This window comes from Stenotrophomonas sp. RS-48 (assembly GCF_030053245.1).
GTDB lineage: Bacteria > Pseudomonadota > Gammaproteobacteria > Xanthomonadales > Xanthomonadaceae > Stenotrophomonas > Stenotrophomonas maltophilia_P.
Window position 1 is genome coordinate 1 of sequence record NZ_JASGBV010000003.1, and the last position, 54,434, is coordinate 54,434.

Sequence of the window (54,434 nt, forward strand, 5' to 3'; positions counted from 1 at the left end):
CCGCCCGCGTGGACGCGCCGCCGGCCGCCGCTGCGGCACCGGCCGTGGCCGGCGACAACGCGCGCTACATCCTGCAGGCAGGTGCGTTCGGCGCCTCCGGCGACGCCGAGGCCACCAAGGCCAAGCTGGCGATGATGGGCCTGGCGGCACGGGTGGAGTCGGCGCAGATCAATGGCAAGACCGTGTACCGCGTGCGCATGGGGCCCTACGGCAGCGCCGGTGAGCTGTCCGAAGCCAAGCAGAAGCTGGATGGCACCGGCCTGCAGGCGATGGCGATCAAGGCACAGTGATCGTTCGGGTCTGAACGGAAGAAGCCGGGCATTGCCCGGCTTTCTTTTTTTGGGCCCCGCAGGGCCGACCCACGCCCGGCGGCCCTGAAGGCACGCAGGTCAGCCCTCGCGCGCGACCTGGAAGCCGGCGAACGACTGGCTGACCGGCATCAGTTCCAAGCGGTTGATGTTCAGATGCGGCGGCAGGCTGGCAACCCAGAAGATCTGCTCGGCGATGTCCTCGGCGGTCATCGGGTTGGCGCCGGAGTACAGCTTGTCCGACGCGGCCTGGTCACCGTGGGTACGCACCACCGTGAACTCGGTCTCGGCCATGCCCGGCTCGATGGTGGTCACACGCACGCCCGTACCGTGCAGGTCCGAACGCAGGCCCAGCGAGAACTGGCTGACGAACGCCTTGGTACCGCCATACGCGTTGCCGCCCGGGTACGGGTAGACACCGGCAACCGACGAGATGTTGATGATCGCACCCCTGCGTTCGACCAGCTGCGGCAGCAGGCGGTGGGTCAACGTCACCAGGGCGGTGATGTTGGTATCGATCATCGTCGTCCAGTCCTGCAGGCGGGCGCTCTGCGCCGGAGCGGTGCCCTGCGCGAGACCGGCGTTGTTGACCAGCAGGTCGATCTCACCGAATGCGGGGGGCAGCGCCAGCAGCGCCGCTTCCATTGCGATCGGATCGCGGACATCAAACGCCGCTGCGTGCACCACGTCCTTGCCATAGCGCTCGACCAGCGGTTGCAGGCGGTCGCTGCGACGGCCGGTGGCGATCACCTTCCAGCCTGCCTGGGCGAAGCGATGGACGGCGGCGGCGCCAAACCCGGACGTGGCGCCGGTAATCAGGACGGTGCGGGACATCAGGCAACTCCGTGGAGGAACGAGACCCCCATTCTGGCACCGTCGGCAGGACCCTGCCTTGCCTGATCGGTCTTCGCGCCGGGCACACTCAGCGCAGGCGGAACACGCGGGCCTTCGGCAGATCCTCGTCGACCTGCAGGAACCAGCGGCCGGCGATGCCCGGGATCACTTCGATCTGCGGCGCCTGGAGGGCCCTGCGCAGCTTCATCTGTCCCTTCATCACCTGCCATTGCTGTCCGTTGTCGAGGGTGAACACCGTGCCGGGGGCCCAACCGGCCACCTCCCCCACCACGCGTGCGCTGACCGGGCCTTCTTCCAGCCCCAGGTGCATGGCGGCCGGCGCCGGAACATTCGCAGGCAGCGGCGCGCCGGCGGGGGCGGCCGTGACCGCGGAAATGGCAGGCGACGCGGCCTCTGCCTGGCGCAGCACGCGGTTCAACGCCTGCAGCTGGGCCGGGCTCAGCCCCACTTCGGCCAGCTGGGCCGCAGTGAGCCGCTGTTCGACCGGAACAAAGCGGTCCTGGGCATGGGCGGCAACACTGCTGGCCGCCAGCAGGAGGAGAACGAGGTACCGGCGCATCGGAGGAGGTCTCTACGGAACAGCGCTCACGATGCTTCAATCCGGTGACAATCCGGTGACAACGGCCGGACCGCTACAATGGGCCATGATCAACAATGATGTACTGCGCAGCGTGCGCTACTCCCTGGACCTGGGCGACCATCACGTGGTGGCCCTGTGCCAGTTGGCCGACCCGACCTTCGCGGTGGATCTCGAGCAGGCCAGGGCCTGGCTGCGGCGCGAGGATGAAGCCGGCTTCGTGCCGATGGACGACAGTGCGCTGGCGCACTTCCTGGATGGCCTGATCGTGCACCTGCGCGGCCGCGACGAGAGCCAGCCGCAGCGCGCCGTGGAAACCCGCGTCGACAACAACCTGGTGCTGAAGAAGCTGCGCGTGGCGTTCCAGCTGCGCGACGTCGATCTGATGGACATCTTCGCCAGCGCCGGCTTCAAGGTATCCAAGTCCGAGATCGGGGCGCTGTTCCGCCAACCCGGGCATGCCAACTACCGACGTTGCCTGGATCAGATGCTGCGCAACTTCCTCAAGGGCCTGAGCCAGCGCCTGCGCGGTTGAGCCGCGCGGTACCGGCCCATGGGTGGCCGATACCGTCGTGGCGGCGCCGGCCCGCTAGAAGCTGCCCTGCAGCGCCAGTTCCCAGCGCCCGCCCGCGTTGCCCGGGAACAGGCGTCTGGCCGCGGTATCGGTGTCATGCACGGTGGCCCGCACTTCCCACGCCGGAGCCAACGTGGCGATGGCGCTGAGCTGCCCGTGCAGGTAATCCGGCCCCTGCGCGGCCGTCAGCCAGTAGTGGCCCACGGCCGCTTCAAGCCGGATGCGCTCTTGCAGCGGCAGGCGCACGCCCAACTGTGCGTAGGTACCGCGATGGCCACCGCCCAGGGCATCGCTGGAATGCGCGACCTGCAGCCAGGTCCGCTGCTTCCAGCCCACCGTGGCAGCGAACTCTGTCCAGTCCAGCGCGCGGGCTGTCCCCGGATACACGTAGCGGGTCAGGTTGGCGTCCAGCGTCCAGTCCGCGGCCGGTGTGCCGGACCAGCCCGCTACCAGATCGAACTCGCTGCGTGCGCCGTTGTCCGGCTTGAACGATACGTTCGAGCCCCACGCGCTGGCATACCACCCGGACGCGAGCGCGAACTTCGCTCCGGCCTGCACCGCCGGGTCGCCGTCACTCTGCGAACTGCCGCGCCAGACGTAGTCACTGGTCAACGTGGCGTTGCCGCTCACCTGTGCCTGTGCGGTGCCGACGCCCAGCAGCCCCGCCAACGCCGCGGCCACCGCCGCGATCATCCCCTTGCTGTTCACTGCACATCATTCCTCATCCAATGGCGGCTCAACCGCCGGGACGGCAGTGTCGATGGCAGGGCCGTAACGGTTCGATGGCGCTACCGTGGCGGGGGCGCAAAATCAGCGTAAAACCACTTGGCAGTGGCGCGGTATGATGGCCGCCTGTTTCCAGGAAACCACCCATGGACGCCATCCTGACGCCGGTATCGATCGGCGAGCTGATCGACAAGATCACCATTCTCGAGATCAAGGCCGAACGCATCGGCGATGCCACCAAGCTGGCCAATGTGCGGACGGAGCTGGACGGCCTGCTGCCGTTGCTGCAGCAGCAGCTGCAGGCACAGCCGGCACTTGCCGCGCTGAAGCAGCAGCTGAAGGCCATCAACGAGCGCATGTGGGACATCCAGGACCAGCTGCGCGACAAGGAAGCGGCACAGGTGTTCGATGATGCCTTCGTCCAGCTGGCGCGCGGCGTGTACGGTACCAATGGCGAGCGCGTGCAGGTCAAGAACGAGATCAACCGCGTTGCGGGGTCGGCACTGGTCGAAGAGAAGCAGTACCAAGGGGAATAAGCCCGGGTTTCAGCCGCATTCGAGCAGGTGGCGGATGCGGAACAGCTCGCCGTCACTGCGGATGCCGAGCTTCTGGTAGGCGGCTTTTTTCTGCGAGCTGACCGTGCTTGCGGAACGGCCGAAGCGCTGCGCGACTTCGCCGGTGCTGCAGCCTTCCAGCACCAGGCGCAGCACCTCGCGCTCGCGGCGGCTGAGCGGCATCAATGAGGGCATGCGGCGCGCCCGCGAGCGGCTCAACTGCGGGCGCAGTTCCGGCGGCACGAACCGCCCACCCCGGGCCACCACCTCCACAGCCCGCAGCAGCACGCGCGGTGCGGTCGCCTTGGACAGGAAGCCGCGCGCGCCGGCCTGCATGGCCGTCACCACCGTGCTGGCGTTGCAATGGGCTGAAAGCACCAGCACCGGCAACGACGGCCACTGCTGCGACAGCGTGCGCAGCAGTTGCAGGCCAACCCCTTGGTCACCCAGCGGAAGGGCATCGATCACCAGCAGATCGACACAACCGGGCTGCTGATGCAGCAGCGACAGCAGGTCGGCTTCATTGGCGAAGCTGCCACGGACCTGCAGACCGCTGTGCTCACACAACAACACTTCCAGGCCCAGCCGCAGCACCGGATGCGGATCCAGCAGCGCCAGGCGGCGCAGCTTCCCGGTATGCGGGGTGGCGGGGGCGGGCGGCATCAGTCGGATCCGGCGGAAGTGGATGCCCACCGTAGGTCGCGCCCTGCAACGGCGGAATCCAATTCGTTGCAATGCAGCATCGACTGCGCAGCCGCAGTCAGATTTCATTTCGGTTGGGTGGAACGCAACAGGCCCGGCAGATGCCGGGCCTGTCGATGCACGCAGGGCGCAGAGCGCCTGCAGCAATTACCAGCTGAAGCGCGGGCCGACGGTGTATTCCTTGTCACCGTCGCGGTTCATCTTGAGCTCGCCGTTCAGGCCCCAGTTCTGGTTCAGCTTCACCTGACCACCCAAGCGGCCGTACCACTCGCCTTCCGGATTGATGCCGCGCTTCTTCGAGAAGTCTTCGTAACCAACCATGCCGTAGACTTCGGCGTGGGCACCGAACGCGGTGCGGATGCCGGCTTCAGCGCTGTAGCCGTTGAAATCCAGACCATGCTCCAGGTCACGCTTCTGGTACGCCACGCGGGCCACGAAGTCGGTCGACGGTGCGATTTCCTGGTTGTAGCCGACACCGACCTTCCACTGGTCCAGCTTGAGGTTGGTGTGGTCGATTTCCTGGCGGCTGTAGTCACCGAAGGCGTGGAAGTTCGGCAGGAAGCCGTAGGAACCCTTCACGCCCCAGCCGTCGGCCTTGAACGCGTCGATGTCGGTCTTGGCGTAGTTGGCTTCAGCATAGTTGTAGGACAGGTTCTCGGCAGCCGAGGCGGAGAACGGCAGGGCAGCAGCCAGCGCCAGGGCAATCAGCGAATTCTTCATGGGGGTACACCTTTACTTTCTTATGGTGAGCAGCAGCGCGGAAGCGCCGTCGCATCGGGAATGTAAATTCTCCGTTATTCGCCACAACGCACCCTGAAAACAGCAACCTTCGCATTGCTGAATTTTCTGGCTTGATTCAGGCGGTCTCTGGCATACGCGCGGCGCGCGGGTACGTCCTGAATGCTTCGATCGCGGCCGTGTCGATCTGCGGCGCCCTGGTTCGTCGAACAGAAGAAGGCCGCACATGCAGTGCGGTCCATTACGGAGGCAGGCAATGAGTTACATCGATGGTTTCGTTCTGGCGGTTCCCACCGCCAACAAGGAAAAGTTCCTCGCCCATGCGCGAAGCGGCGACGTGGTCTTCATCGAGTACGGGGCGCTGCGCGTGGTCGAGTGCTGGGGCGATGACGTGCCGCATGGCAAGACGACGGACTTCTTCGGCGCAGTGAAAGCGACACCGGAAGAGACGGTGGTGTTTTCCTGGATCGAGTGGCCTGACAAGGCCACCCGTGATGCGGGCATGCAGAAGATGATGGAAGACCCGCGCCTGGACCCCGCGAAGAACCCGATGCCGTTCGACGGTGCGCGGATGATCTATGGCGGTTTCACACCCATCTACGAACTGACCCGCTGACGCCTTCGCGGCGCTCAGCGCGTACCTGCGTCGTCTTCTCCGGCAGTGCCGGCGCCCAGGGCGGCGCCGGCCCCCAGGCCGAGCCCGCCCATGCCGGCGCCCATGCCCATTCCGCCGCCGCCCGCACGGCCGCCCTTGCCTTCGCCTTCAGGGCGGCCTTTGCCGCCCCCGCTGCCGCTTGCGGGCCGGGTCGGGCCCTGCCGTGGAATCTGCAGATCGGCCGGGATCGGCGCCAGATCCAAGGCTTCGCGGACAAAATCGCGCAGCGACACCACCAGCTCATGCGTGTGCACCGGTCGTCCCTGCGCCAGCTCATCGGCGGCGCGCGCGGCCAGCCGCACCTGCTCATCGGTACCCAGCAGCAGGATGTCCGACAAGGCCGCTTCGACGGCATCGCGGATGCGCCTCGCGCGATCCGAGCCGGGTTCGACGATGCCCTGCTCATGGGCGCGCTGGCGCAGGTCGCGCAGATGGCTGGGGTCGACCCCCAGCTCACCGGTGAACGAACCGCCCAGGGTCTTGTAGGCGGCCATCAGCGTGCGCAGCCGTTCGTTGATCTGCCGGTTCTCGCGCTCGCGGCGCTGCTGCAGGGTCTGCATCACCAGCAGGCGGATACCCACACCCAGCAGCGTGATCAGCACCAGGCCGGCCAACGTGGAAAGCACACCCTGCCAGGAACTGAAATCGATGCCACGCATGATGGGAACTCCAGCGGAGGGACTTCATCTTGCCCCAGGACGACCCCGCAGGCTTCATGCCGGGCCGTTGTACCGCCCCATGAACGCAGAAGGCCCCACCGCCCGGCAGGACGGAGGGGCCTTCGCCGCACGCGCGATTACTTGCGCTTGGCGGCCTTGCGCACGGCCTTCTTCGCCGGGGCCTTCTTGGCAGCGGCCTTCTTCAGCGGTGCAGCCTTGCGGGCGACAGCCTTCTTGGTGGTCGCTGCCTTCTTGGCAACCGTCTTGCGGGTAGCAGCGGCCTTCTTGCCGACAACCTTCTTGGCGGCAGCCGTCTTCTTGGCGGCGACCTTGCGGGTAGCGGCAACCTTCTTGCCGACAACCTTCTTCGCGGCCACGGTCTTCTTGCCAGCCACCTTCTTGGCGGCGACCGTCTTCTTGGCCACGGCCTTCTTGGCGGTGGCCACCTTCTTGCCGACAACCTTCTTCGCGGCGGCGGCCTTCTTGGCAACCGTCTTCTTGGTGGCGGCTGCCTTCTTGGTCGCAGCCTTCTTCACCGTGGCGACCTTCTTGCCGGCAGCCTTGGTGGCGGCCTTGGTGGTCTTCTTGGCAACAGCAGCCTTCTTGGCGACAGTCTTGCCGGCAGCGGCCTTCTTCTTGGCCACTTCCTTCTTCAGGGCAGCGGCTTCGGCCTTGGCATTCTTCTTGGCGGCTTCCAGCTTCTGCTTGGCCTTGGCGACCGTCTTGCCGACCGACTTGGCGGCCTTCTCGGCCTTCTTGGCAACGGTCTTCTCGACCTTGGCCACGGCCTTCTTGGCCTTGGCGACGCGGGTGGTGGCGGCCTTGCGGGCGCGCTTGACGGTCTTCTTGACCGACTTCACTGCGTCTTCAGCGGCGTGGGCGATGGTCTCGCCGACGTTGGTGGCGGTTTCTTTCGCGTTCTCGACGGCGTCGGTCACGACCGACACACCATTACCGTTGCTCATGTTGCCCTCCTGGGGGCGTGGATTGTCAAAACGGGGCGATGCTATACCGACAATGACGATCGTGGAACGGGTGGTACGCCTGCAATCGCGTCTGCTGCGACGATAGTAGTGTAGGGGGAGGCTGGTGCTGCTACCGTCGATCCGCAGCAAACCCCTTTTTTTCAGCGCTGCGCCATGGGATTGAGGTGCACGTTGCGGCGACGGGCTGCCTGCACGCCCCTTGCCGGAACCTGCACGCGCGACGTGCCATCGCGCACCTTGGATCGGCGGAACTGCGCAAGTATCAGAGGGTGTCCTGGCCACGCCGGCGGACACACCCTATCGGTGTAGCGCCGATGGCCGACCGCACCGCAGGCGGGTCAGCCGTCGTCGAGTGCCGCATCGACGAGGGTCTCTTTCATCGCGCATTTATCCACGCCGCGGCAGATTCATTCAGCTTGTTTTACCGTATGGGCCAACGGCCCCCATCCCACGCCTGCGAACCGACTCCCATGCGACCGCTACCTACCCTTCTCACGCTCGCAATCGCCGCCGCCTTCGGTGGATTCGTCGCCACCGGCATCAACGCCCACCTGGACAACCGCGCCGACGCCGCGCCCTTGCCGGCGGCCCTTCCGGCCACCGCCGCATTGCCGGCTTCGGTCGCCGGCCAGCCGGTGCCTTCGCTGGCACCGATGCTGGAAAAGACCATGCCCGCCGTGGTCAGCGTCAACACCAAGCAGGTGGTACGGGTACGCAACCCCTTCTTCAACGACCCGTTCTTCCGCCGCCTGTTCCCGGACATCCCGCAGGAACGGATCAACGAATCGCTGGGTTCGGGCGTCATCATCGACGCGAAGGAAGGCCTGGTGCTGACCAACCACCACGTCATCGAGAACGCCGATGACGTGCAGGTGACGCTCGCTGACGGGCGCACGGTCAAGGCGGAATTCCTCGGTTCGGACCGCGACACCGACATCGCCCTGATCCGCATCCCGGCGCAGAACCTCACCGAGATCAAGCTCGGCAACAGCGACCAGCTGCGGGTCGGCGACTTCGTGGTGGCGATCGGCAATCCGTTCGGCTTCAGCCAGACGGTGACCTCGGGCATCGTCTCGGCGGTCGGCCGCAGTGGCATCCGTGGGCTGGGCTACCAGAACTTCATCCAGACCGACGCCTCGATCAACCCGGGCAACTCCGGAGGTGCGCTGGTCGATCTGCAGGGCCAGCTGGTCGGCATCAACACCGCCAGCTTCAACCCGCAGGGCAGCATGGCCGGCAACATCGGCCTGGGCCTGGCCATTCCCACCAACCTGGCGCGCAGCGTGGTCGACCAGCTGGTCAAGCATGGCGTGGTGGTGCGCGGCACCCTGGGCGTGGAAAGCCAGAACCTGAGCGCGCAGATCGCCCAGGGCCTGGGCCTGGGCGAAACCCGCGGCGCGCTGATCACCCGGGTACTGGCCGGTTCGGCCGGTGCGGCGGCCGGGCTGAAGCCGGGCGACGTCGTGGTTGCCGCCAACGGTCAGCGCGTGGACAGCGCCGAAGCCCTGCACAACGTGGAGGGCCTGGCAGCGGTAGGCAGCGTACTGGCGCTGGACGTGCGCCGCGAAGGCAAGCCGCTGCAGATCCGGGCGACGCTGAAGGAGCAGGCGCGCGCCGCCAGCGGCGACAGCCTGGACCCGCGCCTGGGCGGCGCGACCTTCGTCGACCTGCCCGAATCGCTGCGCCAGTTCGGCGTACGCGGGGTGCTGGTCAGCGAGGTCAAGCGCGGCAGCCGCGCAGCCGGCAACGGGCTCCAGCAGGGCGACATCATCACTGATGCCACGGTGGGTGAATTCGCCGACCTGGCCAGCTGGCGCGCGAATTTCCAGCAGCGGCCACCGACCCTGGTGCTGCGCATCCTGCGCAACAACGGCCAGCAGCAGGGCCAGTTGGTGATGCGCTGATCGCTCCGCCGTAACACCCCCTATACCCGGCCAGTGCTATTGCTGTACGTCCCTGTCGGCTGAAGCCGATCGTCCGTTCCCCCATCGCAACAGGAGTGATTCGATGAGCCCCACCAATACCGAGAACCTGAAGGAACACCTGGGTGAAGCCGGTTCCCACCTCAAGCAGGCCGCCAGTGCTGCCGGCGGTGCGATCAAGGGCGCGACCGGCGCTGCAACCGACGAACTGCGCATCGGCAAGGCCAACGTCAAGGCCGAGCTGTCCGACACGGCGCTGTCCGGCCTGGCTGCGGCTGAATTCGGCGGCGCTGCCGCCAAGGAACAGGTCGATGCACTGATGGACAAGGGCAAGGATCTGATCGACAGCGCCGCTGAACTGATCCGTGAACGTCCCTTGGCATCGTTCGGTGTTGCCTTCGCCACTGGCTGGATCATCGCCAAGCTGGCTCGCGGCAGCAGCGACAAGTAAGTCCACGGCGTGAGCGAAGACAACACGCAACGCCCCGATCCGGCGGCCACCCCGCCGCTGGACGAGAGCATCCGCCAGGTCGGCGCGGCCGGTCGCGCCGCCGCCGATTCGGCCAAGCACACGCTGCGCTCGCTGCGTCGCCTGGCCTCGTCGGATTTCGCGCTCGCCCGCAGTGCGTTCGGCCGGGCCCTGGCCTGGGCGGGCGTGGCGATCGTGTTCGGGGCCTCGGCCTGGCTGCTGATGGCCGCCACGCTCATCGCCCTGCTGCAGAGCTGGGGCCTGAGTTGGCTGCAGGCGCTTCTGATCACCTCGCTGATCAGCCTCGCGGTAACCGGCTATGCGATCTGGCGGGTGTCCTACTTCTTCCACCACACCGGCATGCACGCTACCCGGCGCCAGCTGTCGCGCCTTGGCCTGTTCGACGAGCCCAGCGAAGACGATCCCGATGCCGGCGTACAGATTCCGGAGGGCAAGCCATGAAGTTCGGCGCATTGCAGCGGCGGGTGAAACGTTGCGAACAGGTAGTGGCCGTGCGCATGGGTGAAACCCAGGACAACTGGACCGTGCTCAGCGAGGTCTGGCGCAGGGGCTGGTCTCCCCTGCGCATCGTGGTGGTCGGCCTGGCCGGTGGCTTCGTGGCCGGCAAGCTGGAAGTGCCGGGCAAAGTGAACGGTGCGCGCTGGCTGCAGATGATCGGCTCGGTCTCCAGCCTGGTGGCCAGCGGCCAGGCAGCACTGGCTGCCGCCGTGGCAGCCTACGCCGCCGACACCGCAGATGATGCGGCCGACACTGCCGAAGCCGCCGCCGACCCGGTCGCTCCCGCTGCCGCGGCACCCGCTTCCGCGCCACCTGCCGAGCCTGAGGCGCGCGAACCGCGGCCTGCCGAAGCGGCCACCGAACTGTCCGAACGTTGACGAACAGCATCCGCCGCGTTGACCGCGGCGGACGGATAATAGGCTCCCCTTCCCGGTCGGTACGTCGATGAGCGAGTCCCTCCTGTCCCCGTCACCGGCCGAACCCGCACCGTCTGCTGCCGCCCTTCCGCCGCCCACCCGCCCGCGCGGGCCGATGTCGCTGGTGGTGCTGGCAACGCTGGCGGTGGCCTACACGCTGTGGGCCGCACAGGACATCATCCTGCCGGTACTGCTGGCGATGTTCTTCGCGCTGGTCGGCAACCCGATCCTGCGCCTGCTGCAGAAGCTGTGGATTCCGCGGGCGCTGGGAGCGCTGCTGGTTCTCGGTGCCGGCCTGGGCGTGACCAGCTCGCTGGCCGTGCAGCTGATCGGCCCGGCGATGGAATGGGCGCAGGAAGCGCCACAACAGCTGCGCAAGGTCGCCCGGCAGGTACAGGATCTGACCAAGCCGGTGCAGCAGGCCAATCTGGCGGCCGAGAACTTCGCCCGCGTTGCCGGCGGCGACAGCAATCGCAAGGTGCAGGTGATCCGCACCCAGCTGGACGATCCCTATCGCATGCTGACCCGCGCACCCCGGCTGGCCGCCTCGGTACTGGCCGTGGTCCTGCTGACGCTGTTCTTCATGATCTATGGGCAAAGCCTGCAGCGCGCGGCGATCGCATTGTTCCCGAACCGCCAGCAACAGCGCTTCACCAGCGACATCCTGCGCTCGATCGAGCGCGAGGTGTCGCGCTATGTGCTGACCATCAGCGTGATCAACACGCTGGTCGGCCTGGTTTTCGCGGGCGTGCTGATGCTGCTGGGGATCGGCCTGCAGGAAGCGCTGCTGTGGGGGACGGTGGCGGCACTGCTGAACTTCGCGCCCTATGTGGGCCCGTTGATCGGAGTAGCGCTGATGCTGCTGATGGGCTTCGTCGAATTCCGCGACCCGCTGCAGGCACTGCTGCCCGCCGCGGCGTATCTGGGCCTGCATACCCTGGAGGGCCAGCTGGTGACCCCGATCGTGCTGGGCCGGCGCATGAAGCTCTCGCCGCTGGTCCTGATCCTGGCGCTGATGGTGTTCGGCTGGGCCTGGGGCATGATCGGGCTGCTGCTGGCGGTGCCGCTGCTGGTCTGCATCAAGCTGGTGCTGGCCCGGCTGGACGGCATGCAGGGCTGGGCGCGCCTGCTGGAATGAAAGCGCGCGCGGGCAGGCGTAGAATGACCGGGTGAATTTCCCCGTCCTTGCCATCACCCTCGACCTCGACGACACGCTGTGGCCGTTCGCACCGATCGGCGCCCGCATCGACCAGGTGCTGCACGACTGGATGCGTGAACACAGCCCGGCCACCGCCGCGATGTATCCGCTGGCGGCGATGCGCGAACTGCGCGAGCGCTCGTTCCGCGACAACCCGCATCTGCATCATGACCTTAGCGCGCTGCGCCGGCTGACGCTGCGTGAGGCGCTGCAGAACAGCGGCGCCAGCCTGGACCTGCTGGAGCCGGCCTACGAAGCGTTCTATGCCGCGCGCAACCAGGTGGAGTGCTATCCCGATGCCCTCGATGCCCTGGCGCGTATCGCCGCGCGGGTACCGGTGGCCGCGCTGAGCAATGGCAATGCGGACCTGCAGCGGATCGGGCTGGCCCATCATTTCGCCTTCCAGCTGGGTGCGCGCGAACATGGCGCGGCGAAGCCGGAGGCGAGCATTTTCCATGCCGCGTGTACCCGGCTGGGCGTGGCCCCGGCGCAGGTGCTGCATGTCGGTGACCACATCGAGATGGACGTGGCCGGCGCCATCGCCGCCGGCCTGCGCGGCTGCTGGATCAACCGCGACGCCGCCACCTGGACCCATCCGCAGCTGCAGCCCGACCTGCAGTTCGACACCCTCACCGGCCTGGCCGACTGGTTGGACGCCAACCTCGGCGCCACTGCACCCCGGAGCAATTGACGCATGAGCGAGATCACGGGCTTCACCGCCGACACTTCTGCCGCACTGCCGCTGTACGTGCTGGATCGCGAGCAGTTCGCCCGCTGGAACGCCGGACAGCCGGCCGCCACGCAGGCCTGGCTGGCCTCGCAGGGCTTCACCGCCGGCTCGCACAGCATCGCCCTGCTGCCCGGCAGCGAGGGTCTGGCCGGTGCGGTGATGGGCGTGGGCGATCGCGGCGATGCCTACAGCTATGCGCACGCGCCGCACGCCCTGCCCGAAGGCAGCGTGTGGCAGCTCGCCAGTGAGCTGCCGGCCAGCGAGCAGGCACTGCTGCAGCTGGGCTGGGGCCTGGGCAGCTATCGCTTCGACCGCTACCGCAAGCGCAACCGGCACCCGGCGCAGCTGGTTGCCGCACCGACCGGGGAAGTGGCGGATCTGATCGCCGCCAGCCTGCGCGTGCGCGACTGGGTCAACACGCCCACCGAAGACATGGGTCCGCAGCAGCTGGAAGAGGCCGCACGCACGCTGGCAGCGGCGCACGGCGCCGAGGTCGAAGCGATCACCGGTGATGCGCTGCTGGCGCAGAATTTCCCGGCCATCCATGCCGTCGGCCGCGCATCGCATCGCGCGCCGCGCCTGGTCGTGCTGCGCTGGGGCAAGGCGACGGATCCGGCGCTGGTGCTGGTCGGCAAGGGCGTGTGCTTCGATACCGGTGGGCTGGACATCAAGCCGGCCGATGGCATGCGCAACATGAAGAAGGACATGGGCGGCGCCGCGCACGCGCTGGCCCTGGCAGGACTGGTGATGGCCCAGCAGCTGCCGGTGCGCCTGACCTTGCTGGTGCCGGCGGTGGAGAACGCGATCGGCCCGGATGCGTTCCGTCCGGGCGAAGTCATCGCCACCCGCAAGGGCCTGAGCGTGGAGATCGACAACACCGACGCCGAAGGCCGTGTGATCCTGTGCGACGCGTTGACCTTCGCCGCTGAGCAGAAGCCGGACCTGGTTCTGGACTTCGCGACCCTGACCGGCGCTGCGCGCATCGCGCTGGGCCCGGACCTGCCGGCACTTTTCAGCAACGATGACACCGTCGCCCAGCAGTGGCTGCAGGCCGGAGATGAAACGCGCGACCCGGTCTGGCGCATGCCGCTGTGGCGTCCCTACCTGCGTTACCTGAGCAGCGGCATCGCCGACCTGGCCAATGCCGGTTCGCGCATGGCGGGCTCGGTTACCGCCGCGCTGTACCTGGAGCGCTTCCTTGAGGATGGCCAGCGCTGGGCGCACCTGGATGTGTACGCCTGGAACGATGGCGAACGGCCGGGCCGCCCGGCCGGCGGCGAAGCACTGGCCCTACGCTCGGCCTGGGCGATGCTGAAGGCACGCTACGCCTGAGCGCAGCCGATGCGCGGGTGGAGCCGGACAGGGGTCCGCTCCACCGGGTTGTGACGAAAAATTGAATTCCGGCCACGGTCGGGTTCTGCGAGGATGTGTCGGCCGACCACCCACACATTCCGTGAAGGCAGGACTCCGACCATGTCGCTCTTCCGCTACACCCGCGCCGGCCAGGGGCCGCGCACACCGCGCAGGCATTCGCCGCTGCCCTGGATCGCGCTGATCGCCCTGATTCTTGGCGGGATCACGCTGGGCTTTGCCTGGCTGGCCGGCTGGGTCGGCCACCGCCTCACCGCGCAACGCTTCACCGACACCATCGAGGCCACCGGCCCGGCCCATCCCGGGTTCCGCCGTGCGCACAGCAAGGGCGTGTGCGTGAGTGGCTGGTTCGCACCCAGTGCACAGGCGCCGACGCTGTCCAGCGCGCGCGTGTTCTCGCAGGCCCGGGTGCCGGTGCTGGGCCGCCTGTCGATCGGTGGTGGCGATCCCCATGGGGCCGATGGCAGCGCCCGGGTGCGCAGCATCGCCCTGCAGCTGGTCAGCGACGATGGCCAGGAATGGCGGATGGCGATGAACAGTTTCCCGTTCTTCGCGGTGCCGACGGCGGAGGCCTTCTTCGAACAGACGCAGGCGCAGATCCCGGATCCGGCAACCGGCAAGCCCGACCCGCAGAAGATGGCGGCGGTGCTGGCCAAGTACCCCAGCGCGCAGGCGTTCCAGCAATGGGCACGGACCGCGCCGTGGACCGACAGCTGGGCCAATACCCGCTTCAACAGCGTCAACAGCTTCTGGTTCACCAATGCGCAGGGCCAGCGACGCGCCGTTCGCTGGCAATGGCAGCCCCGCACGCCGGTCGCCGAGCTTGATGCCGACGCCCGCAAGCGCGCCGATGTCGATTTCCTCAGCCAGGACCTGCAGCGCCGGCTGGCGGCCGGCCCGGTGCAATGGGACCTGGTGGTCAGCATCGCCGAACCGGGGGACGCCATCGACGATCCGTCGGTGCCCTGGCCGGACGCGCGGGAAACGGTGGTGGCAGGCGTGCTGAGCCTGGACCGCATGCAGTCGCAGGAACAGGGCGCCTGCGGCGAGCTGAACTTCGACCCGCTGATCCTGCCCAGCGGCATCCGCGGCAGTGATGATCCGATCCTGGCCGCGCGGTCGGCGGTCTATTCGCAGTCGTTCAACCGGCGCGAGCGCGAGCGCGCGGCCGGAGCGGCAGCGCAACCGAAGGAGGCTGCACGATGAGTACCGGCAATGGCCACTTCAACCTGTTGGCGCGGGTACTGCACTGGTCGATGGCGGTGATGATCATCGCCATGCTGTTCATCGGCGTGACCATGGTCGCCTCGCTGCACCTGCGGCCGATGCTGCTCGACCTGCACCGCCCGCTGGGCATCGCGATCGGCGTGCTGGTGCTGCTGCGCCTGTACAACCGCCTGCGCCATCGGCCGCCGCCGCTGCCGGCCGATCTTCCGGTGTGGCAGGTGATGGCGGCAAAGGCATCGCACTGGATGCTGTACGCGCTGATGCTGGCAATGCCGCTGGTGGGCTGGGCAATGCTGTCCGCGGGAGGCTACCCCATCGTGCTGGGGGGCGGACTGCACCTGCCACCGATCGTGCCGCACACACCGGCACTGTATGCAGCGCTGCGTAGCGCACACAGCCTGCTGGCCTACGTGCTGTTCGCCACGGTGCTGATGCATGTCGGTGCCGCCCTCTTCCACCTGTGGGTCCGCCGCGATGGCGTGTTCCAGGCGATGGCGCGCGGGAAGGACTGACGCGACTGCGGCCTGTCGATCGCTCGTGGGCCAGGGAACCCCTCGGGAGCCGCCGGGCATGGCTCGGCTCAAAAGGGTCGAGCCACTCCGCTACAGCCAGCCCTTCTGCCGTGCCAGCCGGTACGCCTCGATCCGGTTGGCCACGCCCAGCTTGCCGATGCACTCGGACAGGTAGTTGCGCACCGTGCCGTGCGACAGTCCCAGCTGCTCGGCGATCTCGCTGGCAGTCCGTCCTTCGCCCGCCAGGCGCAGCACGCGCCGCTCGCGGTCGGTCAGCGGGTCCGCCTGTGACCAGGCATCGAGTGCCAGCTGTGGGTCGATCGCACGCACGCCCTGCTTCACCTTGCGCAGTGCATCGGCCAGGTTCTCCGCTGGCGCGTCCTTGAGCAGATAGCCGAGCACGCCTGCGTCCAGCGCGCGGCGCAGGAAACCGGCGCGCGCGAAGGTGGTCACGATCACCACCTTGATGGGCAGTTCGTGGCGTGCGATGCGCTGGGCCAGTTCCAGCCCTGACAGACCGGGCATCTCGATATCGGTCACCAGGATGTCCGGCTTCAGCTGCTGCAGCATGCGCCAGGCGGCCTCGCCATCGGCGGCGCTGCCCAGCACCTCGATGTCCGCCTCCAGACTGAGCAATGCGGACAGTGCGCCGCGCACCATGGCCTGGTCTTCCGCCAGCAGGATGCGGATCATGCCGCGCCATCCTGCGCCACCGGCGCGGGTGCAGCGGGCGGCAACGGGACAGTGGCCGCCGACAGCGGCACGCGCACGCTCAGCACCGTGCCCTCGCCGCGCGGAGACTGCACGGTGAGATACCCGCCCAGCGCCGCAGTGCGCTCACGCATGCCGCTCAGTCCATTGCCCTCGGCCTGCATGCCACCCCGGCCATCATCGCGGATCTGCATCACCAGTACTTTTCCTTCCTTCATGAAGTCCACCCGCGCCTGTGTCGCCTGCGCATGGCGGGCAATATTCGTCGCGGCCTCCCGCAGGACCAGCGCCAGGCCACGCTCCACCTCCACCGGCATCGGCGGCGGCGGCGCGTACTGCAGATGCACCTGCTGGCACTCCAGCAGCAGCCGCGCCGAGGCCAGCTCCCCGGCCAGGTCGCTGGCCCGGATGCCGGTGACCGCACTGCGCACCTGCGCCAGCGCTTCGCGGGCGATGGCCTCGGCCTCGCCAATCTCCTGCCGTGCGCGCGCGTCGCCGCGATCGTGCAGTTTGCGTGCCAGCTCCAGTTTCAGGGTGATCAGCGACAGGGTGTGGCCCAGCAGATCGTGCAGGTCGCGACCGATCCGCTCACGCTCGGCGGTCGCCGCCAGGCGACGTACTTCCTCCTGCGACAGCTGCAGGGCCGCCTCCTTCTCCTGGTTGAGCGCCTCGACATTGACGACCAGGCCGACGATGTACGACACCGCCGGAATCCACACCAGGCTCTGCCAGGGATACTCGAACGCGAGCGCGACCACGCAGAACACGATGTTCAGACCGGTCAACTGCAGCAGGTACCGCCACCAGCCACCACGCCCGCTGACCCGCATCAGTACGCAGCCGAACACGAAGTAGGTCAGCCCAGACGGATACCAGGGCAGCAGGACCAGGGCCATTGCAATCAGACCCAGCGCATAACGGGTTGCGTGGTGGCGGGGCGACACCAGCACCTTGGCGTACAGCAGCAGGAACAGCGGGTAGCTGGCCAGAGTCAGCAGCAGCCAGCGCAGGGTGAACCCATGGCCCAGCAGCGGGGTCAGGAAGATCCACACCGACCACAGCAGATGGATCGCCTCGCTCCAGGGCGACTTGCCACGTCGCAGCGTGTCGGCGACCGCCGAGTCCGGCGCAGGGCGCAGCAGGGAGGCCAGCCAGCTCGATGACACGGGAGGGTCCAGGCGGGAACGATCGCTGCCGATCATGCCAGTTCAGCCGATCCTGCGCAGGCGCGGGCGCGCCAGCACGGCCCTGCCGGCCGCGTGCGCTGCCCTCCGCCAGGCCTGCGCAGGCGCAACAGCCCGCTGATCGCGGTACTCTTGCCGGCGCCGTTACGACGCACCTGCACCTGCTGCAGGCCAGCCAGCGACGGGGCGATCGGAGCCATGGGCGGTACCGGTAGCGGGGACGTTGCCATCCTGCGCCCCCTTGGTCACGTTTCGCAGTTGCCACCGTCAAGGTCATCGGATGACAGCTGTCACTGCCGTCATCCCCGTGCCTGCCGTCATGCTGTGCCGCACGCTCCACTGCCGGAACCGCCGCTGTCGCCCTTCCGGTCACACCCGCCCGAACGCCTGTGATGGAACGAATGAACGCTTCTGCCGAGCTGTTGAAGGAACTCCGTATCGAACGCAAGTCACCCCCGCCTGCCTCTGGTGGTGGTGGCAGCGGGCGCCGCTGGCTGTGGATCGCCGTGATCGCGGTGGTGCTGCTGGTGGCCGCAGGCGCCTTCGCGTTGTTCGGCCGCACTCCGGCCGTGCAGGTGGAAACCGCACCGGCGGTCGCCATCCAGCAGGGCAGCGCCAGCAGCTCGGTCCTCGATGCCAGTGGTTATGTCGTCGCCCGGCGCATGGCTACGGTGTCGGCCAAGATCACCGGCAAGGTGCGCGAGGTGATGATCGAAGAAGGCATGCGCGTGGAGGCGGGACAGATCATGGCCACCCTCGACCCGATCGATGCCGACGCACAGCGCAGTCTGTATGCCTCGCAGCTGCAGGCCGCACGCAGCCAGGTGGCCGGACTGGAGGCACAGCAGAGGCAGGCGGCGGCAGAGGCCAGCCGGCTGCAGGCGCTGGTCGGACAGCAGCTGGTCTCGCGCTCGCAGTACGACCAGGCCGTGGCCCAGCGCGACAGCCTGCGCGCGCAGCTGGAAACCGCACAGCGCAACGTGAAGGTGGCCAACGACCAGCTGGCGATCGCCGACCTTGGGGTGGACAACAACATCGTGCGTGCGCCGTTCTCCGGCGTGGTCACGGCCAAGGCGGCACAGCCGGGCGAGATCGTCTCGCCGCTGTCGGCCGGTGGTGGCTTCACCCGCACAGGCATCGGCACCATCGTCGACATGGATTCGCTGGAGATCGAGGTCGAGGTTGGCGAAGCCTTCATCGGCCGCGTGCAACCGAAGATGCCGGTGGAAGCCATCCTCAATGCCTATCCGGAATGGAAGATTCCGGCCGAGGTGATCGCCATCATCCCCACCGCCGACCGGGGCAAGGCGACGGTGAAGGTGCGCGTCGCCCTGAAGCTGAAGGACCCGCGCATCGTGCCGGAGATGGGCGTGCGGGTCAGCTTCCTGGAACAGGCAGCGCCGCAGGCTGAAGCCAAGCCGCAGGGCGTGCGTGTGCCGGCAGGCGCGGTGGTCGAGCGCGAGGGTGCATCGGTGGCCTTCGTGCTCGGCGACGAGAACCGCGTGCAGCAGCGCACGGTCCAGGCTGGCCAGGCCATGGGCAAGGATCGCCAGCTGCTCAAGGGTGTGAATGCCGGCGAGCTGGTGGTGGTCAACCCGCCGGACACCCTGCGCGATGGCACCCGGGTCCAGCAGAAGCAAACGCAGTAGCGGCACGGCGCCTTCCGGGGCGCGGCCAGCGGCACCGTTCGACAACGACACCGTTCCACGCATGCCCGGCCGGCGGCCGGGGTGCGTCCCTGTTTCCCGCCTACGTGGAGAACCACCCATGTCGACCCTGGTTTCACTGCGCAACATCACCAAGACCTACCAGCGCGGCCCCGAGAAGGTGCAGGTGCTGCACGGCATCGACCTGGACATCGCCCGCGGCGACTTCGTCGCGTTGATGGGGCCGTCCGGTTCAGGCAAGACCACCCTGCTCAATCTGATCGGTGGCCTGGACAATCCCAGCGGCGGCGAGATCAGCATCGAAGGCGAGCGCATCGACCAGATGAGCGGTGGCCAGCTGTCGACCTGGCGCAGCCACCACGTTGGCTTCGTGTTCCAGTTCTACAACCTGATGCCGATGCTGACCGCGCAGAAGAACGTGGAACTGCCGCTGCTGCTGACCCATCTCAATGCCGCGCAGCGCCGCCGCAACGCCGAGATCGCGCTGACCCTGGTCGGCCTGGCCGACCGCCGCAACCATCGTCCCAACGAGCTGTCCGGCGGCCAGCAGCAGCGCGTGGCGATCGCCCGTGCGATCGTCTCCGACCCGACCTTCCTGATCTGCGACGAACCCACCGGCGATCTCGACCGCCAGTCCGCCGAGGAGATCCTGGGCCTGCTGCAGCAGCTCAACCGCGAACACGGCAAGACCATCATCATGGTCACCCATGACCCGAAGGCCGCCGAGTACGCCACGCACACGGTGCACCTGGACAAGGGCGAGCTGGCCGACGCGCCGCTGGCCCACTGACGGAGGCCACAGCGATGAAATACTTCTCTCTGGTCTGGGCGCAGCTGTTCCGCAGCCGCACCCGGACCCTGCTGACCCTGCTGTCGGTGGTGGCCGCGTTCCTCCTGTTCGGCATGCTCGACTCGGTGCGCGTGGCATTCACCTCCGGTGGCAGCGTGGAAGGGGCCAACCGCCTGGTGGTGGCCTCGCGCCTGTCGATCACCCAGTCGCTGCCGATCCGCCTGGAAACGCAGATCCGCCAGGTGTCGGGCGTGCGCGACGTGGCCTATGGCATGTGGTTCGGCGGCATCTACCAGGATCCGAAGAACTTCTTCCCGAACTTCTCGGTATCGCCCAACTACTTCGACGTCTACCGCGAGCTGCAGATCGACCCGGCGCAGCTGGAAGACTGGAAGAACACCCGCACCGGCGCGATCGTCGGCGAGACCCTGGCCAAGCAGTTCGGCTGGAAAGTCGGCGATACCATCCCGCTGCAGGCGACGATCTTCCCGCGCGGCGGCAGCAACGACTGGCCGCTGGAACTGAAGGGCATCTTCCGTTCCAAGGATCCAGCGCAGGCCTCCAACGAAGAGCGCCAGCTGATGATGAACTGGAAGTACTTCGATGAGTCCAACGACTACATCAAGAACCAGGTCAGCTGGTACACGGTGACGCTCGACAACCCCGACCATTCCTCGCGGGTGGCACAGGCCATCGATGCGATTTCCGCCAACTCCGACCACGAGACCAAGACCCAGACCGAATCGGCGTTCCAGCAGGCCTTCGTCAAGCAGTTCGCCGACATCGGCATGATCGTCACCTCGATCATGGGCGCGGTGTTCTTCACCCTGCTGCTGCTGACCGGCAACACCATGGCGCAGGCCGTACGCGAGCGCGTGCCGGAGCTGGCCACGCTGAAGACACTGGGCTTCAAGGACAGCACGGTGCTGATACTGGTGATGATCGAATCGGTGCTGCTGATCGGTCTCGGTGGCCTGATCGGCATGGGCCTGGCGGCACTGATCCTGCCCGCCATCGGACCGAAGAGCATGGGCCTGCTGCCGCCGCACATCCCCACCCCGACCTGGCTGATGGGCTTGGGCCTGATCGTGGTGATCGGCGCGGTCGTCGGCCTGCTGCCGGCGCTGCGCGCCAAGCGCCTGAAGATCGTCGACGCACTGGCCGGCCGCTGAGGAGGACACCGACATGTTCAAGAACAAGCTCAAGAAGTGGTTCGGCAACACGGTGACCGTGCTGGCGCTGGCAATCGGCCTGGCGGTATGGATCGGCCTGCCGTGGGTGGGCGTGCTTGCCGTGGCGATGCTGGTCGGGCTGTGGCTGGCGCTGACCCGCAGCGGGCGGCTGGCCCTGGCCGCCACCCGCATCGGCATCGCCAGCCTGCCGCAGCGCTGGGGAGCATCCTCGGTGATCGTAGTGGGTATCGCCGGCGTGGTCGGCGTGCTGGTGGCGATGCTGGCGATGGGCGAAGGCTTCCAGGCCACGCTCAGCAACACCGGCGATGACACCACCGCCATCGTGCTGCGCGGTGGCTCGCAGGCGGAAACCAATTCGGTCATCACCCGCGAGCAGGTACCGACGCTGTCCACTCTGCCCGGCATCAGCCGCGATGCGCAGGGACGGCCGCTGCTGTCGCCTGAACTCTCGCAGGTGGTCAACCTGGTCTCCAAATCGGACGGTACCGACGTCAACGCGCAGTTCCGGGGCGTCGGGCCGCAGGCGTGGGCGGTGCATGACAAGGTCAAGATCATCGAAGGCCGCAAGTTCGCCACCGGCCTGCGCGAGATCGTGGTCGGCCAGGGCGCCAAGGGCCAGTTCCGCGACATGGAGGTCGGCAGGACGCTCACCCTGGGCAACCAGACCTGGACGGTGGTCGGTGTGTTCGCCACCGGTGATGCGCATGACTCCGAACTGTGGACGGACGCCGATACCCTGGCCACCACGTACCAGCGCAGTGCCTGGCAGTCGATCAGCGTGCGTACCGAGGGCAAGCCGGGCTTCGATCAGTTCAAGGCCGCCGTCGCCGCCGATCCGCGCCTGAAGCTGGACGTGGAAACCACCCGTGCGTACTACAGCAAGCAGGGCGGCGGCCTGACCAAGCTGATCGACATCCTCGGCAAGGTGATCGGTACGATCATGGCGGTGGGCGCGGTGTTCGGCGCGCTCAACACCATGTATGCCGCCGTGGCCACGCGTGCGCGCGAAATCGCCACCATGCGCGCGATTGGTTTCCGCGGCCTGCCGGTGGTGACTGCGGTGATGCTGGAAACGATGCTGCTGGCCCTGCTCGGCGGCCTGCTGGGCTGCACGGTGGCATGGCTGCTGTTCAATGGCTACAGCGTGTCCACCATCGGCAGCAACTTCAGCGCGGTGGTGTTCAAGTTCCACGTATCGCCGGAACTGCTGTGGACGGGGCTGAAGTGGGCGCTGGGCATCGGTCTGGTCGGTGGCCTGTTCCCGGCGCTGCGCGCCGCCCGCCTGCCGATCACCACGGCACTGCGCGAAACCTGATGTGTACGCCGCCATCCGAGGCGGCGCGGACGCGGGACGGGGCCGGTGCTCCGTCCCGCGTTGCTTTCCGGCTCAGCGCTTTGCCGCCCGCATCGTGCGCAGGTTGTCACCGATGAACAGCAGCAGCCCGGCCCAGATCGCTGCGAAACCGACGGCCTTGGCCATGTCGAACGATTCGTGGAAGAAGAACACGCCGAGCAGCAGCTGCAGGCTCGGTGCGATGTACTGCAGGATACCCACCAGCGACAGCGCGATGCGCTTCACACCGTAGGCGAAACCGATCAGCGGCACGGCGGTGACCACGCCGCCGAAGATCAGCAGCAGATCGTTGCGCAGGCCCCAGCCGCTGAAGAATCCGCCACCGTGGCCATTCTCGGCCCAGACCGCGAACGCCAGCGCAGGCAGGAACAGATACAGGCTTTCCACGCCCAGCCCGGCTACGGGATCGACCGAGACCAGCTTGCGCAGCAGGCCGTACAGGCCGAACGAACAGGCCAGGCCCAGCGCGATCCACGGCGGCGTGCCAGCGTCGAGAGTCAGCCAGGCCACGCCCACCGCCGCCATGCCCACCGCCACCCACTGCAGCCGGCGCAGGCGTTCCTTCAGCACCAGCACCCCCAGCAGCACGTTCACCAGCGGGTTGATGAAGTAGCCCAGGCTGGTCTCGATCACGTGGCCGGCATTGACGGCCCAGATGTACAGGCCCCAATTGAACGCGATGGTCAGGCTCGACACCGCCAGGATCGGCAGCGCGCGCGGCTGGGCGGCGATCTTCCGCCACCAGCCCAGTTTCGCACTGAGCAGCAGCCAGGCCACCACCAGCACCGTGCTCCAGATGATGCGATGGGCGATGATCTGGAACGACGGCACTTCATTGAGCAGGTGCCAGTACACCGGCACCAGTCCCCACAGCACGAAGGTGGATGCGGTGACCAGCAGGCCCCGGCGTTGTTCTGTCTCGTCGATGCTCATCGCTTGCGCGTCCTTGCCATTGTCAGTACCACCACGCCCAGCAGAATCACCACCATCGCCAGCACGTCGCGCCAGCCGAAGCGTTCGCTGTTGAGGGCTGCGCCCAGCAGCACCGCGATCACCGGGTTGACGTAGGCGTAGCTGCCGGCCAGCGCCGGGCGTACGTTCTGCAGCAGCCACACGTAGGCCGTGAACGCGACGATCGAACCGAACACGCACAGATAGGCCATGGCCAGTAGGCCACCGGTATCGGGCAGTGTGGTGGGCCGCTCACCCACCGCCAGCCCGATCAGCACCAGCAGCACACCGCCGCAGATCATCTGCCCGGCGGCCGTCATGAACGGGCCAGGCAGGTCCAGGCCGCGTGCCCACACCGAGCCGAAGGCCCAGCCGATCGGTGCGATCAGCAGCAGCACCAGCCCGGTGGGCGTCGCCGTCAGGCTGCTGCCCGCATTCAGCCAGACAACGCCGAGGAAGCCGATGGCGATGCCCAGCCATTCACCGCGGCTGGCGTGCTGGCCGCGCAGCGCCGAGAACAGCGCCATCCACAGGGGCACCGATGCCACCGCCGTGGCCGCCAGGCCGGACGACACATCGCGTTCGGCCAGCACCACCATGCCGTTGCCCAGCACCAGCATGGTCACCCCCATGAGCACCAGGTTGCGCCACTGCCGCAATGTCGGCTTCGGCATTTTCCAGAACAGGCGCAGCGCCAGGTACATCAGGCCCCCGGCGATGATGAAGCGGCTGCCGGAGACCATCGTCAGCGGCAGCGCGCCGCCGTGCAGGGCCTTGGCGATACCGAGATAGGTCGAGCCCCAGACCACGTAGACCAGCAGCAGCGCCAACACGACAAGGCCGCCCCGGGGGGCAGCCGCAGACGGAACAGGGGGAGCCGACATGACGCACCAAGGGACCGGGGGAAGGCGGATTCTAGGACGTTCCCCTGACGGAAATCACCCCGGATTTCGACAAGCTGATTTTCACCTACAGAGCGGACGGGCATCCCCTCACCGTGTTGTTGGCGGAATCTGAGCAACAGCCGCTCTATGGCGGTCCTGCGTCGACGTTCTCTGACGTCTGCGGACAGAGCTGATCAATGTGAGACGCACGTCGGCAAATATCACGCCCCGATGGCGCACAAACTGCCCTGCCCGCGACGTTGCGGGCAAACCGAACCCAATTCTGGAGAAGCTGGATGTTGAAACCACCGCCCCTGACGCAACCCGTCGCCTTGGCTGGAGTACCCCACCTCTGTTCCCCGTTGGAGCCCATCACGATTGCGGTTGCGGTTGTGATTGCTGTTCTTCCTGTGTGAGACCTAGCTGATGAAACTCAAATCTCTGCCGAATCAGACCAGAACCGTCGGGATGTATGGTTCTTGCGCCCTCATCGAAACGACAGGCCCTGCATGCGCCGGGGTTGGCATTGTCGTTGGAATTCTCGTCAACCGAGGAATTCACCCGAGGTGAATAACCACGTGGGCCAGGGACCACTGGCCCACAACAAGGAAGAATGGATGGAACGCGCCGACCTGATGCTGGAACTTGCCGACAGTCCCATAGAATTACAGCGGCTGATCTCTCTGCATGCCAGCCGTACTCCTCTCACCACCGTGCTGGAGGAGTCCGGCACCCTGGACAGTGTTCGAATTTATTCGTCTCGACTCCGAGACCACGGTGATGCAGCCGTGATTGAGCGGAACATGCTTTCCATCTGTGAGCAGTTCAGTCCGGACATATTACAGACCTACCTTCTGGACGAATGTAGACGCCACGCAGAATGTGCTCTCTACGTGAGCCCTGGAAAATTCTTCACCAAGACCCCGCTGCATGGGATGGTCCTCTACAAAGACGACGCAGTCCAGATTCATTACATGCAGGTCCTTCCTTCAGAGCCAAGGCCCGCAACTGGGCTGGAAACAGGCATCACAGTAAACGGCGCGGATTCACTGATCCTGTTTGTCAAAGCCACAGAATGCCAGTATCGGGTATTCGATGTTGAAACCGACAGCCGCACATCTCCCACTCTGAGCGAGCCCATCTTCCGATCGGCAAGTTCCAGCGAGCATATTTTTCTCAAGGGTGGAAGACAAGGCATGCACTTGCTACCGCAGCCGCACGCGCTGACGATGATCGTGTGCCTTTCGAACCTTCCGAGAACCGACGCAACGCAGCACTTTTCGCTGAAATCGGGCTCGCTTGTCGGCCTCAGCGCTGCCAATGTCGAAGACTCCCGCCTCCAGGTCCTGACCACAGCCCTTGCCAGCATTCCTGGAACAGGGAATGTCGAAGCGCTGATCAACATCTCACACCATTCCGCCAGCTTTGTTCGCTGGTCTGCTCTCCGTGCGCTTTCCTCCGTGGATGCGGACGCTGCCCTTAAACGCCTGACAGAAATGAAAGAGCAGGACGAAGACGCTGAGATCCGCTGTCTCGCCGCGGAATGCCTTGCCGAAGGATGAATCCAAACATGCCGATTCGCGTAAATGACACGAATTCAACCGCTATCAATCTCAGCGATCTGGTCGAGCATCTGCAACAGGAGCCCTTCGATCCGCGCGACCATGCGTCTATGCTCGACGTCGCGCCGATGCTCAAGCGTCTGAGCAACAATCGCACCTTCCTGTCCGACTTGATCTGCGAAGAACTAAAGGACAATCGCAACATCCAGGCCGGAAATGACTATACGCCACAGGTCTTCATGCTGCATCCGCCACAGCGGGCAGGCCAGAATTACTTCATTCGCGCCTGCTTCTGGCCTGGGTCGCAGGACGACATTCTTGCAGCCAGCGGCGACGGGGCGTTCTTCTATGGCGTGCCACATGACCACAATTTCAATTTTCTGACTGTTGGCTATCAGGGCCCAGGTTACGGAAGTGATTACTTCGAGTACGACTACTCAAGTGTCACAGGCATCCCGGGAGAGAAGGTCGATCTTGTCCACACTGAATCCAGCAGCCTCGCCGAAGGAGAGATTCTCCTGTACCGGGCGTTTACCGATGTCCACAGACAGATTCCTCCGGAGCGCTTCTCCATAAGCATCAACATCATGGAGCACTCGCTACGCAGCGTAACAATGAATCAGTATGAGTTCTCACCTGAAGCGACAGCGATCTCCAGCGTCATCAACAGGTCCAGTGCCTCGACCATGTTCATGATTGCTGCTGGATCTTCAGATGGACAGGCTCCAGAAATTCTCATGGACATTTTCAAAAGTCATCCGATGGAGCGGGTGCGAATGGCGGCTCTGGAGGCTCTTATTGCCCACAGTCAATCGGCGCAAGACGCCTTGAATCTGACTGGCCTCGTAAGAGGGTGCTCGAGCAGCTTCATGCGGGGAAGAGCACGACAGATTGCTTTAAGAATTGAAGAAGGAGCCTTCCATGTTGACCGCTAACCGGATATGCATGAGCTACGGCCAAAGGACAATACTGAGCAACGTGGACTTGCAGGTTTCCCCTGGCGATGTTGTCGGCATCATCGGTGTGAACGGCGCGGGAAAGACGACACTGTTCCGGATACTCTGCAACTTGATACCTCCCGACTCCGGAGAGGTCCTGTTCACTGCGAACTCGGCATCCCGTCCACTCTCACACTCCGACATCGGTTATCTCCCGGAGTCCAGAAGCCTCTTCAACGAAGTAACCGTGGGCAGAACCATCAAATTCTGGGCTCGACTCAGGGGGTTGGACAGTGCCGGTGCAACACATGCGTGCCGGCTGTGGTTGGACAGAGTCGGCCTGCTTGATCGGGCCCTGCATCGGGTCTCCAGCCTTTCGAAGGGAAATCTGCAGAAGCTTCAGTTGGCGGCCTGCATGCTGCACGAGCCGCGAATTCTGATTCTGGATGAGCCTTTCTCAGGCCTGGATCCTGCCAACCAGATTGCCGTTGCGAATCTGATAGTGCAGGCTGCGTCAGAGGGCACGGGCGTCGTGCTGTCCGCGCATCACCTCGATCTCCTCGAACGCATCGCGACACGTGTGTTCATTCTGGAGAATCAGCATTTGAAAGCGGTGCCGAGCGGCCCGTCAAATGGTCAGCTTCATCGCCAGTTCTTCGCAGCCGCAGCTTTGCCTCAACACGCGAAGGCGGGCAAATGAGTATGCGGCGCTTCGCAGCGGTCACTCTGTTTGAGTTCCGGAGACACCTTGACGTGCGCGGCGAGCTCGTAGGGCTTCTTCTCCTCGTGGTGATTGCCCTATTGAAACTGGTCAGTGATTCAATAGTCACGAGAGAAGCATCATCCACGGTAACGGTACTTGCAGAGGGTACCTCGTTGGCTGGCATGCGCGAGGGGCGCTTCGCATTTGCTGATCAGATGCCGGAGGGTATCGCCCATCGTTACCCGGTTCTGAACAAGGATGAGAGCGGATATACGTTGCACGTCGCGCGGCCTCCCAGCTGGCTCGACGAGCTCAGCATCACGCTTGGCGTGCTTCAGCGCCGGCATGAACTGGCGTCACTCGGGGTCACGGCGATTGAGCTGCAGGCCATCGATAGCAGGCAGCCTATTCGGGTAGTGGGTTTCGACGGCCACCCTCTTCGACAGCAGGGGCCCTTGGCTGCGCTTTCGATTGCGCTCGTGGTGCTGACAACACTCTCCATTCTGGGATGCCTGGGCATGCTCTTCAACGGACTCCTCGGCGAGCGCTTCGGCCATGCTACAGAGATGATTCTAAGTGCAGTCCCTGCATGCTTCTGGCTTGACTGCAAGGTGACGTCCTCAATTCTTCATGGCCTGAAAACCATTGCTGTATATGGCACTTACTCACTCGTCGGCTGGATTCTGTTTCAGGGATCGCTTGGCGATCAGATCCTGCCGACAGCCGGTTTTGCTGCGTTCCTGGCTAGCCTGTTCGCGTTCTGCCTGCTGGGCCTGACGCTATGGAACTGGTTCTTCGCGGCCTGTGCTGCAGTCATCCGAAGTCCTCATTCAGCTTTTCGGAACAGTCTGGCGGCCTTTCCCCTGACGATGATCATCATCGGCCTTGGCGGAATGCGCGCCCCGGAAGGCGGCTTCATGCAGCTGCTATCGCACATCCCTTTCACGTCAATGGCAGCCATGCCGGTGCGCATGCTCTACGTCGACGTACCCACGTGGGAGCTCCTGCTGTCTCTGGGTTGGCTGGCGGTCAGCGCGCTGACTCTACGCTTCTGCGCTGAAAGATCATTTCAGAAGGCGATTGTTGCGCCTGCTGAAACAATTTCTTCTCCGGCTGCCCCGGTTCGGTAAGAATGGGACCTGCGGTCAAGGGCGTGGTCATAGGACGTTTGGGTTATGGTCGATCGGCCCTACCTCTTGGCATCCTATTGGGTCCCGTCTGCTCCGCTATCCGGCGTTGACGTGGGAGGCATTCCCCAGGAGTCTGGTCGGCACGCCTCGCGCCCTGACACCGGTCTTTCCGCGCACGGACGCTATCGCATCGAGGATCCCCGCCCAGATGAGCACCACGCCCCACCCTGCTGTTCCCGCGACCGACGGCGCCGCATTGCGCCGCTCGATCTCCAATACCCTCAAAGGCTCCGCCGGCAACCTGGTGGAGTGGTATGACGTCTACGTGTACTCGGTGTTCGCCGTGTACTTCGAGTCGCAGTTCTTCTCGCCGGAAGACAAGAACTCCACGATGTACGTCTGGGCGATCTTCGCCGCGACCTTCCTGATGCGCCCGATCGGTGCCTGGTTCTTCGGCCGCTTCGCCGACCGCCATGGCCGTCGCCTGGCCCTGACCGTATCGGTCACGCTGATGGCCTTCTGCTCCTTCATCATCGCCATCACCCCCACTGCCGCCAGCATCGGCATCTGGGCGGCGATCATCCTGCTGTTCGCGCGCCTGCTGCAGGGCTTCGCCACCGGTGGCGAGTACGGCGCGAGCGCCACCTACATGTCCGAGGCCGCCATTCCGGGCCGTCGTGGCTTCCTGTCCTCCTTCCACTACGTCACCCTGGTCGGCGGCCATGTGCTGGCCCAGCTGACCCTGTTCCTGATGCTGAACGTCTGGGGCAAGCCGGAGATCTCCGAGTTCGGCTGGCGCATCGCCTTCGGCATCGGTGGCATCGCCGCGGTCGTGGTGTTCTGGCTGCGCCGTGGCATGGATGAATCGCTGGAAGAATCCTCGATCGAGGCCGCGCGCGAAGGCAAGGCCAAGAAATCCGGTTCGATGTACGAACTGTTCGTGCACCAGTGGCGCCCGCTGCTGCTGTGCTTCCTGATCACCGCCGGCGGCACCATTGCCTTCTACACCTACTCGGTGAACGGCCCGAAGATGATCCAGACCGCCTTCGCAGGCGACGACCCGATGACCGGCACCCTGATCAACCTGGGCGTGCTGGCCTTCCTGATGGTGCTGCAGCCGGTCGGCGGCTGGCTGTCGGACATCATCGGGCGCAAGAGCCTGCTGGTGTTCTTCGGCGTGGGCGGCGTGCTGTACAGCTGGTACCTGATCACGCAGCTGCCGCACCAGCACGATGCCACCCTCGCCTTCCTCACCCTGGCGCTGGGCTTCGTCATCCTCACCGGCTACACCTCGATCAACGCCGTGGTGAAGGCCGAGCTGTTCCCGACCCACGTTCGGGCACTGGGCGTGGGCCTGGGCTACGCGCTGGCCAACTCGCTGTTCGGCGGTACGGCCCCGCTGCTGTACCAGGGCGCGCTGAAGACCGGCCACGTGGACTGGTTCGCCATCTATGTCACTGCCACCATCGCGGTATCGTTGGTGGTCTATGTGTTCTTCCTCACCAACAAGGGCCCGAACTGGCTCGACGGCACCCGCAAGTAAGGATGCCGTGCTGATGGCAGCCACCGGTGCAATGCCGGTGGCTGCCGCAACTCCCGCTACGCCCCTGATGTGGGCCGCCCTGCTGCTGGCGGTGGCAACCACGCTGGGCTGGCTGCTGCGACGCCCGGGCGCGCAGGCGCGCTGGCCACGCACCGGCTTCGGCATCGCCCTTCTGGTCTTCGCCAGCGCGCTGGCAGTGCAGCTGGCAGTGGACCTGGGCAGCGGTCACAGCTCGCTGCGGATGAACCTGCTCGGCCGCTTCAGCGGCCTGCGCACGGTCAGCCTCGGCACCATGATCACCTGCTACCTGGCGGCATTGGCCGCCAGTGCATGGGGTGCCTGGACGCTGCTGCGCAGGCGCTAGCCGTCAGCGGCGTGCCGCCTCGCTCTTGTCGCGGGCAGCGCGGAACTCGGAGTCCTTCTCCCAGGTCGGCCAGCGCCGGCTGTTGGCCAGCTCCGCGCCCAGGTCGTAGACCAGCAGCGTATCGGCGGCATGACCGCTGGGATCCCAGCCCGGCGTCCACGCGTCGCAGGCCTGGTGATAGCAGTCGGCGAAGTACTTCTCGCGCAGCGCGCGCCCTGCTTCCACGCCTCCGTCCAGCTTGTCCAGGCCCGGGCCGATGGTGATCGCCGGTACACCCAGCCGGGCGAAGGCGAAATGGTCGGCGCGGTAGAAGAAACCGGCCTCCAGGTTGGGGTCCGGGCTGTAGCTGCGGCCGCGTGCCTTGGCCACCCGCTCCAGGTCGCCTTCCAGCGATACCCGGCCCTTGCCCCACGAAGCGATGTCACGGGTCGGCCCGTCCGGGCTGAACATCTCGATGTTCAGTACGGCAGCGGTCTTGTCCAGCGGCGCCAGCGGATGCGCGGCGTAGTAGCTGGCCCCCAGCAATCCCTTTTCTTCAGCCGTCAGCGCCACGAAGTACAGCGTGCGCTGCGGCTGCGGGCCGGCCGCGAACACCCGGCCCAGTTCCAGCACGGTGGCCACGCCGGTGGCGTTGTCGATGGCGCCACGGCGCACGAGGTCGCCCTTCGCATCGGGCTGGCCGATGCCGAAAGCGTCCCAGTGCGCCGAGAAGATCACCGCTTCATCGCCGTGCTCGCCGCCCGGCAGCTTGGCCACGACGTTGCGGGTCACCACCTGTTCGCGCTTGAGGGCGAAATCGACGCTCAGCCGCGCGTTGTCCAGGGCCACCGGACGGAAGTCGGCACGCATCGCCTTGCGCTTCTCCGCCTCGAAATCGAGGCCGGCGTCGGCGAAGATCGCCTCGGCCAGCTCGCGCTGCATCCAGCCGCGCAGCGGTGTGTGCTGGGCCATCGCCTCGGCCTGGCTGCGCTCGATATCGAACAACGGCGAGGTACCCGAGCTCTTCACCGTCGCCCAGCCATAGGCCGCAGGTGCGGTCTCGTGCACGATCAGCACACCTTCGGCGCCGCGGCGCGCAGCCTCCTCGAACTTGTAGGTCCAGCGGCCGTAGTAGGTCACTGCCTTGCCATCGAACGCGCCGGGAGCGTCGGCCTCGAAATCGGCATCATTGATCAGCACCACGGCAATCTTGCCGTGCAGGTCAATGTCCTTGTAGTCGTTCCAATGGCGTTCCGGTGCGTCGATGCCATAGCCCACGAACACCAGCGGTGCATCCTTGATCTGCACCCGGGCGCGCGGCTGCAGGCTCTGCAGGGTCACATCCACGCCATTGACCAGGGCGCGGCGGCCCTGCTTCAACGCCAGGCTGGCCGTGGCCGCACCCTCCAGCTGCGCACGCACCAGCGGCACCGGCTGCACCCAGCTGCCGTCCACGCCGCCGGGTTGCAGGCCATAGCTGCGGAACTGCTCGATCAGGTACTGCACGGTGCGCTCTTCGCCTTCGCTGGCCGGAGCGCGGCCCTCGAATTCGTCCGACGCCAGTACACGCACATGGCGCGACAGCGCCTGCGGGTCGATACCGCCGCCGGGAAGGTCATTGGCCGCCTGGGCCAGGCCACCCACGAACAGGCAGGACGACAGCAGCAACACGCGCATCGGGTTCACGGCAATACCACGGCAGGATGGGAAGTCACCAGAGTGTAACGTGACAGCAGTGCCGGCCGCAGTCCCGCTCCGTCAGCGGCGCTCGCGATCCAGCCAGCAGGCCAGGCCCTGCGCGTTGAGCTCGATGTCCATGGCCAGCACAGCCACCACCGCCGCGTCATCCAGCACACAGCCATGCTGCTGCGCGCGCTCCAGGTACAGGGCCTGCAGCGCCGCCAGCAGGCAGCGATGGCGGTCGGGCCGCTCGTCGCACTGGCGGCCGATCGCCGCCATCGCATCGATCTGCTCGAACAGGTCGCCGGCCAGCCGCTGCACCTGCTCCACGCGGCCATAGTGGGTGAGGTACATCGACTGCGGATCGTAGTCGAGCATGCGCTGGATCGACGCCTTCATCGCTTCGGGATCGAACTGCACGGGCGAAGAGGTCGGAAAGATGAAGGCGCCCTGCGCGCTGTCCAGTTCGCGGTAGGAGATACCGAAGGTATCGCCGGTGAACCAGCTGCGGCTGCGCGCATCCCATACGCAGTAGTGATGCAGTGCGTGGCCGGGCGTATGCAGCAGGAGCAGTTCGCGTCCGGCAAGATCGAGGCGATGGCCATCCTCGGCCACCACGACGCGGTGCTCGGGAATCGCCTCGATGCGGCCATAGCTGCGTGCGATCTCCTCCGCGCCGTAGACCGCGGTGGCGCCGGCGATCAGCCGGGTCGGATCGATCATGTGCGGCGCACCGCGCGGATGCAGCACGGCCCGGGCATTGGGCAGCTGCTGCATCAACAGGCCCGCACCGCCGGCATGGTCCAGATGCACATGGGTGAGCAGAAGCCAGTCCACCGCGTCGGGCTGAAGGCCGGCATCGGACAGCGCCCGCAGCATCGCCGGCACGGACAGGCCGGTGCCACAGTCCACGAAGGCGCCCCGCCCGTTCTCGACGATCAGGTAGGCCGCATCGAAGTCGGGACGTTGGAAGCCGGTATCGATGGTGTGGATGCTGGGGTCGGCGATCATCGGCACGCACCTGGCGGAATCGGAATCAGGCGTCCATGGTAGGCGCGCAGGCAGGACCGGTTCGATGCGGCTTTGGTCGGAGGCACGCGCTCTGCCCCACGACTACAACCATCGCGGTCGCAGCAGCAGTGCCAGCACCAGCACCGCCAGGAACGCGCCGTAGGCATAGAGCACCGCCAGCACCTGCGGCCAGATCGGCCCCGCGTCGGTCTGCACCAGGCCCAGGTGGTGGCCCCACAGCATCGCCACGATGCTCAGAACAAAGGCCAGCAACAGCACCAGGCCATCGAACAGGCGCCGCCGCGTTGTGCGCGGCTGGCGCGGGAACAGCCAGTACAGGCTGCCCAGCACGACGAACCAGGGCAGGAAAAGCAGCAGCGACAACCACGCCATCGCAGACTCCTTCCATAGCGCCGGGCCCGATGCCCGGCTCCACATCCATCGGTAGCGCCGGGCCATGCCCGGCGGGGTGCATCAGGTAGCGCCGCCGGGCATGGGCCCGGCGTTACAGCACCCTCCGCTCAGGCATCTTCGCGCAGCGCGGCCAGTGCCGCCAGGACCGCGTCAACCTCCGCCTCCAGCTTGAACAGCTCGCTCTGCAGCGCGTCACCCTGCTCGGCCTGCTTGATCACGGCGATCAGCTGGCCGGCATCGCGCGGCGAATCAAAACCAATGCTCTGCATCAGCAGCGTGCCGTCGCCGGCGGTCAGCTTGAAGTAGAAGCGACCATCCTTCTCGCGGTACTGCTTGAACTGCGGCGGCGCCACGCGGGCAGCGCCGGCATCCTCGCTGGCGATGTCGCCGGCGGTGGACAGGTCGCGCAACCCCACGGCGTGCCGCAGCTCATCCAGCAGCGGCATCGCGAACGTCTCGCGCAGCTGCTGGCCACGGCGCTTCAGCAGCGCCTCGATCTTTTCCGGCTCGGCCATCAGCGCGTTGTAACGCTCGCGCAACGGTGACAGCTCACCGTCGATGCGCTCGAACAACTGCTGCTTGGCATCGCCCCAGCTGATGCCCTCGGCGAATGCCCGGGCGAAAGCAGCGGTCTGCTCCGGGGTGGCGAAGGCCTGGTACATCTGGAACAGCGCCGAGCCCTCGGTGTCCTTGGGCTCACCCGGTGCGCGCGAGTCGGTCAGGATCGAGAACACCAGCTTCTTCAGCTCCTCGCGCGGCGCGAACAGCGGAATGGTGTTGTGGTAGCTCTTGCTCATCTTGCGGCCGTCGAGGCCGGCCAGCGTGGCCACCTGCTCATCGATCACCACCTCCGGCAGCGGGAAGTATTCCCTGCCGTAGACATGATTGAAGCGCTGGGCGAAGTCGCGGGCCATCTCGATGTGCTGGATCTGGTCACGACCGACCGGCACCTGGTTGGCCTTGAAGATCAGGATGTCGGCAGCCATCAGCACCGGGTACATGAACAGCCCGGCGCTGACGCCGGCATCCTCGTCCAGGCCTTCCTCGCGGTTCTTGTCCACCGCTGCCTTGTAGGCATGGGCACGATTGAGGATGCCCTTGCTGGCGATCGCGGTCAGGAACCACATCAGTTCGGTGGTTTCGCGGATGTCGCTCTGGCGGTAGAACCAGACGTGTTCCGGATCCAGGCCGCAGGCCAGCCAGCTGGCTGCGATCTCCAGCGTCGCGCGCTGGGTGCGCTGCGGATCCTGCGCCTTGATCAGGCTGTGCAGGTCGGCCAGGAAGAAGAAGCTCTCGATCCCCGGGGTGCGGCTGGCCGCGATGGCCGGACGGATGGCGCCAACGTAGTTGCCCAGATGGGGGGTGCCGGAGGGGGTGATGCCGGTAAGGACTCGGTTCGTCATGACTGCGTGGGGAAACCTTCGATGAACGGAACCAGTTTACCGTGCCCACGGCCAACCCCGTCAGGGCCTGCGGGTCGTTCATTCACCCGAGCCCACCGGAGTTCCCACATGAAACGTCTGCTGCCCCTGCTGCTGATCCTGCCCCTGGCCGGCTTCCGCCCGGTTCCGCCGCCACCGCCGATGCCGCAGGATGGCCCTGTGCGGATGACCCTGATCGACCGCGACCGCGGCACCGAACTGCGCAGCCATGCAGCCGATGGACAGCGCTGGGTGGCGGGCGAGCGCGGCCATCGCTATGCAGTACGCCTGTACAACGACAGCCCGCGGCGGGTGCTGGTGGTGCTCTCGGTGGATGGCATCAATGCCATCTCCGGCGAAGATGCCGACCCGTCGCAGACCGGCTACGTGCTCAACCCCGGCCAGCGCGCCGACATCACCGGCTGGCGCAAGAGCCAGGATGAAGTGGCGCAGTTCGTCTTCAGCAGCCCCAGTGGCAGCTATGCCAGCCGTACCGGCCGTGCGGACAACATCGGGGTGATCGGCGCGGCGGTGTTCGAGGAGGCGCGTCGCTGGCCGCTCCGACCGGAGCCGCTGCTGCGCCGTGGCGCCCCGGCGCCGGCCGCTGCGGAATCCGCTGCGGACGCCAGCGCCAGCCGCATGGACGGCTACTCAGCGCGGTCGCAGGCGCCGTCGCTGGGCACCGGTCACGGCGCGCGCGAACGCTCCTCGGTGCGTGATACCGCATTCGAACGGGCCAGCCGTACGCCGGCGCAGGTCGTGCAGCTGCGTTACGACAGCGCACGCGCGCTGCGCGCACGCGGCATCGTGCTCGACCCGCCTTCGCGCCTGCCGCGCGAGCCGCAGGCGTTTCCGAACCGCTACGTGCCGGATCCGCCGACACGTTGAGTCCCTGACAGCACGACGCCCGCACCAGAGGGTGCGGGCGTCGACGTGGGGGAACCGCTTACCGCCGGCTGCTTACTTGTAGTCCGGGTAGTCCTTGCGCACGCTGTCTTCGAAGTCACGGACTTCCTTCTCGGCGCGGTCCTTGGCCCAGCCATACCGTTCCTGCAGGCGGCCGGCCAGATATTCGGCATTGCCCTCGGCCACATCGAAATCGTCGTTGGTCAGATCGCCCCACTTGGCCTGGGCCTTGCCCTTCAGCTGCGACCACTTGCCGGAAATGATGTCTTTGTTCATTGCTGGGAATCCTTGGTTGCAACGGCGTTCTTACCGTGACTGCAGCTTCCCGCATCCGCTGTTGAAAGGCGGTCAACCGCTCATGAAACACATGCTCACGTGCTTGAATGGTTCACTCCATCGCCACACGCGATGGCAACAACACGGCAGCACACACGCACAAAAAAGGCCGGGAAGATCCCGGCCTTTTTCTGTTCCACACCGCGTCGGGCTTAGTTGCCCTTGGCGGCATCCTCGACCTTTTCACCGGCCTTCTGCACGTCCTTGCCGGCACCGGCAACGGTGTTGCAGCCGGCCAGCATGGCCACCGAGAACATCGACAACAGCATCAGGGCAACTACGCGCTTCATGGGCTTCTCCTTGGGTTCGCCGCTTCACCGCTACAACGCGGATGGGGTTCTGTCGCTCGGCAGGCAGGGCCGAAGCCACCGCCGCCGCGTGAGGTGCAATCTGGCGGCTGCGGCGTGCAGCGGGCGTGAACGGATCGGCGATCCGTTCAGGGATGCCCTCAATCGCGCATCAGCGTGGATTTGCCGAACAGGCTTTCCACCAGGTCCACGGCCAGTTCGGCGGTGGCGTTCTGCTTGTCCAGCAGCGGATTGAGCTCGACGATATCCAGCGACCCCATGCGCCCGCTGTCGGCGATCATTTCCATCACCAGCTGCGCTTCGCGGTAGTTCACCCCGCCCGGCACCGTGGTGCCGACGCCGGGTGCGATGCTCGGGTCGAGGAAGTCGACATCGAAGCTGACATGCAGATGGGTGCTGTCATCGATCCCGGCCAGCGCGGCCTCCACGGTGCGCTTCATACCGTTCTCGTCGATGTAGCGCATGTCGTAGACATCGACCTTGTGGGTCTTGATCAGGCGCTTCTCTTCCGGGTCCACCGAGCGGATGCCGATCTGGTGCACCTGGGCGGGCGTGATTGCCGGCGCACTGCCGCCCAGACGGGTCAGTGCCTCCGGCCCCAGCCCGCACAGGCAGGCCACCGGCATGCCGTGGATGTTGCCCGAGGGCGTGACATCACTGGTGTTGAAGTCCGAGTGTGCATCCAGCCACAGCACGCGCAGGGTCTTGCCCTGCTCGCGGCACCAGCGGGCCACTGCGGTGATCGAGCCGATGCCCAGGCAATGGTCGCCGCCGAGCATGATCGGCATGCGCCCGGCCTGCAGCTCGGCATAGCTGGCCTCCATCAGTGCATGGTTCCAGGCTACCACCTCGTCCAGATGGCGGTAGCCTTCAACCGGCGCGGTCCACGGGTTGCGCGGGCCATCCAGGTTGCCCAGGTCGCGCACGTCCACGCCGCGCGCCGCCAGCGCCTCCGGCAGGCCCGCCACGCGCAGCGCTTCCGGCCCCAGCCGCGCGCCCCGATGGCCGGCACCGACATCGGTGGGGACGCCGATCAACGAGACGGAAATGGGATGGGCCATGGGTGCCTCCTGCAACGGAAAAGAAGCACAGTCTAGCCAGAGCTGTGTGACACGACTCGCGGCGGTGCAGCAGGGCAGATGCGGTCAGCGGTGGCGGAACACCGCACGGCAACGCAGTGTCGGAATCGGCACGGCTGGGCGCGTATGGGCGATGTAGCCAGCCCGCACGTGAGCGACGGGCCATGACGACGCATGCGCAGATGGCAGGGCCGCCCGGGCCGGGCGGATGGCAGCACTGAGGCGTCTACGCCAGTGCCGATCCTTCAGCACCATCAGGATCGGCGCTGCGCTTGCCGGCGATTGCCGTTAGCATCGTGCTGCCGCGCTCTGCCGCACCGGTTAAGCCAGCTTTACTTCGCGTGTGCCGCGTCCATTGCCGCGGGTGGGATCACTGGAATTCCGCCAGTGCGAAGGCATCGCGCAGGATGTCGCTTTTGCCTTTACATCGCGCCAAACAGGCCAAAAGCGATAATTCATTTTTTCTTTCGAATCGCACGAAGTCATTGGAAAGAATGACTGGCGGGCAGTGTTTGCGCGTGCGCATGATGAATCGCCACCGACAACGGGTGGCCCGGGCTCCAATCCCGGAAGTCGATGTTGTTTACGCTTGTCAGTCGGCGCCACCTGTCTCGGGGTGGCGCCGGCTGGCAATCCGTCTGCCGATCTACGGCGGGCGGTGCGTGGGGGCCTTGTGCCCGCCGGTTCATCGACTCCGGTATTGGAACCACGCATCGTCCGCCACCCTTTGCGGGTGGCGCCTCTGTTCCGCATGAGGATGTCCCATGACCGCACCCCGCTACCCCTATCTGCTTGCCACCCTGGGCGATGCCGCCGAGCACCTGCCCCGCGAACTGGCAGAGCCGTTGGAAGCTGCGCTTTCCGCTGCCGTTGATCTGCCTGAGCCGATCACGCTGGTGGGCTGCCTGCAGCGCATCCGCAGCGGCGATGCCGCCGATGGCCAACCGTGGAAGGGCCCCGTGCCCAGCCCAGGCCAGGGCGTGACCCGTGCGCGTACCGACCGCGCCGCCGCCGGCCTGATCACGCTGCTGGAGGTATTCCACGCCGCCGAGCGCGTGCGTGTGGATGGCGCCGAAAAGGACGACATCGGCGACGGCACGCGCGAAGGCCTGCTGCTGGCCTGCCGTGGGCTGGCGGAGTATGTGGAGCTGCAGGCGCGGCTGTGAGAGTGCGCAGCTCACATGTTCAGCGCCGTGGATCGAACGAACTGTCACCCCAATGCCCGGTGGTTATTGGGATGGGCATGGGAAAAAGTAACATTGCTGGAATACAGGCCCACGTCGAGCACGCACCCATTCCTCCATTATCGACATAGGCCGACTGCAGCGCCCCATTCAATCTCCCCTCAGGCACCCATAGAGAGGCCCGCCGCGCAAGCTGTCGGATTCTGCACGGAAACTGCACTGCAAGAGCGCTTGAGACCACCACGCAGGCGCCCTTGGAAGAGGCACTCGAATTTTGAGAAAAGAGGGAAATTCTGACGGATTTGCCTGCTATCTGCGGCCGCCGACAAGTACGTGCCAGGCTGCCAGCTGTCCAAATACCCTCCTCACGGAATTTACGGCCGCACAACCGTAAGAGATGATGGGAATTCAGTCGCGCACATAAATTGAACAATGAGAATCGCATCTGGATATCTGCTTCTATGCATATCCATCCTGGCATGCATGCCAGCGTGCAGCCCTCCGAACAGAAAATTCAGCAATGACCACCTCAGGGAAAAATTGATCTCATCTGAACAAAAGACCATGGGTTCCCTGGGCACAGGCGAAGACATGACCGCTGACAATGACGCCACGATGGACTTTTTCAGCGATGAAGAATCACTGGACGCCGCCAAGAGATTCTATAGATACAACAAATACGCGCTTAAGGAAGTCCTTGGACAAATGCCGAAAGATTGGCGGACCGCCAATAGAAAAGACCAGAAAGCGTGGAACAGGTCGAAGAATGAGAAATGCGGCACTGTTGGCGGCGCGCGGTACAGATCAAAAACAATCCGTGAACGCACCGACACCCTCAACTGCCACTCAAGCGCCATCACGTGGAGAGCGGCTCGTCTTGTTCTGGAGGCTGACCGTTTCCACCGAGAAGGCCGGCAGCAAGGCCAACCATAGCGTCGACCGGACACGCCATTTCGCCAAATTTCATGCGTAGACATTTCCCCCAACAATTCACTCCAGCAACACACACGATCACTGATGAAAATCCATGCAATAGCTCGAACCTTCATTCTGGCGGGATCCTGCTTCAGTGCTGCTGACTTTGCCGATGCAACCCCGCTTGGAATAGGGAGAGAGGCGCAGGTCATCCTTGTCGATGGTATTCCGGCGATCTGCGTCCCAAGCAAGAGCAGAACTTCATTTGCAGTTGGCCGCGTGATGATCCATGAGAGCCGCGCACCAAGTGGAACCTGGGCTATTGAGCTGGCAGCGGGCGCCAAGCCCCTGACACTCATGCCGGGTGATTGCATGTCATACGGAAAGGTGCCGGATGGCTATATTCCAGTATCCACCCATGAAAGGGCGCTCAATCCAACGCTTTCACTGAACAGGCCGTATGTATTCAGTATGGATACCGCTCGCACGGTCGAGAGTGTTGTTCAGACCCGCTTTTATTCCACCGTGTTCTGCATCAAGACTGGAGGGAGCGGAGAGCTTGCAGTTCATAAGGGGCAGGCCTGCGTCGGCAATCATTGAAGCGGTGCGAAGCGGCAGGCGTCACCACATCGCGGGAGATCCTGCGTACCACCTAGCGCGTGCGTGTGGATGGCGCCGAGAAGGACGACATCGGCGACGGCGCGCGCGAAGGCCTGCTGCTGGCCTGCCGGGGGCTGGCGGAGTATGTGGAGCTGCAGTTGCACGCGGCATGAGCCGCGCCGCCACGCCCGCCGATTGTTTTGATTTGGCAAATAGTGATGGCGCTTTATAGGCGTTTATCCGGCCAATGCCGAGGACTACCTTGAGGCTCATCGATCCCCTTCTGGAGAATCCCATGAGCAAGCGCAATGCCGTTTTCCCGGCCGGCCGGCAGGACCTGTACACCTCGCAGACCTATTCGGCCGCGATCCAGTCGGGTGACCTGCTGTTCGTGTCCGGCCAGGTGGGCAGCCGCAGCGACGGGACACCCGAGCCCGACTTCGAGGCGCAGGTCCGCCTGGCCTTCGCGAACCTGGAGGCAACCCTGAAGGCCGGTGGTTGCGGGCTTGACGACATCGTCGACGTGACCACCTTCCATACGGACCCGCAGAACCAGTTCGGAACCGTCATGACCGTAAAGAGCGAGGTCTTCCCCGAGAAGCCCTATCCCAACTGGACGGCGGTGGGCGTCAACTGGCTTGCCGGATTCGACTTCGAGATCAAGGTGATCGCCCGCATTCCGGACTGAGCATGCCGCCTCCGGGAGATCGTGTGCGCGAGCGCGTGCCGCTCAGGCAGCGGTCGCGAAATCAGGACTCCGCTCGCCGGACAGCGCCCGATAGGGCACGCGCGATATCGCCCAGTGCCTTGGCCATGAAGGCCGAATCGTCGTCGCTTTCGACGATGCAGGCATCGAGATAGGCGGCCATTTCTTCAGGCGTACGAAGATGCGTGGCCACGTCAAATGCTTCGAGTTCACTCTTCTTTTTGACAGCCCTGCGTATGCGACTCCGGCGCCTGGCAAACGCGCTGCAATTCGCCACAGGAGAAAGAACGCTGCGGAAGCGAGCGACTGCGGGATGGTGCGCTTATCCGAACCATAAAGACACCACACCTCATTGAAATTAAATGCCTTTTGAAATTTTAATTAAACTCAATACCCCCAAATGCACCCCCAGTCATTGCGGATGCTCACGGACTTCTATGGATGATTGCGCCGGTGAATTCCAACTAGAAGACGCGCGACGGCACTAGTACAGAGCTAAAGCGAGGGGCGGGGATACGACCCTCTCGTCATAGATGGCTGGAGCCCGGGTGAACCGCTCCATCGCTTTTGATCGGGCCTCTAAGAGCGGGCCCCAAGCTCCTGCGCCTCCACGCATCTATCCCTATAGTCCCCTAGAAGTGGCAGTCTGTCCTTAATACAACGCTTTCGAGGTCAGCACTGAGGCTGTAACGGGTGTCAGCCAAGCAGACTGGATCCGTCTGAGACCCAAGGCTGGAAGCAAGGCACCAGAGCTCCCCAGCATCAATCGGATGCTAGAAGCGCTACCCAAGCTTGGCGGCTATATCCTGCTTAGCTGCGCTGGGAAGTTAGACTTCGGTGCGGATACACATCGCGCTCCGGCAAGAACTGGAAGTGGACCTCTAGGACCTCATGGCAAGCAACCTTATCAATAGCTGGCTGAATTCACTTGATAGCGAGAAGTTCGAGGAGCTTGTGCTCCTCCACGTTAACGAGAGGCATCAGCCCGAGCTGGAGGCCCAGCGCATTGGCGTTAGCGGGCAGGCCCAGAATGGCGTCGACGTGTACGTTCACGCCCGCAATCCCAACCTCGGCCACTGGGGATACCAGTGCAAGGCATATGCTCGATCAAAGCTCACTACAGCCATCTTCGACAAGGAGTTGGAGCTGTGCCACGAGTTCGTGCCACCCCTGGACTACTACAGCATCGTTACCCTAAACAGCAGAGATGCAAGATTGCAGCAGCATGCCAGGACTGCTCGTCTGCATGGAAAGGTCAACAGGGTATCAATAATTGCACTCGAAGACCTGGCGTCCATCGTCCAATCTTCCAACCTACTGAAGAAGCATCTCATTGACTTCGTGTTTCAACCATCAGATGTGCGGGTAATCAGTGAGTACCTAGGGCTCGTAAACGGCATGATGCCGAGCTTAACCACCGAGATTGACCAATCACTACCGGATGACCTCAGAACCGCAGAAGATTGGGTTAATAATGGGATGCCACTGCGAGCGTTAGCCATACTCGACGCGCGGAGCGGCTCTACAAATGAGAATGCGGTCAAGCGTATCCGGTGCCGCGCACTCTATGGGATGGAAAGCTATGCGGACGTTCTGGCAATTGCAAATACTGAGGCCGAATACCAATTGCCGAATGCGCAACTTCTCATTCTTGGAGCATTGGCAGCCGAAGAACTTGACGAGACTGAGGTAGCAGAGAGACTCGCCGATCTCGCCCTCTCTTCAGCAACAGAAGCTACGCTCGCAGAGGCTGTTGGCGGCTGCGTTCGGCTTCGCGCCAGGCGCGGAGGTGCGGAAATTTCTGACCTCGAGGCATTCGCGAAGGTTCATCTTGGCGACCGGCTAGATAGAATAGCGGTAGCACTTGCCGATTCAGCAGCAGCGCTTGGTGCACCACATCGCGCCGCTCACTGGTTTTCAGTCGCGCGATCCACTCGACCGCATTTGGCTCTCGGCGTTCAAATCAATCAGCTCGCAAATGCCCTAGCAATTGCAACAGACAATTCCGATCAGGGTGAGATTTCCCGAATAATTTCTCTCCTGCAGCAACACCTTGATTCAATCAAAGGTCCGGAGAATTCATCACTCCAGAGGGTTCTCCTGACCAATCTCGGCGCAGCCTACCGTGCCGCCGGACGATTTGCCGATTCCGCTAGCTCGTGGGATGAGGCGCTTGCAATTAAGAGCGGGCAACGTGACATCTGGATCCACCGATGCCTTCTCTGTGAACATGACAGTGACATTCAGCCTCCAGATGAGGGCGCTGCCTCCGACCATGCCATTGATGCGATTGCGAAGCTCGCCTATGCATCTTCACTCACTTCGGCAAATCGATTACACGAGGCAAGGACCATCGTACAGCAGGTGCTTTCTGACCCCAGAGTGACGCCCATAGAGAGTTCGATTGCACATGTAGAGCGATTGCGAATTTGTTTACGAACCGACGACCCGCAGAGCGTCATCAGTGACGGCATTGCGCATGTCAGTGACCACGGCGAATCCCTACCGCTTCTCGGATGGTTGGCGACGCAGCATAGTCGCGCCTCCGATTCCAACAAGCGAGAGATCGACCGCATTCTTCGACAGATAGATCCGACAGGCATGACTTCCGAAGCTGCGCTCGGAATCGCAACTCCCTTGGCAATGAGCGGAGCCGGCATCGCACTCGGCCGATGGATCCCCCGCCTTAAGGAGATCGCGTTCGCAGAATCGGGAGAGCTGATCAACGAGCATGCCGCGATGGTCCTGGCAGAGACGCAATGCGACAACTTAGATTTTTCTGGATCCATCCTCACATTGGAGAAAGTCCATCAAAGCAACCCCGACAGCGCCGAAGTGCAGACACGACTTGCGCAGGCGTACTATCAGGCTGGCGATCGCGGCCAAGCCTTGCTCGCACTCCAAGAAGCAATCGCTACCCCCAATGCGACGACCCAGTCTGTACGTGACTGGGCACGGCTTGCTGCAAATATGGGGCGAACACGCGAGGCAAGAAAGCTTTTTCTGACGCTGAACAAGCCCACCGCCAAGTCGGCCGATGATTACATTTTCCTGATGCAGGCTAGGGTTATTCTTGGGATCAAGGAAGACGATGCAGACGCCATTGAACTGTTGCGCAATGATCTAGTTACGCCGGAACGCGCGTCACAGGTCTTCGCGCTTGGAGTCAACCGCAAGTCACATAGGCGCGTTGATACCGTGCAGCGCGGCACGATCGTGGCCATTTACATCGAAAACCAGGTAGACGACAAATTCTACATCAGCAAGGCTGGTGCACCGTCGCTACCGGGTATTCGCTCGTTAGATCCCATCCGTCATCCTTGGATCGAGCAGCTTATAGGACAGCAATCCGGTGCCACCGTGACGCTTATGGGGGAGCCGTTTGATGGGAAGGTAGCGGAGATCAGATCCATTCGCGGTCCTTCCGAAATCCTTTATGCCGAGGCAGTGCAGCAGATCGGCTTGAGCTCAAAGGAGCAGACGGGCGTTCAGCGCATCAGTGGAGATATCGAGTTCCAACTGGCAGAGGCCAAGAGGATGCTGAGTGCGCGCCACCGGGAGGTGGAGGAACGGCTTGATCTGGCGAAGCGAGGACACTTCCCAGCTGTGCTGATGGCCAAGCAGTTCCAAACAAGCCCTAGAGAGTTCATCTTCAAGTCCAAATTCTGGATACCACATTCTCACTCTGGGACCACTCCCGACATTGAGGCTGACGAATCCATACTGGAGGCATCGGCTGGGTGGATTCTGGACGCGACAACTGTTCTTCTGCTCGCCACAATCGACGCCGAGGACTTTGCCGGCCGCCTATTCAAGCCACCGCGCATCACTAAGCTCGCGGTTGCTCAGCTTTGTGACTGGCGCGCCGAGGAGCGTGAACGACGTCGATCAGTCGGGCATATGAATCTTGACGAGCAGGGCAACCTTTACATCACAAGCAGAAGCGCCGCCGAGCGGGTTGCCCTGCTTAAGTTCTGGAAAAGAGTGTCGAAGATCATTAGCCAGTGCAGAATTATCGATGTGCCGACAGTCCCGTTGTCCGGTGAAGCCGCTCAGCTTTTGGATGCCTTCGGATCAGAGACGTTCGCCACCTTCCACGCCGCAAAGTTTCACGGCCTCACGCTGATTGCAGAAGAGCTCAGCCTCCGGGCCATCGCAACTGCTTCTACCGGAATTCCATCTGCGGCGTTGCATTCCCTGATCATTACGGCTTCTCGGCACGGATGGATCACACCCAGGCAAGCCATGCTTTGGATTGCTCAGCTCATTGAGCTCGGCTGGACATGGGTGGGCTTCCCAGTTGACTGGCTTTGGGCCTGCATGAATCTTCCCGAGGATGAACGCTGGAGAGTGCTCAAGGCGCTTTCGAGCCGAATTCGATTGGCTGATCCACGTACATCGGTAGTTGGGCTACTTTCATCCTTAGCCATGCTAGATGCCGGTGTCATTCAGGTCGCGGACCCTACGCAGTACAGACAGACCATATTGGCCAGTTTGCCAGAACTTGAGCAGTCCATTCGCACGGGAATTTTCCGAGCCTATCGGTCACGGGCGCCACGAACTTCAGAAGCCAAGAAGACAGTGAAGCTACTTATGGACTGGGCTAAGAACGGCGGAGGATGAAAATTTAGGACCGACCGTAGAGACTTGCTAAGCTCCATTCAGCAGGGTGCGATCGGCTCAGCAAGCCGATCGCGCCAGATCGAGCTCCCAGCGTCCCCCCAGCCCATAGGCCTCACCCGATTCCCATTGCTCCCATTAAGCCGACAAGCTGGGGAACATAGCTAGAAAGCACGCCACCAGCTGCTCCTTCCAGAATGGTTCGCAGCGATTTCAGAGACTCCTCCACGACTCCCCGCTTGGGAGAGTCGGACTGGAGTTGAATCAAGACTGTGTCAATGTCCACAGCTACCTGAGCAGGGGCACCCTCGGATGTGGCGGCATTTTTGATTTGCTCCAAGAGTGATACAAGCTCGTCGCGTCTCTCAATCATCTGGTACGACTGCTGCCCCGCAGACAGCTGCTGAAGCTGCGAATTATGCATAGCACCAATGTTGTTGGTGATGTTCGTAACATGCTTGGCAGCGCTTACTTCGGTTGGGCTGAAGCTCAAACCGTCACCAACTACTCCTGCTGACTCAAGATTTAGCGCCCACTGAAGAACGCGGTTTCGGACCGTGTCCAAGACGCCATGGAAAACACTTTTTGAGATAAATAGCGATGGCTGCATCTTCACCTCCATATGCTTCAGGAAGTAGGCGGTGACCCTTGGTGGGAAGCTAAAGCGAAGCTCGTTCTCCGCTCCTCTGAGAAGCGCCTCGACCTCCGCCACGCTGAATCCCATGGGCAACTTGCAGAACTCCTTTTCCATCTCCGCCGGCATGTTAAAAGGCAAGTAACCATGATAGGGATTGTGGACCTGAGGGAGCCCACGCAGATCTCTATAGTCAGGCAACTCAGCATCACCGGCGTAGCCTGAAAGCTCGGCCTTAATCCAAGCGGTGTCCTCACTGATCTTGAGCTTGGTTGAGATCACCAATGCCTTTCGAAGAAGGTCACTAACGCCGATCTTAGGGTCTAGCGCATCGTGCTGGATTTCCTGCACCAAACTGGACATACATCTCCCAAAATTTGTTTAGGGTGTGCGTTTGCAAGCAGCCACATCTACCATCAAACCAGGACGTGCAGGCAGGGTCTAAAAGCGTTCTGCACCGAAGCCATCCTCTACCCCGCACACGCCTTCAGCACGACCGCGAACAATGCGCCGGCTATTACGACCGGCCAGCACCCGGCGTTGGATGAGACAGGCTTGGGAGGAACGCTCCCGGGGACGGATGGTCGACGTGGCGGCATCGCGGGCGGAGTCGGTGACTGCCGCTGCATCCCCCCAAGGATCGCTTGATTCCGACTTTGAGAAGGCGATGGATTTGGGCTTGACGGAGGGAGCGGTCCAGGGTTTGCCACCGCCCCGCCCATGCCCTTGATGATGTTGGCATTTCGGCTGTTTGCTTGCGTCGTGACGCCACCCAAGGCAGCGCCCACAGGCTTCCCTGCTACCTGAAGCCGGAACTTGGCATCCTTTTCAGCAAGTGTCTGTATCTGACCAGGCGAGGTGATCGTGATCGACAGGTGGGTATAGCTGATCGAGCGCGAGCTGTTCTTGACGCGAACACTGTTGCTGTATGGAGGGTCAATTAGGCCCATCACCGAAACCCAGCGCCCCACCCAGGAAGCATCGGGGAGACCGGTCCTGATAGCATCCATGCCGTCAGACCAGATCGCCAGCTTGACTGCCAGCCCCCGCCAATCGGCGAAGTTCACGAAGATGTATGGCTTGCCATTTCTGGCACGCCCACGCCTGACCTCTTGGATGCAACCCACGAGCTCTACTCGATTACCGACCAGCTGCAGTACTTGCGAGTAGTTGGCGGCAGCAGCGACCACATAGGGGCCCTGATAGGTAAGGATCCTTGGGGCCGCGCTGATCGAGATTGGTCCCGCAGGTACACCCGTGCCCGTCAGGAAGTCGGCCAGCGAAGGAACCGTCGAGAAGGGAGCGGCAGCTACTTTGGCCAGATTCTCCACATGGACCCGGGCGCCAGGGATAGCCACTGCGCTCTGGAAGGATGTCGATTGGGTCGGGTCTAGGAAATCATTTCGCCGGAACACGACCGCACTTGGCTCAGATCTGGTGGAGGCCCACATCGATGGAGCAGCGATCAGGACCTGGAGCGACACATCCAGCGTCAAGAAGGAGAACCGATCCAAAGTGGGACCGAAATCGTTCGCCGAACGCTGAGGGTGTTGAAAATTGATCTGGCCCAGCTCGGTCGCCTTAGCCCCCTTGAGTGACTCCACATACAGGCCGTCGTAGTCGATCAGCTGCACTGTGCTGCCATCAGCACTGACCATCAGGTTCTCTGGCTGGATGTCTCCATGAGCAACGTTGTTCTGCTCCAGGTAAGCAGCCAATGAGATCAAAGCAGCGCGTAGTCTGGTCAGCGCCGCCTTGTCATTGTGCTTGACCTCAAGGAACTCAGCCAACGTGGTCCCACTGGCCCACGCCATCTTGACGGTAGGGTACGTGCTCCCCTGAATCCGAATCCCGGCTGGATTGAACTCAAAATTGAGGAAGTACGGACTATTGAGCTGCTTCAGCCTTGACGAAATTGCCTGATAGCGGTGCTCCAGCTCACGAGATTCCTTGTGGAAACAGCGCAGTGCGTAATCTTTCGCGCCTACTGTCACCTTGTACGTCAGCGCGAAGCCGCCGCATAGCGCCAATGGCAGACCGAGACCAGTGGTTTTCAACGCACCGCGCTTGAGCTCAGGATCCAGTAGCACCAGCTGAGGGGACTGCAGTGCTTCGTTGTACTGCTCTAAGGATGGGTAGGCCATTGTCAGATCCGCCTCAAGACCTGGTGACTGACGCGATAATCAGCGTGGAGTCATCGCGACGCATCCGGCCCGCAGCACGCTCTTTCTCCACGAGCGCAACAAGCTCATGCGGCTCTCGGATACTACACAAGGCTTCCAGTGCTGATGCGTCTCCTCTCTCTTGATGGGAAAGGAGCCAGGCGCCAAGTGCATCGGTCATGCAAAGCAAGAACCTGTGCCCTTGCTCCTCATACCCCCATTTGTGCACAGAACAGTGCAGACCGTCCGGCTCGTTCAGATCCATCCTCGTAGAGAGCAACACCGGCTTGTCCAGAAACTGCTCCGAGCTACCATAGGGGACTGATGCAAGCATCGTGTCCGCATCGAGCCACACGGCCAGGCTGTCTCCGACGGCGGAAACCCTAACCGAGCTGGATTCGGGGAGGTCTTGCACAACTAGCAACGTGGCAAAGCTCCCCCGCTGGTATGCGGCTGCTTTTGACCAGGTGAGCTGCTCCGGGTCATGCAAAGCCTTGTAGGCCTGCGCGCAGGCCCCGACCGCAGCCACTGATAGATCCTCATCAGCCATGCGGTCAACAAGGAGCTGCGCCCAATTACGGGCGTCAAAAGACTCTGACGCACCATCGGCCAGTACGATCCTACCCACGTCGGGGGCTAGGCGGTAGGCATCCTCATTGTCGCTCGGCGACTCTTTGTGCTTAGCCACCGTCCCCTCAAACAGAACCGACAGTGCCATGATCAGCGCAGCTGCGCGGCCCTCGTACCGATGTCGAAGAAGTCGACGATCTCTGCGATTTCACCGTTGAACACGAAGCCCTTCGATTCCATAGTTGCCTTGATACCCTTTTCCTCGGCAACCTTTTGGAGATGCGGAGGCAGAGCACTGGACATCCGGAACAGCAACTTTGCGTAAGAGTCACTCAAGCCGGCGTCGGAACTTGGGAACTTGACCGGATCTCCACCGCTCGTGCTCACGTGCAGATTGAACAGCAGCACGTTTCCATCGTTAGTGCTGATCTGCTGCAACTGATGCGCAAGTGACTCGGGATCACCGTCGGTTGACTCACCATCGGTGACGTGAAGCACTGTCGGAGGGTAGCTATCCGGGTGCGCATCACACCAAGCAGCCAGCTCACCAGCCGCGGTGGTGATCGCGGTGCACATCGGAGTGCCACCGGAGGCACTGGCTTCAAACCAGACCGGGAACTTGATGGACTGATCGACGAGTCCGCCAGCACCGTCGTCAACGCGCTTGGTGCGGTTTTCCACTCGGAGCGGATTGGCCTCAATCCCGGAAATGGGATGGAGAACTGTTGACGAGAGCCCACCACTCAGGCCATTGCTGGCAGAAGAGCCCGAATAGCCCAGGACACCGACCTCGAAGTAGTCCCGGGTGCCTTCGGACTTAGTGCATCGAGTGATCAACGTAGCGAGCGTGCGGTTCAGCACATCTGCAACAAATTGCGCCTTGGATTTCCCGTTCTGCATGGTGTCCTGCATGGAACCGGACTGGTCGACAAGGAAAAGGAAAGCCGTCGGGCTGGTCCTACTGATCTCAGCGGTGTAAGTCATCGATTTCCCCTGGAGTCTGAAAGGTATGGGTAACAGCGATTAGGCGAAGCATTAGGCCAGCACGCTACCCGCCCCCTTATCATGCCGCGCCCAGGCAGAAACCTCCACCAGCCATCCGGGTTACGTGAGTAGGATTTTTCTGACAACCTGAGCAAGACTCAGCTGATCAACTCTGTCCGAAGCGGTGGAACTTCGGCGAGAGTCCATTTGCTGGAGCGGGCGACAGGCAGTCGCCGGATTGCTCGGATTGCGTCTAAGGTTGTCTCATTGGAATATTGAGCCGGAGTCCGGAGTCCGGAGTCCGGACTCCAACGATGATCCAGCAGAGCTTCCGCTAGAACATTTTCCCAGCTTCTCGGGTGAGGATGGGGCTCCAGAATTCCAATCCCTAACCAGCAACCAACTCAGGCACCCCATGAAACGTGATAGCGAACTGATTCGCCAGCTGATGCTGGCTCTAGAGACAAGCGAACGCCCCTTCAGCGCCACCAACCCGATTGAGGGATTCACTCAACCCCAAGTTGCCTATCACTTGGCGTTGATCGTCGATTCCGGTCTCGCGGTAGGCAACGTTCAGTACTCTTTGGGCAGTCGCGACTCAACCGTACCCACAGCAGCCCTAGCATTCCGTCTCACGCCAGAAGGGCATGATTTCATCGATACGATCCGCGATGAGACGATCTGGAATAAGACCAAGCAAAAAGTCGCCACTGTTGGCGGCTCGGTCAGCATCGGCGTGCTCAAAGAGATCGCCACAGCGCTGGCCAAGTCCGCACTGGGGTTGGCCAACTAACATCCGGCAGCTTGTGCGGCGAATTGAGTTTTCTCTCGAAAAGAGACCCAGCGTCACGGCAACAGCGCATCCCCCTGGCGCGTTTCCCCTGTAGCGGATGGCCACGCAATTGCGGCTGAGTTCATCAGCAGCATGGCCTCAGATCGACCAAAGCGAGGCAAGAAGGCCAATTGCAACTGATCAAACCCATAATCAACTCCATGGCTCATCGCCGCAACAATGCCCCTGACCTATTGCCAATCCATGGGGGTAAGGGTCAGGCTTGGAGGTCGCTACAACAGTCCTTGCCGCTGGGCTTCGAAGTGAACCAGCGGCGAGTGCCTTCGCAAAAAATTCTCGCTGATGTCGCCCGCGCAATAGTCCTGAAAATGCGTAGCACGCATCTTTCGATTGATGTCATTGTCCAGGCCCACGCGCTTGATCGTTTCATCAACTCGATCAATGTCGACCGGATTAATACCCGGATTTGGATAGATACGTCCTGATACCAGTTCGATTTGAAACCATTGTGGAGGCAAGACGAAAGGATCCAGGACATCATCAAAATCACACTTGCGCGCATTGACGATTGCGCTTGCCAGACGGAAGTTATCCCACTCATAGGCTCTTCGCGGCAACTTGGACTTAGCCACAAAGTGGTCGGCAGTCACACCACCCACGGCCCTCTCAATGTAGACCGCCAGATATGCACAAGTCTGGTTGTACTCCCGATAAAGATCATCCAGGCAGTCACGCCAGAAGGGACTGAGCTTCTTTCCAGACGGTAGCGGAACATCCGGGTCGATGCCCTTGGCGCGCATCGATTTAGCGCCGCGCGCCCGAACATTGGCGTTAAAGTCTGCGGGCTCTGCCTTAGCGACAACAGGAATCATGGCAACCACCCCTTCTTCTCGCCGACAAAGCGCCAGCGCAGCCAAAACGGATCGGTATCACCGATTACTTTCTGAAGTTCGAGATGAATTGCCTGGGCATCGGACTTGCTGAAGTCTTTACGCGCCATAGCCAATGCCGCACGTTCAAGGGCCTCTTCTGCCTCAATCGAGCGGGATGATCGAAGATCGAATGCCTCACTGGTCAACCAGTTTCCAGCCTCTCCGTGTACTACAAACTGGCGTTGCCGCACCACCACTGACTGGCGCTTGCCAATCGTTTCAAAGTCCAGATCAAACCAAGCATCCTCCTTGGCATCGAAAATAGGCTCCACTGACGCCATCACCAAAGGCGAATGCGTTGCGGCGATCACCTGCACGCTGGCTTTGGCAGCCAATGACTTCACTACCTCCAGAAGCGCGGCGACAATCCGCCTTTGCCACTTGGGGTGCAGGTGGCATTCGATCTCGTCCACAAGGAAGGTCACTTGATGCGTAGGCTTCATATCAATCAGCGCAGCAGCCTTCAGGTGCTCTTCCCATGTCCATACAAGCAGATAGGCCAAAGCCAGGATGCGGCGAAGGCCCGCAGATGCATGTAGAACTGGCACGTCCTGACCGTACGGCATCCTTATCGTCGGAATGTCACGAGCATCGTCGAGGCTGATGCGAGTCAGATTGCCAAGCTGGATACGCTCCATTGCTGATGGCGACAATGATGAAAGCACGGCCTCAAGGCGCTTGAATGCCTCACCCCGCTCCTTCTGCCAACTCGCCCAATCAGAGATGAGTCCATTACACAGCACCCGGCCTTCAGAGTCCCTCAGACCGTCCCAGATTTCTTGGGTGGAGAAAACGTAAGCAGGCGGACGATCCTGCACATCCACGTTTCCCTTCTTTCGCCAATAGTTACGCGCCGGATCCCATGCGGCAAAGCTACCGTCGGCCTGAGCGTACAGCACCAACCCCGGATTGACCGGTCTTCCAGCTGCGCCCTTCCAAGCCTGGTCCTTCCGATCAAACTTGCTTTGATAGGTGACAGATTTTGACTGGCCTGTCACTGAAAACGTAATAGACGCCGGCTCATCCCCATGCGGCTTGGCCGGAAGGCCCATAGGCAGACGACGATTCAGCTCAGCTGGCCATTTGCGAGTCAGTGACCACCATGCGATGTCCAGCAGGAAGCTCTTGCCCAGACCATTGTCACCGGTCAGCAGGTTGAGACGACGTCCAAACTCCAGATCCATTGACGGAGCTGGGCCAACATTGCGCAGTGCGAGCTGTTCGATCATGGCCTCATTCTACCGTTTTCGCATGGTCCGCTAGGTGCCACGCAGGGTGGGAGTAGCCGGCGGCACACCGTCAACCCTCCAAGAGCCCGACCAGCAGGTGAAGGATGCCTCACATGGATTCTTGGGCCAACTGCGTCCAACAGCTACCCGGCCTCGCGCGCGAATGACGGGGTTAGCCCAGCCCTAGGACCAAGAGGTTGGGGGTTGGTCGTCCCCGCGGGAAGGATCAATCTGAACAGGTCTCTGGATCCGACTATCTCGCGGGGGATCAGAACCATGAGCTTGTTCCACGTCTGGCTCAAAGCCCCTCACCGAACAGCCTCCCTGACCGAGCCTAACTCTTTAGGGAATCTGTCGTTTTCTGCACTAAAGAGGCCGCATCTACCCCTAACGCACCGGCCAGGGCGATAAGAGTCGATAGCGTAGGCTGACGGAGACCTCTCTCCAACAATGAGATGTAGGTCCGGTCCAAACCTGCATCTAAGGCAAGGTCCTGCTGAGAGATCTCCCGCTCGGTGCGAACCGCGCGAAGTACCCCCCCGAAGGTCTTTTGAACAGCCTTTCCGTCGGTCGCCATTGACGCCCGAAGATAGGGGCGCTAAGACTATAGTGCGACGGACTATAGTCCTCACGCATTTCACCAATTCGGCTCTCGACTCAGGTGCACGCCCCGTCCCGCGCACCAAGCTTTAACCCACGCATGAAATCAAGGAAGCATCATGAAAGGAACTAGCCTCGTTTGGACCTTGGCGATCTGCGCTCTGATCACTGGCTGCCCAGGAGGCACACCGAATTGCGCAGACTCCGACACCCTCGCGGTCCTGGATGAAGCTGTAAAGGCAGAGGTCGATAAGTACGCAGACCGCAACCGCTCTAATGCGTCAGAGGACTTTCGCGTGCTCGGGGAGACCTACGAGATATCAAACATCCGCACGCTTGAGTACGACGACAACATCGACAGCTATCAGTGCGACGCACGCATCACATATCAATTCAAAGCGCGCCAACAGTCCGTGGACTTCTCTTATAGGGTCGATACCGATCAAAGCGATGGGGGCGTCCTGGAGTATCAGTTGAAAATGCTCAAGCCAATCGTAAGCTTCTTCATGTCAGGTTGAAAATTCGAAGAAAGGCGCGCGCTATCAGGAACATCGAATTCCACATCGGCAGCATGTAACTCAAGGAGCGGTGGCCCGGGTCAGAGGTCGAGCTGACCCAGATTGAGGACCTCAGCTCTGTCCTTACGGAGAACAAGCGCGAGCAAGTTGCCGCCGGCAACTCTTCGCCCCGACTTCTCGT

Annotated in this window: 59 protein-coding genes (1 of these 59 running past the window's edge); 31 read left to right on the top strand and 28 right to left on the bottom strand. The window is 63.4% G+C overall.

Annotation, left to right across the window (positions count from 1 at the left end):
- A partial coding sequence (locus tag QMZ25_RS00535; RefSeq protein ID WP_283218945.1) for an SPOR domain-containing protein occupies window positions 1-290 on the top strand: 290 nt, incomplete at its 5' end.
- A 99-nt stretch (window positions 291-389) separates the two neighbouring features.
- On the opposite strand, the gene QMZ25_RS00540 is transcribed toward QMZ25_RS00535, so the two are convergent.
- Both QMZ25_RS00540 and QMZ25_RS00545 read right to left on the bottom strand, forming a co-directional pair.
- Window positions 390-1,142 carry an SDR family NAD(P)-dependent oxidoreductase gene (locus QMZ25_RS00540; RefSeq protein WP_283218946.1) on the bottom strand — a complete coding sequence of 251 codons (753 nt, stop codon included), beginning with the start codon at window positions 1,140-1,142 and terminating at the stop codon, window positions 390-392.
- A gap of 88 nt (window positions 1,143-1,230) precedes the next feature.
- The gene (locus QMZ25_RS00545; RefSeq protein ID WP_053516522.1) at window positions 1,231-1,722 is read right to left on the bottom strand and encodes a hypothetical protein; all 492 of its coding nucleotides are present in this window, start codon (window positions 1,720-1,722) and stop codon (window positions 1,231-1,233) included.
- Between the two features lie 85 nt (window positions 1,723-1,807).
- Between QMZ25_RS00545 and QMZ25_RS00550 the strand changes: the two genes are divergently transcribed.
- Entirely contained in the window at window positions 1,808-2,275 is a 468-nt protein-coding gene (locus tag QMZ25_RS00550) for a DUF1456 family protein (protein ID WP_053516523.1), read from the top strand.
- 54 nt (window positions 2,276-2,329) lie between these two features.
- On the opposite strand, the gene QMZ25_RS00555 is transcribed toward QMZ25_RS00550, so the two are convergent.
- Complete coding sequence (locus tag QMZ25_RS00555; RefSeq protein WP_164151242.1) at window positions 2,330-3,022, bottom strand: TorF family putative porin; 693 nt, start codon at window positions 3,020-3,022, stop codon at window positions 2,330-2,332.
- Between the two features lie 164 nt (window positions 3,023-3,186).
- Between QMZ25_RS00555 and QMZ25_RS00560 the strand changes: the two genes are divergently transcribed.
- The gene (locus QMZ25_RS00560) at window positions 3,187-3,576 is read left to right on the top strand and encodes a DUF6165 family protein (RefSeq protein WP_065174221.1); all 390 of its coding nucleotides are present in this window, start codon (window positions 3,187-3,189) and stop codon (window positions 3,574-3,576) included.
- 9 nt (window positions 3,577-3,585) lie between these two features.
- On the opposite strand, the gene QMZ25_RS00565 is transcribed toward QMZ25_RS00560, so the two are convergent.
- Together QMZ25_RS00565 and QMZ25_RS00570 are read right to left on the bottom strand one after the other, a co-directional pair.
- Entirely contained in the window at window positions 3,586-4,257 is a 672-nt protein-coding gene (locus QMZ25_RS00565) for a response regulator transcription factor (protein ID WP_053516559.1), read from the bottom strand.
- Window positions 4,258-4,443: 186 nt separating this feature from the next.
- Window positions 4,444-5,016, bottom strand: a complete 573-nt coding sequence (locus QMZ25_RS00570; protein WP_053516527.1) for an Ax21 family protein — start codon at window positions 5,014-5,016, stop codon at window positions 4,444-4,446.
- A gap of 274 nt (window positions 5,017-5,290) precedes the next feature.
- Here QMZ25_RS00570 and QMZ25_RS00575 point away from each other — a divergent pair, with 274 nt between their 5' ends.
- Window positions 5,291-5,650, top strand: coding sequence for a DUF1428 domain-containing protein (locus tag QMZ25_RS00575; protein WP_053516528.1), 360 nt, complete (start codon window positions 5,291-5,293; stop codon window positions 5,648-5,650).
- Window positions 5,651-5,664: 14 nt separating this feature from the next.
- Here QMZ25_RS00575 and QMZ25_RS00580 read toward each other — a convergent pair whose 3' ends face one another.
- Both QMZ25_RS00580 and QMZ25_RS00585 read right to left on the bottom strand, forming a co-directional pair.
- Window positions 5,665-6,348 (bottom strand): hypothetical protein, encoded by a 684-nt coding sequence (locus QMZ25_RS00580; RefSeq protein WP_277381309.1) that lies wholly within the window; start codon window positions 6,346-6,348, stop codon window positions 5,665-5,667.
- Between the two features lie 137 nt (window positions 6,349-6,485).
- Window positions 6,486-7,313: a histone gene (locus tag QMZ25_RS00585; RefSeq protein WP_283218947.1), complete on the bottom strand. Its 828-nt coding sequence runs from the start codon at window positions 7,311-7,313 to the stop codon at window positions 6,486-6,488.
- A gap of 491 nt (window positions 7,314-7,804) precedes the next feature.
- Between QMZ25_RS00585 and QMZ25_RS00590 the strand changes: the two genes are divergently transcribed.
- The 9 genes from QMZ25_RS00590 to QMZ25_RS00630 all read left to right on the top strand — a co-directional run bounded on the left by QMZ25_RS00590 (window position 7,805) and on the right by QMZ25_RS00630 (window position 15,698).
- Entirely contained in the window at window positions 7,805-9,238 is a 1,434-nt protein-coding gene (locus tag QMZ25_RS00590; RefSeq protein WP_283218948.1) for a Do family serine endopeptidase, read from the top strand.
- A gap of 103 nt (window positions 9,239-9,341) precedes the next feature.
- Entirely contained in the window at window positions 9,342-9,707 is a 366-nt protein-coding gene (locus QMZ25_RS00595) for a hypothetical protein (protein WP_053516533.1), read from the top strand.
- Window positions 9,708-9,716: 9 nt separating this feature from the next.
- Window positions 9,717-10,187, top strand: a complete 471-nt coding sequence (locus tag QMZ25_RS00600) for a phage holin family protein (RefSeq protein ID WP_053516534.1) — start codon at window positions 9,717-9,719, stop codon at window positions 10,185-10,187.
- Window positions 10,184-10,621, top strand: a complete 438-nt coding sequence (locus QMZ25_RS00605) for a hypothetical protein (RefSeq protein ID WP_053516536.1) — start codon at window positions 10,184-10,186, stop codon at window positions 10,619-10,621. Before QMZ25_RS00600 ends, QMZ25_RS00605 begins: the two co-directional genes overlap by 4 nt.
- Window positions 10,622-10,688: 67 nt before the next feature.
- Window positions 10,689-11,798, top strand: coding sequence for an AI-2E family transporter (locus QMZ25_RS00610; protein ID WP_053516537.1), 1,110 nt, complete (start codon window positions 10,689-10,691; stop codon window positions 11,796-11,798).
- Window positions 11,799-11,829: 31 nt separating this feature from the next.
- On the top strand, window positions 11,830-12,549 hold the full coding sequence (locus tag QMZ25_RS00615; protein WP_053516538.1) for an HAD-IA family hydrolase: 720 nt from the start codon (window positions 11,830-11,832) through the stop codon (window positions 12,547-12,549).
- A gap of 3 nt (window positions 12,550-12,552) precedes the next feature.
- Complete coding sequence (locus QMZ25_RS00620; RefSeq protein ID WP_053516540.1) at window positions 12,553-13,920, top strand: leucyl aminopeptidase family protein; 1,368 nt, start codon at window positions 12,553-12,555, stop codon at window positions 13,918-13,920.
- A 141-nt stretch (window positions 13,921-14,061) separates the two neighbouring features.
- Window positions 14,062-15,165: a catalase family peroxidase gene (locus tag QMZ25_RS00625; RefSeq protein ID WP_180876922.1), complete on the top strand. Its 1,104-nt coding sequence runs from the start codon at window positions 14,062-14,064 to the stop codon at window positions 15,163-15,165.
- Complete coding sequence (locus QMZ25_RS00630; protein ID WP_065182014.1) at window positions 15,162-15,698, top strand: cytochrome b; 537 nt, start codon at window positions 15,162-15,164, stop codon at window positions 15,696-15,698. The genes QMZ25_RS00625 and QMZ25_RS00630 overlap by 4 nt, the downstream gene beginning before the upstream one ends.
- Window positions 15,699-15,788: 90 nt before the next feature.
- Here the strand turns inward: QMZ25_RS00630 and QMZ25_RS00635 are convergent, their stop codons facing one another.
- Genes QMZ25_RS00635 through QMZ25_RS00645 form a run of 3 tightly spaced genes read right to left on the bottom strand, consistent with a single transcriptional unit; the run spans window position 15,789 to window position 17,793 of the window.
- Window positions 15,789-16,391, bottom strand: coding sequence for a response regulator transcription factor (locus QMZ25_RS00635; protein ID WP_053516542.1), 603 nt, complete (start codon window positions 16,389-16,391; stop codon window positions 15,789-15,791).
- Entirely contained in the window at window positions 16,388-17,611 is a 1,224-nt protein-coding gene (locus QMZ25_RS00640; RefSeq protein ID WP_283218949.1) for a sensor histidine kinase, read from the bottom strand. Before QMZ25_RS00640 ends, QMZ25_RS00635 begins: the two co-directional genes overlap by 4 nt.
- A complete protein-coding gene (locus tag QMZ25_RS00645; RefSeq protein ID WP_065182016.1) occupies window positions 17,608-17,793 on the bottom strand; it encodes a hypothetical protein in 186 nt (61 codons plus the stop codon). Before QMZ25_RS00645 ends, QMZ25_RS00640 begins: the two co-directional genes overlap by 4 nt.
- A gap of 201 nt (window positions 17,794-17,994) precedes the next feature.
- Here QMZ25_RS00645 and QMZ25_RS00650 point away from each other — a divergent pair, with 201 nt between their 5' ends.
- The 4 genes from QMZ25_RS00650 (at window position 17,995) to QMZ25_RS00665 (ending at window position 22,558) form a co-directional block, all read left to right on the top strand.
- A complete protein-coding gene (locus tag QMZ25_RS00650) occupies window positions 17,995-19,242 on the top strand; it encodes an efflux RND transporter periplasmic adaptor subunit (RefSeq protein WP_283218950.1) in 1,248 nt (415 codons plus the stop codon).
- Window positions 19,243-19,360: 118 nt separating this feature from the next.
- Window positions 19,361-20,050 (top strand): ABC transporter ATP-binding protein, encoded by a 690-nt coding sequence (locus QMZ25_RS00655; protein ID WP_053516547.1) that lies wholly within the window; start codon window positions 19,361-19,363, stop codon window positions 20,048-20,050.
- A 14-nt stretch (window positions 20,051-20,064) separates the two neighbouring features.
- Window positions 20,065-21,222 (top strand): FtsX-like permease family protein, encoded by a 1,158-nt coding sequence (locus tag QMZ25_RS00660; protein WP_283218951.1) that lies wholly within the window; start codon window positions 20,065-20,067, stop codon window positions 21,220-21,222.
- Between the two features lie 13 nt (window positions 21,223-21,235).
- Window positions 21,236-22,558 (top strand): ABC transporter permease, encoded by a 1,323-nt coding sequence (locus tag QMZ25_RS00665; protein ID WP_283218952.1) that lies wholly within the window; start codon window positions 21,236-21,238, stop codon window positions 22,556-22,558.
- Between the two features lie 72 nt (window positions 22,559-22,630).
- On the opposite strand, the gene rarD is transcribed toward QMZ25_RS00665, so the two are convergent.
- Window positions 22,631-23,530: an EamA family transporter RarD gene (gene rarD, locus QMZ25_RS00670; protein ID WP_053516550.1), complete on the bottom strand. Its 900-nt coding sequence runs from the start codon at window positions 23,528-23,530 to the stop codon at window positions 22,631-22,633.
- Window positions 23,527-24,432, bottom strand: coding sequence for a drug/metabolite exporter YedA (gene yedA / locus QMZ25_RS00675; protein WP_111186490.1), 906 nt, complete (start codon window positions 24,430-24,432; stop codon window positions 23,527-23,529). Before yedA ends, rarD begins: the two co-directional genes overlap by 4 nt.
- A 617-nt stretch (window positions 24,433-25,049) precedes the next feature.
- Between yedA and QMZ25_RS00680 the strand changes: the two genes are divergently transcribed.
- The 6 genes from QMZ25_RS00680 (at window position 25,050) to QMZ25_RS00705 (ending at window position 30,672) form a co-directional block, all read left to right on the top strand.
- The gene (locus tag QMZ25_RS00680) at window positions 25,050-25,994 is read left to right on the top strand and encodes a HEAT repeat domain-containing protein (RefSeq protein ID WP_283218953.1); all 945 of its coding nucleotides are present in this window, start codon (window positions 25,050-25,052) and stop codon (window positions 25,992-25,994) included.
- Between the two features lie 8 nt (window positions 25,995-26,002).
- Complete coding sequence (locus QMZ25_RS00685; protein ID WP_283218954.1) at window positions 26,003-26,929, top strand: transposase; 927 nt, start codon at window positions 26,003-26,005, stop codon at window positions 26,927-26,929.
- Window positions 26,916-27,632 carry an ABC transporter ATP-binding protein gene (locus QMZ25_RS00690; RefSeq protein ID WP_283218955.1) on the top strand — a complete coding sequence of 239 codons (717 nt, stop codon included), beginning with the start codon at window positions 26,916-26,918 and terminating at the stop codon, window positions 27,630-27,632. The genes QMZ25_RS00685 and QMZ25_RS00690 overlap by 14 nt, the downstream gene beginning before the upstream one ends.
- Window positions 27,629-28,765, top strand: a complete 1,137-nt coding sequence (locus QMZ25_RS00695; RefSeq protein ID WP_283218956.1) for an ABC transporter permease — start codon at window positions 27,629-27,631, stop codon at window positions 28,763-28,765. The genes QMZ25_RS00690 and QMZ25_RS00695 overlap by 4 nt, the downstream gene beginning before the upstream one ends.
- Before the next feature lie 208 nt (window positions 28,766-28,973).
- Complete coding sequence (locus QMZ25_RS00700) at window positions 28,974-30,308, top strand: MFS transporter (RefSeq protein WP_283218957.1); 1,335 nt, start codon at window positions 28,974-28,976, stop codon at window positions 30,306-30,308.
- A 13-nt stretch (window positions 30,309-30,321) separates the two neighbouring features.
- Window positions 30,322-30,672: a hypothetical protein gene (locus tag QMZ25_RS00705; protein WP_231108646.1), complete on the top strand. Its 351-nt coding sequence runs from the start codon at window positions 30,322-30,324 to the stop codon at window positions 30,670-30,672.
- A 3-nt stretch (window positions 30,673-30,675) separates the two neighbouring features.
- On the opposite strand, the gene QMZ25_RS00710 is transcribed toward QMZ25_RS00705, so the two are convergent.
- The 4 genes from QMZ25_RS00710 to QMZ25_RS00725 all read right to left on the bottom strand — a co-directional run bounded on the left by QMZ25_RS00710 (window position 30,676) and on the right by QMZ25_RS00725 (window position 35,159).
- Window positions 30,676-32,328, bottom strand: a complete 1,653-nt coding sequence (locus QMZ25_RS00710) for a M28 family metallopeptidase (protein WP_283218980.1) — start codon at window positions 32,326-32,328, stop codon at window positions 30,676-30,678.
- Window positions 32,329-32,409: 81 nt separating this feature from the next.
- Window positions 32,410-33,342 (bottom strand): MBL fold metallo-hydrolase, encoded by a 933-nt coding sequence (locus tag QMZ25_RS00715; protein WP_053520143.1) that lies wholly within the window; start codon window positions 33,340-33,342, stop codon window positions 32,410-32,412.
- A gap of 102 nt (window positions 33,343-33,444) precedes the next feature.
- Entirely contained in the window at window positions 33,445-33,735 is a 291-nt protein-coding gene (locus QMZ25_RS00720) for a hypothetical protein (protein ID WP_053520144.1), read from the bottom strand.
- 128 nt (window positions 33,736-33,863) lie between these two features.
- Window positions 33,864-35,159 carry a tryptophan--tRNA ligase gene (locus tag QMZ25_RS00725; protein WP_283218958.1) on the bottom strand — a complete coding sequence of 432 codons (1,296 nt, stop codon included), beginning with the start codon at window positions 35,157-35,159 and terminating at the stop codon, window positions 33,864-33,866.
- A gap of 108 nt (window positions 35,160-35,267) precedes the next feature.
- Between QMZ25_RS00725 and QMZ25_RS00730 the strand changes: the two genes are divergently transcribed.
- Entirely contained in the window at window positions 35,268-36,065 is a 798-nt protein-coding gene (locus QMZ25_RS00730) for a hypothetical protein (protein ID WP_065174207.1), read from the top strand.
- Window positions 36,066-36,137: 72 nt separating this feature from the next.
- Here the strand turns inward: QMZ25_RS00730 and QMZ25_RS00735 are convergent, their stop codons facing one another.
- The 4 genes from QMZ25_RS00735 to QMZ25_RS00750 form a co-directional block, all read right to left on the bottom strand.
- The gene (locus QMZ25_RS00735) at window positions 36,138-36,359 is read right to left on the bottom strand and encodes a CsbD family protein (RefSeq protein WP_019661831.1); all 222 of its coding nucleotides are present in this window, start codon (window positions 36,357-36,359) and stop codon (window positions 36,138-36,140) included.
- Window positions 36,360-36,571: 212 nt separating this feature from the next.
- Window positions 36,572-36,709: an entericidin A/B family lipoprotein gene (locus tag QMZ25_RS00740; RefSeq protein WP_053520147.1), complete on the bottom strand. Its 138-nt coding sequence runs from the start codon at window positions 36,707-36,709 to the stop codon at window positions 36,572-36,574.
- 158 nt (window positions 36,710-36,867) lie between these two features.
- Window positions 36,868-37,788 (bottom strand): arginase, encoded by a 921-nt coding sequence (gene rocF / locus QMZ25_RS00745; protein ID WP_053520148.1) that lies wholly within the window; start codon window positions 37,786-37,788, stop codon window positions 36,868-36,870.
- Window positions 37,789-38,176: 388 nt separating this feature from the next.
- Window positions 38,177-38,332 (bottom strand): hypothetical protein, encoded by a 156-nt coding sequence (locus QMZ25_RS00750; protein ID WP_180876906.1) that lies wholly within the window; start codon window positions 38,330-38,332, stop codon window positions 38,177-38,179.
- A 238-nt stretch (window positions 38,333-38,570) separates the two neighbouring features.
- On the opposite strand from QMZ25_RS00750, the gene QMZ25_RS00755 reads away from it, so the two are divergent.
- The 4 genes from QMZ25_RS00755 to QMZ25_RS00770 all read left to right on the top strand — a co-directional run bounded on the left by QMZ25_RS00755 (window position 38,571) and on the right by QMZ25_RS00770 (window position 41,193).
- Window positions 38,571-38,972 carry a hypothetical protein gene (locus QMZ25_RS00755; RefSeq protein WP_180876904.1) on the top strand — a complete coding sequence of 134 codons (402 nt, stop codon included), beginning with the start codon at window positions 38,571-38,573 and terminating at the stop codon, window positions 38,970-38,972.
- Window positions 38,973-39,581: 609 nt separating this feature from the next.
- On the top strand, window positions 39,582-39,923 hold the full coding sequence (locus tag QMZ25_RS00760; RefSeq protein ID WP_155761027.1) for a hypothetical protein: 342 nt from the start codon (window positions 39,582-39,584) through the stop codon (window positions 39,921-39,923).
- Window positions 39,924-40,007: 84 nt separating this feature from the next.
- The gene (locus tag QMZ25_RS00765) at window positions 40,008-40,505 is read left to right on the top strand and encodes a hypothetical protein (RefSeq protein ID WP_155761028.1); all 498 of its coding nucleotides are present in this window, start codon (window positions 40,008-40,010) and stop codon (window positions 40,503-40,505) included.
- Window positions 40,506-40,800: 295 nt separating this feature from the next.
- Window positions 40,801-41,193 (top strand): RidA family protein, encoded by a 393-nt coding sequence (locus tag QMZ25_RS00770; RefSeq protein WP_111186497.1) that lies wholly within the window; start codon window positions 40,801-40,803, stop codon window positions 41,191-41,193.
- 61 nt (window positions 41,194-41,254) lie between these two features.
- On the opposite strand, the gene QMZ25_RS00775 is transcribed toward QMZ25_RS00770, so the two are convergent.
- The gene (locus QMZ25_RS00775; protein WP_283218959.1) at window positions 41,255-41,404 is read right to left on the bottom strand and encodes a hypothetical protein; all 150 of its coding nucleotides are present in this window, start codon (window positions 41,402-41,404) and stop codon (window positions 41,255-41,257) included.
- Window positions 41,405-42,102: 698 nt separating this feature from the next.
- On the opposite strand from QMZ25_RS00775, the gene QMZ25_RS00780 reads away from it, so the two are divergent.
- The gene (locus tag QMZ25_RS00780) at window positions 42,103-45,834 is read left to right on the top strand and encodes a hypothetical protein (protein WP_283218960.1); all 3,732 of its coding nucleotides are present in this window, start codon (window positions 42,103-42,105) and stop codon (window positions 45,832-45,834) included.
- A gap of 112 nt (window positions 45,835-45,946) precedes the next feature.
- On the opposite strand, the gene QMZ25_RS00785 is transcribed toward QMZ25_RS00780, so the two are convergent.
- From QMZ25_RS00785 to QMZ25_RS00800, 4 genes are all read right to left on the bottom strand, one after another.
- Entirely contained in the window at window positions 45,947-46,828 is an 882-nt protein-coding gene (locus QMZ25_RS00785) for a hypothetical protein (RefSeq protein ID WP_283218961.1), read from the bottom strand.
- 107 nt (window positions 46,829-46,935) lie between these two features.
- On the bottom strand, window positions 46,936-48,609 hold the full coding sequence (locus tag QMZ25_RS00790) for a protein kinase family protein (protein WP_283218962.1): 1,674 nt from the start codon (window positions 48,607-48,609) through the stop codon (window positions 46,936-46,938).
- Window positions 48,610-48,622: 13 nt separating this feature from the next.
- Window positions 48,623-49,345, bottom strand: coding sequence for a hypothetical protein (locus tag QMZ25_RS00795; RefSeq protein ID WP_283218963.1), 723 nt, complete (start codon window positions 49,343-49,345; stop codon window positions 48,623-48,625).
- A gap of 2 nt (window positions 49,346-49,347) precedes the next feature.
- Entirely contained in the window at window positions 49,348-50,181 is an 834-nt protein-coding gene (locus QMZ25_RS00800) for a vWA domain-containing protein (RefSeq protein ID WP_283218964.1), read from the bottom strand.
- A 415-nt stretch (window positions 50,182-50,596) separates the two neighbouring features.
- On the opposite strand from QMZ25_RS00800, the gene QMZ25_RS00805 reads away from it, so the two are divergent.
- Window positions 50,597-50,974: a DUF2513 domain-containing protein gene (locus QMZ25_RS00805; protein WP_283218965.1), complete on the top strand. Its 378-nt coding sequence runs from the start codon at window positions 50,597-50,599 to the stop codon at window positions 50,972-50,974.
- 272 nt (window positions 50,975-51,246) lie between these two features.
- On the opposite strand, the gene QMZ25_RS00810 is transcribed toward QMZ25_RS00805, so the two are convergent.
- Both QMZ25_RS00810 and QMZ25_RS00815 read right to left on the bottom strand, forming a co-directional pair.
- Window positions 51,247-51,846: a hypothetical protein gene (locus QMZ25_RS00810; RefSeq protein WP_283218966.1), complete on the bottom strand. Its 600-nt coding sequence runs from the start codon at window positions 51,844-51,846 to the stop codon at window positions 51,247-51,249.
- Window positions 51,843-53,135: an AAA family ATPase gene (locus tag QMZ25_RS00815; RefSeq protein ID WP_283218967.1), complete on the bottom strand. Its 1,293-nt coding sequence runs from the start codon at window positions 53,133-53,135 to the stop codon at window positions 51,843-51,845. The genes QMZ25_RS00810 and QMZ25_RS00815 overlap by 4 nt, the downstream gene beginning before the upstream one ends.
- A 719-nt stretch (window positions 53,136-53,854) precedes the next feature.
- Here QMZ25_RS00815 and QMZ25_RS00820 point away from each other — a divergent pair.
- Window positions 53,855-54,253, top strand: a complete 399-nt coding sequence (locus tag QMZ25_RS00820) for a hypothetical protein (protein ID WP_283218968.1) — start codon at window positions 53,855-53,857, stop codon at window positions 54,251-54,253.
- Between the two features lie 80 nt (window positions 54,254-54,333).
- On the opposite strand, the gene QMZ25_RS00825 is transcribed toward QMZ25_RS00820, so the two are convergent.
- On the bottom strand, window positions 54,334-54,434 hold the 3' end of the coding sequence (locus QMZ25_RS00825; protein WP_283218969.1) for a hypothetical protein. The gene runs 307 nt beyond the window's last position; only the last 101 of its 408 coding nucleotides appear in the window; its start codon lies off the right edge, out of view; the stop codon is at window positions 54,334-54,336.

Excerpts from the sequence above, each read along its gene's own strand:
- QMZ25_RS00540 (WP_283218946.1), bottom strand. The coding sequence starts at position 1,142 with ATGTCCCGCACCGTCCTGATTACCGGCGCCACGTCCGGGTTTGGCGCC.
- QMZ25_RS00545 (WP_053516522.1), bottom strand. The coding sequence starts at position 1,722 with ATGCGCCGGTACCTCGTTCTCCTCCTGCTGGCGGCCAGCAGTGTTGCC.
- QMZ25_RS00550 (WP_053516523.1), top strand. The coding sequence starts at position 1,808 with ATGATCAACAATGATGTACTGCGCAGCGTGCGCTACTCCCTGGACCTG.
- QMZ25_RS00560 (WP_065174221.1), top strand. The coding sequence starts at position 3,187 with ATGGACGCCATCCTGACGCCGGTATCGATCGGCGAGCTGATCGACAAG.
- QMZ25_RS00565 (WP_053516559.1), bottom strand. The coding sequence starts at position 4,257 with ATGCCGCCCGCCCCCGCCACCCCGCATACCGGGAAGCTGCGCCGCCTG.
- QMZ25_RS00570 (WP_053516527.1), bottom strand. The coding sequence starts at position 5,016 with ATGAAGAATTCGCTGATTGCCCTGGCGCTGGCTGCTGCCCTGCCGTTC.
- QMZ25_RS00575 (WP_053516528.1), top strand. The coding sequence starts at position 5,291 with ATGAGTTACATCGATGGTTTCGTTCTGGCGGTTCCCACCGCCAACAAG.
- QMZ25_RS00580 (WP_277381309.1), bottom strand. The coding sequence starts at position 6,348 with ATGCGTGGCATCGATTTCAGTTCCTGGCAGGGTGTGCTTTCCACGTTG.
- QMZ25_RS00585 (WP_283218947.1), bottom strand. The coding sequence starts at position 7,313 with ATGAGCAACGGTAATGGTGTGTCGGTCGTGACCGACGCCGTCGAGAAC.
- QMZ25_RS00590 (WP_283218948.1), top strand. The coding sequence starts at position 7,805 with ATGCGACCGCTACCTACCCTTCTCACGCTCGCAATCGCCGCCGCCTTC.
- QMZ25_RS00595 (WP_053516533.1), top strand. The coding sequence starts at position 9,342 with ATGAGCCCCACCAATACCGAGAACCTGAAGGAACACCTGGGTGAAGCC.
- QMZ25_RS00605 (WP_053516536.1), top strand. The coding sequence starts at position 10,184 with ATGAAGTTCGGCGCATTGCAGCGGCGGGTGAAACGTTGCGAACAGGTA.
- QMZ25_RS00610 (WP_053516537.1), top strand. The coding sequence starts at position 10,689 with ATGAGCGAGTCCCTCCTGTCCCCGTCACCGGCCGAACCCGCACCGTCT.
- QMZ25_RS00620 (WP_053516540.1), top strand. The coding sequence starts at position 12,553 with ATGAGCGAGATCACGGGCTTCACCGCCGACACTTCTGCCGCACTGCCG.
- QMZ25_RS00625 (WP_180876922.1), top strand. The coding sequence starts at position 14,062 with ATGTCGCTCTTCCGCTACACCCGCGCCGGCCAGGGGCCGCGCACACCG.
- QMZ25_RS00630 (WP_065182014.1), top strand. The coding sequence starts at position 15,162 with ATGAGTACCGGCAATGGCCACTTCAACCTGTTGGCGCGGGTACTGCAC.
- QMZ25_RS00635 (WP_053516542.1), bottom strand. The coding sequence starts at position 16,391 with ATGATCCGCATCCTGCTGGCGGAAGACCAGGCCATGGTGCGCGGCGCA.
- QMZ25_RS00640 (WP_283218949.1), bottom strand. The coding sequence starts at position 17,611 with ATGATCGGCAGCGATCGTTCCCGCCTGGACCCTCCCGTGTCATCGAGC.
- QMZ25_RS00645 (WP_065182016.1), bottom strand. The coding sequence starts at position 17,793 with ATGGCTCCGATCGCCCCGTCGCTGGCTGGCCTGCAGCAGGTGCAGGTG.
- QMZ25_RS00650 (WP_283218950.1), top strand. The coding sequence starts at position 17,995 with ATGAACGCTTCTGCCGAGCTGTTGAAGGAACTCCGTATCGAACGCAAG.
- QMZ25_RS00655 (WP_053516547.1), top strand. The coding sequence starts at position 19,361 with ATGTCGACCCTGGTTTCACTGCGCAACATCACCAAGACCTACCAGCGC.
- QMZ25_RS00660 (WP_283218951.1), top strand. The coding sequence starts at position 20,065 with ATGAAATACTTCTCTCTGGTCTGGGCGCAGCTGTTCCGCAGCCGCACC.
- QMZ25_RS00665 (WP_283218952.1), top strand. The coding sequence starts at position 21,236 with ATGTTCAAGAACAAGCTCAAGAAGTGGTTCGGCAACACGGTGACCGTG.
- rarD (WP_053516550.1), bottom strand. The coding sequence starts at position 23,530 with ATGAGCATCGACGAGACAGAACAACGCCGGGGCCTGCTGGTCACCGCA.
- yedA (WP_111186490.1), bottom strand. The coding sequence starts at position 24,432 with ATGTCGGCTCCCCCTGTTCCGTCTGCGGCTGCCCCCCGGGGCGGCCTT.
- QMZ25_RS00680 (WP_283218953.1), top strand. The coding sequence starts at position 25,050 with ATGGAACGCGCCGACCTGATGCTGGAACTTGCCGACAGTCCCATAGAA.
- QMZ25_RS00685 (WP_283218954.1), top strand. The coding sequence starts at position 26,003 with ATGCCGATTCGCGTAAATGACACGAATTCAACCGCTATCAATCTCAGC.
- QMZ25_RS00690 (WP_283218955.1), top strand. The coding sequence starts at position 26,916 with ATGTTGACCGCTAACCGGATATGCATGAGCTACGGCCAAAGGACAATA.
- QMZ25_RS00695 (WP_283218956.1), top strand. The coding sequence starts at position 27,629 with ATGAGTATGCGGCGCTTCGCAGCGGTCACTCTGTTTGAGTTCCGGAGA.
- QMZ25_RS00700 (WP_283218957.1), top strand. The coding sequence starts at position 28,974 with ATGAGCACCACGCCCCACCCTGCTGTTCCCGCGACCGACGGCGCCGCA.
- QMZ25_RS00705 (WP_231108646.1), top strand. The coding sequence starts at position 30,322 with ATGGCAGCCACCGGTGCAATGCCGGTGGCTGCCGCAACTCCCGCTACG.
- QMZ25_RS00710 (WP_283218980.1), bottom strand. The coding sequence starts at position 32,328 with ATGCGCGTGTTGCTGCTGTCGTCCTGCCTGTTCGTGGGTGGCCTGGCC.
- QMZ25_RS00715 (WP_053520143.1), bottom strand. The coding sequence starts at position 33,342 with ATGATCGCCGACCCCAGCATCCACACCATCGATACCGGCTTCCAACGT.
- QMZ25_RS00720 (WP_053520144.1), bottom strand. The coding sequence starts at position 33,735 with ATGGCGTGGTTGTCGCTGCTGCTTTTCCTGCCCTGGTTCGTCGTGCTG.
- QMZ25_RS00725 (WP_283218958.1), bottom strand. The coding sequence starts at position 35,159 with ATGACGAACCGAGTCCTTACCGGCATCACCCCCTCCGGCACCCCCCAT.
- QMZ25_RS00730 (WP_065174207.1), top strand. The coding sequence starts at position 35,268 with ATGAAACGTCTGCTGCCCCTGCTGCTGATCCTGCCCCTGGCCGGCTTC.
- QMZ25_RS00735 (WP_019661831.1), bottom strand. The coding sequence starts at position 36,359 with ATGAACAAAGACATCATTTCCGGCAAGTGGTCGCAGCTGAAGGGCAAG.
- QMZ25_RS00740 (WP_053520147.1), bottom strand. The coding sequence starts at position 36,709 with ATGAAGCGCGTAGTTGCCCTGATGCTGTTGTCGATGTTCTCGGTGGCC.
- rocF (WP_053520148.1), bottom strand. The coding sequence starts at position 37,788 with ATGGCCCATCCCATTTCCGTCTCGTTGATCGGCGTCCCCACCGATGTC.
- QMZ25_RS00750 (WP_180876906.1), bottom strand. The coding sequence starts at position 38,332 with ATGCGCACGCGCAAACACTGCCCGCCAGTCATTCTTTCCAATGACTTC.
- QMZ25_RS00755 (WP_180876904.1), top strand. The coding sequence starts at position 38,571 with ATGACCGCACCCCGCTACCCCTATCTGCTTGCCACCCTGGGCGATGCC.
- QMZ25_RS00760 (WP_155761027.1), top strand. The coding sequence starts at position 39,582 with ATGACCGCTGACAATGACGCCACGATGGACTTTTTCAGCGATGAAGAA.
- QMZ25_RS00765 (WP_155761028.1), top strand. The coding sequence starts at position 40,008 with ATGAAAATCCATGCAATAGCTCGAACCTTCATTCTGGCGGGATCCTGC.
- QMZ25_RS00770 (WP_111186497.1), top strand. The coding sequence starts at position 40,801 with ATGAGCAAGCGCAATGCCGTTTTCCCGGCCGGCCGGCAGGACCTGTAC.
- QMZ25_RS00780 (WP_283218960.1), top strand. The coding sequence starts at position 42,103 with ATGGCAAGCAACCTTATCAATAGCTGGCTGAATTCACTTGATAGCGAG.
- QMZ25_RS00785 (WP_283218961.1), bottom strand. The coding sequence starts at position 46,828 with ATGTCCAGTTTGGTGCAGGAAATCCAGCACGATGCGCTAGACCCTAAG.
- QMZ25_RS00790 (WP_283218962.1), bottom strand. The coding sequence starts at position 48,609 with ATGGCCTACCCATCCTTAGAGCAGTACAACGAAGCACTGCAGTCCCCT.
- QMZ25_RS00795 (WP_283218963.1), bottom strand. The coding sequence starts at position 49,345 with ATGGCACTGTCGGTTCTGTTTGAGGGGACGGTGGCTAAGCACAAAGAG.
- QMZ25_RS00800 (WP_283218964.1), bottom strand. The coding sequence starts at position 50,181 with ATGACTTACACCGCTGAGATCAGTAGGACCAGCCCGACGGCTTTCCTT.
- QMZ25_RS00805 (WP_283218965.1), top strand. The coding sequence starts at position 50,597 with ATGAAACGTGATAGCGAACTGATTCGCCAGCTGATGCTGGCTCTAGAG.
- QMZ25_RS00810 (WP_283218966.1), bottom strand. The coding sequence starts at position 51,846 with ATGATTCCTGTTGTCGCTAAGGCAGAGCCCGCAGACTTTAACGCCAAT.
- QMZ25_RS00815 (WP_283218967.1), bottom strand. The coding sequence starts at position 53,135 with ATGATCGAACAGCTCGCACTGCGCAATGTTGGCCCAGCTCCGTCAATG.
- QMZ25_RS00820 (WP_283218968.1), top strand. The coding sequence starts at position 53,855 with ATGAAAGGAACTAGCCTCGTTTGGACCTTGGCGATCTGCGCTCTGATC.